The following is a 55,443-nucleotide window of genomic DNA, read 5'->3' on the forward strand; positions in this document are numbered from 1 at the left end:
CGCTGCTGCGGATCGGCAACACGCGGTAGCACCACGCGGGCGTTGGGCGTCGGGCGTCAGGCGTCGGGCTCTTCGGAGCGGGCAGGACCCTCCGGGGCCTCCGGCCGGCCCGGTGGCTCGGCGGTCTCCCGGCGGCGGCGTCGGGAGGGGCGGCGCGGGCGGTGCGGCATCAGCTCGCGCCGCCCGTCGCTGTCTGCCGCCCGGACCAGTGGGATCCGGGGCGGGAAGGCCAGGACGGTGGCCTCCGGGCCGGAGGAGTGTTCGTCGTCGGCCTCGGTGCGCGGCGCCCGGACCTCGGACCCGGCCTGTGGCGGAGCCTCCGAAGGGCCCTGGGCCTGGGCCGGGACGGAGGGCGCGGGGCCGGACACCGACTGGCGGTGGAGGTGCTGGACGGCGTCCTGCCACCCCTGGGCGTAGGCGGACTCGCGGGACCGCTCGTACTCCTCCGGAGTGGTGATCAGCACGCCCTCGGGGAGGGCCAGTTCGACCAGCGAGGTCAGTGCCCGGGTGACGGCGGCCGGGGAGAGCCGGCGTCCGGGCTCCCGGGAGGCACGGTCGGTGAGCTGTGCGATGAGGGCGAGGAGGTCGAACTCCTCGCCGCTCTCGGCCAGTTCGCCCGGGCCGGGACCGTCCGTCCGGTTGTTCTGCCCAGCCACGCGCCGAACGCCTCTCACCGATCCACGGGCTCAGCCCGTAGCGAGCCGTCTGGTCCCCTTGCGTCCCGTAGCCTCCCGGCCGGTCTCCCGGTGGTCGTCCCCGGCCTGGTCGGGCGTGAACTGCTGGGCGACCTTGATGAACATCTCGCGCCGGTCGTCGGGAATCCCGAGTGCCGACGCGACCTGCTCCAGGGTCATCCGCTGCCCGACGGCCGTGGCGGGTGCGGTGTCCACAGGGTAACCGACCGCCTCCGGGAGATCATCCGCCGTCAGCTTGCCCGACTGGATGAGGACTTCCCGGATCGGGACGCCGAGGGCGTGGGCCAGACCCCGCATGGTGTCGAGGTCGGGCATGCTCTGGCGCTGCAGCAGCCGGGTCACGGCTGCCCGGTGCACGCCCGCGTCCTCCGCGAGCTTCGACTTGCCGCCGCCCCGGGGGCTGTCGATGTCGTAACCGCGGTCGCGCATCAGGTCCTCGATCCAGGACGCGAACCGCTCGATGTCGGTGCTGCTGCTCGGCACCATGTGTTGGACTCCCTCCGCCTGCCCCCGCACCACCCAAGGGTACCGCGCGCTCGCGCGCGTAATCAGTGCTCGGACGCACCCTGTCATGTCGATTGGGCCACGGTTGTGCGGGGATTCGGCCGCTCTGTGAGGGAGTCGTCGCGGTCCGTCGAAGGTCCGTCTCGAAACAGCTTGCGCGCGCAGGCGCAACAACGCAGGATGGGTGCGAACCCGCAACAAGATCGGACGGGCCGCCCCGGGCTCCGCCCTCGAGTCCTGGAGCAGCCCTGCCATGCCCGTTGCCGCCACCGTTGCCGACGCCGCTGCTGCCGTTGCCGGCGCTGCCGCCGCTGCCCGTCCTGCCCTCGCCGCCCGTCCCGTCGGCGAGGGTCACGCCTACGCCCGGGAGCGCGCCGAGGACTGGCGCGAGCGGGCCGCCTGCCGGGGGCTGCCGGCCCGGGAGATCTTCGTGACCAGGGCCGCCCAGGCCGCCCCGGCCCTGCGCCGCTGCGCGGCCTGCCCGGTGCGCCGCCGTTGCCTGGAGGCGGTGCAGCCCGAACTCTCCTGGTTCGACGGAGTCTGCGGCGGCCGCCTCTGGCGCAACGGTCGCGTGGCCGAACCGCGTTGAAGTCCGCCTCCTCTTCCTGTCCCGCCGTCTCTGCCGGGGAGTCACCCATGCACGCCCAGTCCGCCTTCCCCTCCACCGTCGCGGGCCGTCAGCTCGCCCGCGCCGCCCTGTGGATCGACATCCTGCGCCGCCAGTTCCCGGAGCTGATCGAGGAGTTGGCCCCCGGGCGGCCGGGTGCCGCCAACCGGTCCGGTGCCCCCAAGGGCGCCGCCGAGGCGGCCCGCCGGGCGGCCGCCGACCGGGCCGACCGCGAGGCCGCCCTCTGGAACGAGCGGCACGGGCTGCGCGGCGCCTCCGGCGGCCGGGCCCCGCTGCGCCTGCACATCTCCGACGTGCTGCGCGACATCACCGACGGGGTGGTCGAGTTGGAGGAGGCCGTCCGGGAGAAGCTCCGGCTCGGCCGGGCCCCGCGGGCCGACGTGCCGGCCCGGCTGGACCGGATCGAGGCGCTGCTCGCCGAGGTGGCGGGCCACCCGACGCTCGCCGAGCACGTGCTGGAGGAGGCCCGCCGGATGTCCCGCCGCTGTTCGGCGGCGCTCGGCGAGGCCGAGACCCTGGTCCGGGTGCGGGGCCGCTGCCCCTGGTGCGACTCGGTCTCGCTGCGGGCCTTCCCGGCCTGGCGGGCGGTGCTCTGCGTCAACCCCGGCTGCCGCTGCACCGAGCCGGACTGCGAGTGCCGCACCGCCCCCGGCCACCGGCACAGCTGGGCGGAGACCTCCTGGTCCCAACTGGCCCAGGAGGCCGGGGTGGACGAGGCCGCCCTGGCCGTCCTGGTGGACGAGGCCGAGCCCGCCGGCCCCGTCCCCGCCGCCGTGGAGGGGGCCCGATGAGCACGCTCGGACTCCCGGCCGGGGCCGCCCTGGTCAACGCGCTGATCGCCGCCGCCGAGGTGGACGTCGCGCCCGCCACCATCCGCAAGTGGGTCCAGCTCGGCCACCTGGCCGCAGCCGGACGGCAGGGCAGGGCCCTGCTCTACCGGCTGGAGGACGTCTTCGCCGCCGAGCGCCTCACCCGGCGAGGTCGCCCGCGATCCGCCTGACGCACCATCAAGAGAGCCCCGCCCCGGCACGGTTGCCGGAGCGGGGCTCTCGGCGTTCCGGCGAACGTGCCCGCCCGCACAAGTTGCGCCCGCGCACGCAATGCGTCACAGTTGGAGCAGCGGCGGAGCTGTGCCCCCAGCGCGGAAGCGAGGGGAGCGCGGCCCGCCGTTTCGCACGGGGCGGCCGCCGCCCCGCCGGTAACGGACCCCCTCCTCCCTCCCGCACGAGGTCCCGCCGCCGTGCCCACCGACGGCCGTCCCGCGCACCGACTCCGAGCCCCCGTCAGAAGGGAGCAGAACCATGGCCACTCCGCTGCTGGCCCTGCCCGACGTCGAACGCCTGATCGTCGACAGCCTGCGCAACCGCACCGAACTGGCCGCCGCCACCGTCGACAACAAGCCGCCCACCGGCTTCGACGGGACGCAGGCGGTCGTCCTGGTCTCCCGCACCGGCGGGGCCTGGATCGACGACCAGCACCTGGACCTCCCGCTCGTGGACCTCGAGGTCTACGGGCCGACCAAGACCGCCGCGCACGCCCTGATGCAGCTGGCCCGGGCGGCCGTCTTCCAGCTGCGCGGCACCGTCTACGGCGGCGCCCTGGTCGTCGACTTCCAGGAGACGGACGGCCCCCGCTGGCTGCCCGACTACAACCGGACGAGTGCCAACAGGTACCGGAACACGGTGCAGTTGACGCTCCGTCCGCTCTGAGCCGCCGCCCCGGCGGGCTCCCCACGATCGGGCCCCTCGCACCACCGCGAGGGGCCTTTCCCGTACCCGCGACCGCGAGTACGGACCACCCGGCACCACCTTCTCCCGAGGAGATCACCATGGCAGGCACCAACGCTTCCGAGATCCGCGTCGCCGGCACCGGCCGCATCCTGGTCGCCCCGGTCGGCACCGCCGCCCCGGCCGACACCTCCGCCGCCTGGGCGGCCGCGTGGAAGGACCTCGGCTACACGACCACCGACGGCATCAAGTTCGCCAAGAAGGACAAGATCGACCCGGTCAAGACCTGGCAGTCCTCCAGCACCGCCCGGCTGATCTACGGCGACCGTGACCTCACCCTGAAGTTCCAGCTGCTGCAGCTGAACGAGGACACCCTGCCCTTCTTCCTCGGTGGCGACGCCACCGCCGAGACCGCGGCCGGCTCGGGCATCTACAAGTACGACCTGTCCCCGGCCCCGAAGGCGAACGAGAAGGCCCTCGGCATCGAGTTCACCGACGGCTCGGCGATCACCTACCGCTTCGTCGTCCCGCGCGGCCAGGTGACCGACACCGAGGAGCTCGGCCTGACCCGCACCGCCGCCATCAAGCTCGGCGTCACCTTCACCGCCCTGTCGGTGGACGACACCAAGCCGCTGGCGACCATCCTGATGAAGGACCCGGCCTACTCGGCCGTCTGATCCCTCGTCACCCCCTGAGCAGGGCCCGGCGGACCATCCGCCGGGCCCTGCCCGCTCTCCCCAACTCACCAGTCAGGAGCCCGACATGGCCAGCTTCTCCGTCAACGCCGCCCGCGCCCAGCGCCTCGAAGCGCTCGGCCGCACCTGGACCTTCGACCTCGACGGCGAGGTCTTCGAACTCCCCACCGAGCTCGCGCGCGGGATCGCCCGCAAGCTCGCCGCGCTGGACGACGACGACGTCGACGGCCTGCTCCGACTCCTGCTCGGCGACGCCCAGTTCGAGCGCTTCGACCGCCACGACGTCACCATGCAGGACGTCGGCGCGATCCTGGAGGCCTACGGCAAGGAGACCGGGCTCGGCCTGGGGGAATCCTGAGCCTCGGCGCGTTCGTCGACGAACACGCCGAGGCCCTCGAAGCCGACCTGCTCCGGCACTACGGCGTGGACCTCCTCGACTGGCACCGCGACCGGCTCTCCGCCCGCCGGCTCTCGGTGCTGATCAAGCACCTCCCGCGCGACAGTGCCCTCACCCGCGAACTCCACGGCGAAGCCGCCGACTGGTCCACCACCGACTACCTGCTGGCCAACGTGGTCGACCACCTCGCCGTCGCCAACTGGATGTTCGCCACCATCAACCGCGACGAGGAAGCCGACCCTCTCGACCCCCCGGAGCCGGTCGTCCGCCCGGGCCAGGAGGACGAGGACGGCAGCCCGGCGGACGAGGACTGGGACGAGGAGCCGCGGCCGGTACTCCCGAGCGCCGTCGAGCTCCGCTCGTTCTTCGGATAGGACCGGAGGAAATCCATGGCCAACGTACCCGGCTCCGACCTTGCGGATCACCTGCTCAAGGACAAGGTCAACGGCCTCGCCGACGAATGGACCGTCTACAAGGCCGATGCCAAGGTCCAGAAGCACATCCTGACCGGGCTCGCGAGCAGCATCACCTACATCAAGGGTGACCTCAACGGCCTGGCCGGCAGTCTCACCGCGATGAAGGCCGACGTCACCCTGCTCGCCTTCGGCCTCACGGCGATCAAGGCCGACTACACCTTCCTGAAGGTGGACGAGAAGGGGATCTACTGGCGCGGCCGTCCGCTGAAGCAGTGGGGGGCCGACAAGGACAAGCAGAGCGCGAAGAACACCGAGAAGGCGCAGGCGGCCCTCAAGGAGAAGAACGGCGAGATCGTGCGCCGCCTGCGGCTCATCGAGAACAAGCTCTCCGCCCACGGCACGACCAAGGAACAGCTGGACGCGGCACGGAGCAGGAAGAACGCCTCGTCCCGGGCTTACCGGACCTCGGGCAGCGATGACGACCTCAAGACCGCCCAGCGTGACATGAAGGAGTTCCAGCGTCTGCAGGACAAGGCGCAGCGCGAGTCCGACGACCTCAAGAGGCTGGTCAAGCAGGCGCAGAAGGACGAGGGCCGCCTCGGCAAGCTCGCCAAGGAGGCCGAGAAGGTCACCGAGATCACGGACAAGATCAACAAGGCGGAGAAGCGGGCGAAGGAGCAGAAGACCGCGGCGGACAAGTACTTCAGGGACATCGAAACCAGGGCCGGCCACCTGGAGCAGAAGCTCAGGAGCCTGGCCGCAGCCGTGGGCTGACCACGAACGGAGAAGTGATGAGTCTCAAGTCCTCCCTCATCGGGGCCACGGGAAGCCTGTCGAAGTTCGCCTCCTCGCTCGGAACGACGGCCTCCAGGGTCGACCGGCTCCGGAGCTCGGCGCGGGACGCCGACGGTGCCGTCGGCAAGTTGAAGAACTCCGCCGCCCAGGCCGAGAAGGCCGTGGGCGGCACCGGAAAGGCCGCCGGGACCACCGGCGGGATGTTCGGGAAGATGAAGACCGGCCTGGGGGCGGCGACCACCGGGTTCAAGGGCCTCAACACGGCGATGAAGGGCAACATCATCGGCCTGCTGCTGATGCTGCTCGCGCCGCTGATCGCCAAGATCGTCGACATGGCGATGCAGTCCAAGACCATGCAGAAGATCATGGACACCGCCTTCAAGGTGATCGGCAACGTCATCGACACGGTGATGAAGGCGATCGGCCCGGTCATGAAGCAGACCGGCGAGATCATCACCAAGGTCTGGGGCAGCATCCAGAGCGCCATCGCCACCGTCGTGGACTGGATCTGGACCGCGATCAAGTGGTACTTCAACGCCTACAAGACCGTGATCACCACCGTGCTGGACGTGGTCCTGAGCGTGGTGACGGGTGCGTGGAACGGCATCCGCGGCGCGATCTCCGGCGTGCTGGACTGGATCAAGAGCGCCACCACCGGGGCGTTCAACACCGTCAAGGACGCGCTCAGCAGCGCCTGGGGGGCGCTGTCGGGGATCGCGGAGTCCGCGTTCAACGGGGTGCTCGGGGCGGTGAAGACGCCGCTGAACGCGGTGATCGGGCTGGTCAACCGGGCGATCAACGCGATCAACGGGATCAAGATCGAGATTCCGGACTGGGTGCCGGGGATCGGCGGCAAGGGGTTCGGGGTCCACATCCCCACGATTCCGATGCTGGCCAACGGCGGCATCATCGCGCCCTCCGCCTCCGGCACGCTCGCGCTGATCGGCGAGGGCGGCCAGCACGAGGCGGTCATCCCGCTGGACCGGCTGGACAAGATGCTCAGCTCCGGCGGGGCCTCGGCGCCCGCGCTGCACCGCCTGGCCGCCGCCGTCGAGGCGATGGCGCTGCGGCCGGTCCTGGTCCAGGTCGACGCGCAGACCATCGCCCGCGCCGCGATGGACGGTCAGCGCCAGCTCGTGCGCCGGTAGCCGACCGGCAGCAGCCAGAACCCGACACCTGAAGAGAGGAGTTGTGCCGCATGCCGCACAACCTGTGGATCGGCCGGCCCGGAGCGCTCCGGGAGATCGACCAGGCCGCGAAGAGTTGGGACCGCAGCGCCGACCTGGGGGTGACCGAGTTCCGGGCGCTCGGCGGACGGGCGACGGTGGTCTACACCCCGAAGCCCGTCCGCCGCCTGAAGCTGAGCTGGGAGGGGCTGGACCGGGACACCGCCACCTACCTGGACCGGCTGGCCCGGCGGGCCGACGGACCGGGTCCGCTCGCGGTGATGGACCCGGCCTCGGTGAACCTGCTGGAGCCGGCCCAGGCGGCCGGACGGGACCGGACGGGCAGCACCGGACGGGCCTGGTTCGTCTCCGGCCAGCCCGGCGCGGTGGTCGAATCGACCACGGTCAAGGGGCAGTTCGGATTCCAGGCGCAGGCCGCGGAGAGCGCGGTGGCCTGGCGCAGCCCGTACTGGGCCGGCGGCCTGCCGGTGGTGCCGGGCTGGACGGTGTCGTTCCGCGTCCCGACCGCCTTCCCGTCCGACACGTGCGTGGCCCAGCTGGACTTCAAGTCCGTCGCCGGCACGTACCTGAACAGTGCGGTGGTGACGGGCCGTCAGGTCACCGCCGTGGTGCCGCCGGACGCCGCCTTCGTCACGGCGGTCGCCAAGCCGGGTGCGGTCGGCACCTACTCGCTGGCCAACGCCTGCTACACCATCGGCGGCGACTGGCCGGACGAGGGCCTGCCCGGCGACGGCTGCCCGCCCATGGCGATCACCGGCTACAGCGACGTGCCGACGGCACAGCTCCGCTACCGCAACGTCTCGATCGACCTGCTGGAGGTGGCCGGTGCAAACGGATGACCCCACCATGATCGACGCGCTCGCCGCCGGCGAGCGCGCCTACCGCAGCACCACCCGCCTCGGCGGCACCGACCTCAGCCCGCAGATCCAGGGCTGGAAGGTCGACCGCGCCTACAACACCGACCTGCCCTCCGCCATGCGGGCCTTCGCCGGCAGCTCGTCCGCCCAGCTGGACCTCCAGCTGGGCGGCAGCGCGGCCGGCAACGGCCCCGCGCTGTACTCGCCGTGGGCCCCCCGGGCCACCGCCGACACCGTCCGTCCGCGCCAGTCGGTGGTGCAGACCGTCGGCCTGGAGAGCACCGGCGCGGTGCCGGTGTTCCGCGGGACGGTGCGCAGCCGCTCCGCCGCCTCCGGCGGCGACTCGGTGCAGGTGACGGCGCTGGACGGGGCCGAGCGGCTGCGCGGCCCGGCCCATCTGCCCAAGCCCTACGCCGGGTTCCTCGGCAAGCAGCCGATCGCCAGCGCCACCTGGTGCGTGGACGAGCTGCTGCGCCAGGGCGGGGTGCACACCTGCCCGCCGCCGCGCTACCCGAACGTCTCCAACGACCAGCACACCGCGTTCTACGCCTCGCTGCACGGCGGACTCACCCCGACCTACGGCATCCCCTACCAGATCCCGGCGGCCACCGACTACGGCTGGTCCCGGACGGCGGCGCCGTACGAGATGGCCCTGGTCCCCAAGAAGACCAACCTGACGGTCAGTTGGATGCCGCGCAGCCGTACCAGGATCCCCGGCCGGACCGTCCTGGCCGAGGTCACCGTGAACAACATGGTCGGAGCCGGCGAGCGCGCCAAGGTGCAGATCGACCTCGCCACCGACGACGCGGGCTGGGGCTTCGGCCTGCTCCGCTTCGCGGTGGACTTCAACGCCGGTACGGTGACCGCCTGGTCGGGCCGTGAGGGCGGAGCCGGCCAGGGGTACAGCTGGTCCTTCCCCGCGCTCACCCAGCAGAAGGGCAACTGGCAGCTGGGCATGCTCTGGGACGGCATCTCCTCGCTGACCCAGCAGCGCTACGACTCCACCCTGCAGCGGTACGCCAAGGCGTTCCAGCTGATCCCGCACCTGATCGCCCCCGACGGCACCCAACTGGCCGGGCAGATGATGGAGTTGAACGCTCCGGACGCCATGCAGTGGGAGTCCGAGCTGTACCGGGTCGACCTGGTCACCGACGTGGCCGCCGAGTGCGTCCAGGTGACCGCCGGCGCGGGGACGGTCTTCACCTTCCAGCCCGCCGGCTTCAAGCAGGACTGGAAGAAGGGGGCCACCCTCGACGAGGTCACCCTGCCGCTCTACAGCGTCCCGACGGTCTCGGGGAGCCAGTGGGACGTCATCACCCAGATCGCCAAGGCGGCGCTCTCCACCGCCGAGTTCGACGAGACGGGGGTCTTCCGCTGGCGCAACCACACCCGGTTCCTCAGCGCGCCGACCAGGGCCCAGCGCACGCTGACCACCCTGCGGGACATCGCCGCCCTGACGGTCTCCGAGGAGATCGACGCCTGCCGCAACTACTGCGTCCAGCCCTACCAGGACTGGTCCAAGGTGGAGACCCAGAAGAGCGAGGTGATGCACGACGGGGCCCTGGTCCGCACCGTCCCGGGCAACGGCGTGCTGGAGATCGCCTACGAGAAGGCGGTCGAGGAGCCGGACATCTGGCCGCCGCTGGTCGACTGCGACCAGGTCGTCTCCGAGGACTCCGCCGTCCGCTTCTCGCTGGTCAACGCGGCCAACCAGAAGGCGCAGAAGGGCCGGGTGGAGACCTCCGTCCGCCGGGACGGCGGCACCCTCTACGTCCGCTTCCGCAACATGGCCGCCGAGCCGCTCTACACCGTCAACAAGGACGGCTCGGGCTCGGTGCGGCTGGTCATGCCGATGCCGAAGACCGAGCCGGTGAAGCGCACGGCGATCGTCCAGAACTCCGAGAGCCAGGCCCGCTACGGCTTCCAGGAGTTCACCGCGGAGGACACCGACTGGGTGCAGGACTACGACACCGCGATCTCGCTGGCCAAGGCGCTGGAGATGTCCGGCCGCTACCCCATCCCGGTGTTCGGCGGAGTCGAGGTGCTCTACGACCCGAGGCTCCAACTCGGCGACGTGGTACAGCTGGTGGACACCTCCGGTGCCTACCTCGACACCCTGGCCTGGGTCATCGGCATCTCCGTCGAGGCCGGCTCGGACGGCGCCATCCGGCAGACCCTCACCCTGCGCGGCACCTCCTGGCCGAGCGGCGAACTGGACGTCGGCCTCACGCCGGACCCGCCGGTCGACCCCGACGCCTGGACCAGGCAGCCGTTCAAGCAGGTGACCGAGCGGTACCCGTCCTACGCCCACATCACCCAGGCGGGCCGCAGCTACAAGGACCTCTGGACCCGCTGAGGGTCCGCCAACCCCCTTCCGAGGAGCCAGAGATGACCGACACCACCCCGCAGACCGCCGACACCGTCCGGCTCGACGCCGACCAGCTGCGCACGCTGGCCGCCGAGGTCGCCCGGCAGCTGGCCGACTGGCTGTCCACCCGCGCCCCCGGCCGGATCCCGGTCGACGACCCGCTGGCCGGCGCCGGGCAGCAGGTCAGCCTGCCGACCGGGGCCTCCGTCACGATCGAGTTCCCGCAGCCGCCGGCCGAGCCCGCCGAGCCCGCCGAGCCCGCCGGGCCCGCCGGGCCCGCCGCGTAGCCCGTCAACTCCCGTACGACGAACCAGAGGTGGACTCGTGACCAAGCAGACCCCGATGAACCAGCTCCCCTACCCGGAGCCCAGTGACATCGCCGACATCCCGCTGCACCTCCAGGCGCTGACCCAGGCCGCCGACTCCCGGATGGTGATGCGCTTCGACACCGCCACCGCCCGCGACACCGCCGTGGTCCAGCCGGTGGCCGGCATGATCGCCTGGATCAAGTCGCCCGGCTACTACACCGTCTACAACGGCACCGGCTGGGTGCAGGACCACACCCTCAACCCGCCGCGCCTGATCACCAGGCAGAGCGCGGACCAGTCGCTGCCCAACAACGCCATCCTCTACCTGACCTGGGCCGCCAGCCCGATCACCGACAGCCACGGCGGCGTCGACCCCGCCCAGCTCACCCGCTACACCCCCAAGGTCGCAGGGCACTACCTGGTCACCGCCCAGGTCGCGTTCAGCGTGAACACCTCCGGCGGCCGGGTGGTCAACCTGATCAAGAACGGCGACGCCAACCAGAACTTCGGCCAGGTCGCCCACGGTGCCGTCCCGGTGGCCGGCTACTTCACCACGCTCTGCGCCACCGGCATGACCTACTTCAACGGGACCACCGACTACTACGAGGTGCAGGTCGCGCAGAACTCCGGCGCCGCGCTCACCACGGTGAGCGTCGGCACCATCACCCGTGCCCTGCGCGTCTTCTGACCCATCACCACCACCGAGCCCTGCCCCGGCCGCACCCCGGCCGGGGCAGGGCTCTCCCCGTTTCCCGCCAGGAGGCACCCCATGACCGACTCCACCCGCCGCGCCCTGCGCACCACCCTGCAGACCCTGCTCGGCCTGCTCGCCGCCCTCCCCCTGCTGGCCGACAGCGGCACCCTGCCCGCCACCCTCCCCGGCCTCGCCGTCGCCGTCGGCGTCTCCACCGCCCTCACCCGGCTGATGGCCCTGCCGGGCGTCGAGGCACTGCTGCCCTCCTGGCTGCACCGCGCCCCCGACGGGGAGTCCACCGAGCAGGGCGAGTGAACCCCGGCTCCACGGGGATGGACTCGCTGGACACCCTCGTCGTCTGGTGCGGTGCGCTGGCCGCGGTCGCCGCCGCCACCGGCATGCTCTGGCGGCTCGGCCGGGTCGTCCGCCAGATCGCGCATAGGGTCGAGGGGTTCAGTGAAGACTGGCAGGGTACCGAACCCCGACCCGGCGTCCCCGGCCGAGAGGGCGTGATGGCCCGGCTCTGCGGCATCGAGGAACGACTCACCGCCGTCGAGCACGAGCTGCGCCCCAACAGCGGTTCGTCGATGCGCGACGCCATCGACCGCGTCGACCGCCGCACCCTGCGCATCGCACCCGATGCGGACAACTGAACTCACCATCAGGCAAGGGGGACTGACATGCAGTTCGTGCCGCGCGCCCAGTGGGGCGCAGCCCAGCCCAGGACCGACCTCCGCACCGTCGAGGCGACCCAGGGCGTCAAGATCCACTACGAGGGGACCGCCGTCCCCGCCGACCTCGCCGACGCCGCCCAGCACTCCCGCTGCGCCGCCCGGGTCCGCGCCATCCAGGCCAGCCACCTCGCCAACCACGCCGAGGGCTACGTCGACATCGCCTACTGCGTCGACGCCGAGACCGAGGCGCTCACCCCCGAGGGCTGGAAGCGCCACGAGGAGCTCAAGACCGGGGATCTCCTGCTCACCCTCAACCACGAGACCGGGCAGGCCGAATGGCAGCGGGCGGAGGGCATCCACGTCTTCCCGGCGAAGCCCCGCGAGCTGGTGCTGATGGAAGGGCGTTCGCACTCCTCGCTGACCACTCCCGAGCACCGGTGGCCGGTGGAGCACTACTTCCGCCGGACCGGCACCGCCAAGCTGAAGAATCCGGACGGGACCTGGGCCGATCTCGGGGGCCGGGCGCCGCGGTCGGTGCGCGGGTACGAGCGAACCTTCGCCACCTCCGCGACCCTGACGGACAAGCACCGCATCACCACGGCGGCCCCGGTGGCCAACCTGCCCGCGGAGGCCGTGCACAGCGACGAGTTCGTCGAACTCGTCGCCTGGTACTGGACCGAGGGCCACATCGCGCGCAGCCGGGGGAAGCTGCTGAACGGTGTGACGATCTATCAGTCGCACACCGCGAACCCGCACCTGGTGGACCGGATCGAGCAGGTGCTGCGAAAGCTCTACGGCCCGCCGGCGCCGACGCTCGACCGCAGGGGCGACACCGTGCCGCGCTGGCGGATGTACCGGAACGGGAACAAGACCGAGTTCCGGCTCAACACCGTGGCCGGCGGCGAGGTCCAGCGGGTGGCGGAGGCGCCGGACAAGGTGGTCCGGGCCGACTTCGTCACCAGCCTGACGCAGGACCAGTTGGCCCTGTTCGTCGAGGTCTCGGTACTTGCGGACGGCTGGGCACAGGGCCGGGGCGGGACGGTGACCCAGAAGGTGCGGGACCGCCTCGACGCGCTCCAGATCGCCTGCACCCTGCTCGGTTGGCCGGCTGTCGTCCGGCCGGCGCACTGGAAGGGCGAGGAGCGCTGGTCGCTGCACTTCAGCCGGTCGGAGCGGTCCAGCCGGTTCTACCCGGTGGCCGCGCACAACCGTGGCCACCGGTTCGCCATCAGCCGGGTCACGCACGACGGCCCGGTCTGGTGCCCGACCACGCCGAACAGCACGTGGTTGGCCCGCCGCAACGGCACCGTCTACTACACCGGCAACACCGCGGTGGTCTGCCCGCACGGCTCGGTCTTCGAGGGGCGCGGCGCTCACCACCAGACGGCGGCCAACGGCAACGGCGCGCTCAACCGCGGCCACTACGCGGTCTGCGCGATGCTCGGCGACTCCGGGCTGACGGAGCCGACCGAGGCGATGCTGAACGGTCTGCGCGACGCGATCGAGTGGCTGCGGCGCGACGGCGGCGCCGGGCCCGAGATCCGCGGTCACCGCGACGGCTACGCCACCAGCTGCCCCGGTGAACCGCTCTACGCCTGGGTCCGCCAGGGCGCCCCCCGCCCGTCGGGCAGGCCCGAGCAGCAGCCGCCCGCGCAGGAGCACCGGGACCAGCAGGAGCAGCAGCAGCCCCAGGGTCCGGCCTGGCCGGGGGAGTACCTGAGCCTGCGCTCGCCGATGCTGCACTCCGAGGCCGTCCGTGTCTGGCAGCAGCGGATGCGCGACCGCGGCTGGAGGATCGACGTGGACGGCTGGTACGGCCCGGCCTCCGCCGCCGTGGCCCGCGGCTTCCAGGCCGAGAAGGGGCTGCAGGCCGACGGGGTGGTCGGACCGGCCACCTGGTCGGCCGCCTGGAACGCGCCGGTCAGCTGACGTGCCGTCGGGAGGGGCCGGAACGTTACGTCCCGACCCCTCCCGCAAACACGTTCCACCGCCTACGCTCACGCCTCAACATCCACGTACCGGCCGGTAGCCGGGGGCAGCGAGGTCGGCGATGGCGGAGCAGCTGGTGGACGGGCGGCTGCGGCGGGCCCGGGCGGCGGTGGCGGGGAGTTTCCTGTTGCAGGGGACGACCTTCGCGCTGCTGGTCACCTGCATACCGGAGATCCAGGAGCGGTACGGGCTGAGCGACGCGCTGCTGCCGGTCTTCCTGGCGGCGGTGCCGGTGCTGGCCGGGGTGGGCTCGGTGGCCTCGGAGGCGGTGGTCGGGCGGACCAGTGCGAAGACGGTGCTGCGGCTGGTGCAGCCGGCCGTGTGCCTGAGCCTGGCGGCCGTCGGACTGGGGCACGAGCTGTGGCAACTGGCCATCGCGCTCGGCCTGTTCGGCCTGCTGGTCGGTGCGCTGGACGCCAGTATGAACATGCTCGGGGTCGGGCTGCAGCGCCGCTACGGCCGGAGCATCATGATCGGCTTCCACGCCGCGTTCAGTCTCGGCGGCATCCTCGGTGCGGTGATCGCCGGCCTCGGCGCGCACTACGACACCTCGCTCGCCGTCCTGTTCGGCGGCGCCGCCGCCGTGCTCGTCCCGCTCGCGCTGCTGACCGGCACCCGCTTCCCCGGCCGGGCCGAACTCGGCGACGCCGTACGGGAGGCGGCCGCGGCCGCCGCCTCCCGGATCCCCTGGCGCCCGCTGCTGCCGCTGTGCGCGGTGATGGCCTTCGCCTACATCGCGGACGCCTCGGTCTCCAACTACAGCGTCAAGTACCTGACCGACGTGCTCGGCAGTCCGGCCGACCTGGCCAAGCTCAGCTACCTCGGCTACATGGTGGCGATGCTGCTCGGCCGCACGCTGGGCGACCGCGCGGTGGAGCGCTGGGGCGCGGTCGCGGTGGTCCGGGCGGGAGCGGTGCTCTCCGCGCTGGGCTTCGCCCTGGCGGCCGCCGCACCGGGGCAGTGGGCCGGGATCGCCGCCTTCACCGTGCTGGGCTTCGGCATCTGCGCGATCATCCCGCAGGTCTTCGCGGCGGGGGGCAGGAGGTTCCCCGAGCACGCGGACGCCGCGGTGGCCCGGCTCAACCTGTTCAACTACGTGGGATTCCTCGTCGGTTCGCCCCTGGTCGGCGCGCTCGCCGGGGCGGGCTCGTTCCGCCTGGCGCTGCTCGCGCCGCTGGTCCTGGTGCTGGCGGTCGCCCCGATGAGCCGTTTCTTCACCGCGCCCGCCGCCGAGCCGGTGGCCCCGGAGGCCGCGCCCGCCCGATAACGTAAGGCCCATGAACGCACGGCCCGGGCCCGAGGACAGCTGCGGCCTCCACCTGTACTGGGACGAGGGCGTCACCGCCTACGACTTCGGCCCCGGCCACCCGATGGACCCGACCAGGCTGGCGCTCACCATGCGGCTGGTGGAGGCCCTCGGGCTGGACACCGCACCGGGGGTGACGGTCCGTTCGGCGCCGCCGGCCGGGGAGTCCACCCTGCGGCTGGTGCACACCGCCGAGTACCTGGACGCCGTCCGCCGGATCGCCGCCGAGCCGGACCGCAGCGACCCGGCGCACGGCCTGGGCACCGACGACAACTGGGCGTTCGCCGCCCAGCACACCGCCTCCGCGCTGATCGCCGGCCAGTCGGTGGCCGGGGCCGAGAGCGTCTGGCGCGGAGCGGCCCGGCACGCGGTCAACTTCGCCGGCGGCCTGCACCACGCGATGCCCGACCGGGCGGCGGGCTTCTGCGTCTACAACGACCCCGCGCTGGCGGTGGCCCGACTGCTGGAGCTCGGCGCCGAGCGGGTCGCCTACCTCGACGTGGACGTGCACCACGGCGACGGCGTCCAGCAGGCCTTCTGGGACGACCCCCGGGTGCTCACCGTCTCCCTGCACGAGAGCCCGGCCAGCCTCTTCCCGCAGACCGGCTGGTCCACCGAGACCGGCGGGCCGAACGCCCCCGGCACCGCCGCGAACCTGCCGCTCCCGGCCGGTACGGGCGACGCGGGCTGGCTGCGCGCCTTCCACGCCTTCGTGCCTGAGCTGCTGGGCGCCTTCCGCCCGCAGGTGATCGTCAGTCAGCACGGCGCGGACACCCACCTGGAGGACCCGCTGGCCCACCTCGCGGTCAGTCTGGACGCCCAGCGGCTGGTGGCCGGTGCGGTGCACGACCTGGCCCACCGGTACGCGGACGGCCGCTGGCTGGCCCTCGGCGGCGGCGGGTACGCGGTGGTCGACGTGGTCCCCGCCGCCTGGACCCACCTGGTCGCCACCGCCACCGGCCACCCCCTGGACCCGGCCACCGAGGTGCCGCCCGCCTGGCGCGAGCAGGCCCTGAAGCTCACCGGCCGGCCCGGCCCGGCCCGGATGACCGACGGCGCCCGCCTCGACTGGCGCGACTTCGACGACGGCTACGACCCCGGCGACCGCCTCGACCAGGCGGTCCTGGCCGCCCGCCGTGCCGTCTTCCCGCACCACGGACTGCTGCCGTGACGGGGCGGGAGGAGCTGGTCGCGCACCTGCTGCGGCACAGGCTGGCGGGCCCCGAGATCCCGACGAGCCGTCAGAACAACCTCCGCCACTACCGCCTGTTCGCCCAGGCCGACCCCAAGGCGCTGATGGGCCTGGGCCCGGAGCGGCGCTGGGACGAGGAGGCCGTGCTCGGGCTGATGGTGGCGAAGGTCGGCGTGCGGCCGGAGCCGGCCTACACCGAGGGCCCGGACGTCATCGACCCGGCCAGGACGGTGGCCGCGCTGGACCGGCTGGCCGCGCTGCTGGCGGCCACCGCCCGCCGCCGCGGCACGGTGCTGGCGGGCACCGGGCACCCGGCCAAGCTGACGGCCTTCCACACCGCGCTGGCCCGCGCGCTGGAGCGGGCCGGCTGCACCCTGCGCACGCCCGCGCTGGGCGCGCGCTTCCGCGAGCCCACCCCCTCCGGTACGCGGCACTGCCGCCTGGACGCCCTCGGCCCGGTCCTGGTGGTCCGCTCGGCGGAGAGCACGGCGGGGGGCGCGGCGGAGCTGCTGCACACCCACTCCCCGCTGCCGGTCCGGCTGGCCCTGACCGCGCTCGCCGAGGCCGGCGAACCCCTGCCCGACCTGGTGCTGGGCGACCACGGCTGGCTCTGCGGCGCCGGCCGGCTGGGCATCCCGGCGGGCGGGATCGCCGACTGCAACGACGTCGCGCCGTTCGCCGCCGAGGCCGAGGGCACCGTCGCGGTGGCCGTCCCGGTGGACGACGGAGCGCAGCCCGACTGCTACAGAGCGCTGAGTGACTACGTACTGCAACGGGCGGACCTCGCACCGTACTCGGAGTGAGTTCCTCCCCCTTCCCACTGGTACCACCCTTAACTACTCTGGGGATACACGTGTGTCGGTGGAGTCACCGGAGGGGAAGCCGGTGCCTTGCACACGGGACAAGGGTCGGGTGAAGTCCATGAGTTCCGGAGAACGCCCTTTGCAGGAGGTCGTCTTCCTGACGGTGGCCGAGGTCGCCTCGGTCATGCGGGTCTCGAAGATGACGGTGTACCGCCTCGTGCACAGCGGAGAGCTGCCCGCGATCCGGGTGGGCCGCTCCTTCCGGGTCCCCGAACAGGCCGTCCACGAGTACCTGAGGGAGTCCTACGTACGACTGGAAAGCGCCTGATCGCCGCCCTGTTCCCGCCTCGGCGGGGCAGGATTACGGCTTATCCGGCGTGGACGGTAGGCTAGGCCCTCCGTCAGTCGTATGGACTCCGTCTCTCACGGACGAGAGTCTCAGTGAGCGAGGGTAGTTCCGTGGGCTCTGTCATCAAGAAGCGTCGCAAGCGTATGGCCAAGAAGAAGCACCGCAAGCTTCTGAAGCGCACTCGCGTGCAGCGTCGCAACAAGAAGTAACACCCCACGGTCGCGCCCTGGCGCGCCTGGGTGTGAAGACCGCCCGTCCCGGCTCCGGCCGGGGCGGGCGGTCGCCTTTTTCCGGTACGGTGCGGCAGAGAGGGCGTTCGAGAGGGGCGGCAGGCGTGGGGAAGACCGTGCTGGTCACCGGCGTGGCCCGGCACCTCGGTGCGAGGTTCGCGGCCCGGCTGGCCGCCCGGCCCGGGATCGACCGGGTGGTCGGGCTGGACAGCGGGGAGCCCTGGGGCGGGATGGCCGCCGACGGGGTCGAGTACGTGCGGGCCGAGCTGCGCCGCCCGGCGGTGGCCCGGGTGCTGGCCGAGCACGCCGTGGACACCGTGGTGCACCTGGACGTCAGCGCGGGCACCGGCAGCCGCGCGGCGGCCAAGGAGAACAACGTCATCGGCACCATGCAGCTCCTCGGTGCCTGCCAGAAGGCCCCGGGCCTGCGCCGACTGGTCGTCAAGTCCACCACCGCCGTCTACGGCTCCGCCCCGCGCGACCCGGCCGTCTTCGGCGAGCGGACGCTGCCCAGGGCGCTGCCCCGGGACGGCTTCGGCAAGGACGCCACCGAGGTCGAGGGCTACGTCCGCGGCTTCGCCCGGCGCCGCGCCGACGTGGCCGTCACCGTGCTGCGCTTCGCCAACATCGTCGGCCCGGCCGGGGACACCCCGCTGAGCGACTACTTCGCGCTGCCGGTGCTGCCCACCGTGCTGGGCCGGGACCCGCGCCTCCAGTTCGTGCACGAGGACGACGCGGTGGACATCCTGCACCGGGCCGCCACCGAGCAGGCACGCCCGGGCACCTACAACGTCGCGGGGGAGGGCGTGCTGCTGCTCTCCCAGTGCGCCCGCCGGCTCGGCCGGCCGACCGTGCCGCTGCTCGGGCCCGCGCTCGGGCTGGCCGCCGGGGCGGCCCGCTGGACCGGCCTGGCCGACATCTCGCCGGAGCAGATCCAGCTGCTCAGCCACGGCCGGGTGGTGAGCACCGGTCAGCTCCGGGAGACCTTCGGCTGGGAGCCCGGCCGCTCCACCCCGGACGCCTTCGCCGACTTCGCGGCCGCGCAGACCGTCGGGCTGCTGCCGCCCGGCCGGCTGGCCGCCGCCACCGACCGGCTGGCGGAGCTGCTGACCCGTCAGACCCCGACCAGGAGCTGAGGACGCGATGTCCAGTGCCAACGAGCCCGTGCCCGACCGGGCCAAGGTGATCCCGATCGAGTCCGCGCCCAGCTGGCAGCCGGAGGAGCCGGCCCCCGCGCTGGCCGACCGGATCGCGGACGCCGTCGGCGGTGCGCTGGCCGGGCCGATCGGCGCCGCCGCCACCCGGGCGCTGGGCAAGGGCTGGGAGCAGCGGGCCGCCGACGGGCTGGCCTTCCTGCGCCGCCGGGTCACCGGGGACTACGAGGTGGACGAGTTCGGCTTCGACCGGGAGCTCACCGAGGAGGTGCTGCTCTCGATGCTCCGCCCGCTGGCGGAGAAGTACTTCCGGATCGAGGTCCGGGGGATCGAGAACATCCCGGCCGAGGGCGGGGCGCTGATCGTCGCCAACCACTCCGGGACGATCCCGCTGGACGCGCTGATGACCCAGATCGTCATCCACGACCACCACCCGGACCGGCGTCACCTGCGGATGCTGGCGGCCGACCTGGTCTTCGTGCTGCCGGTGGTCGGCGAGCTGGCCCGCAAGGCCGGGCACACCCTGGCCTGTGCGGAGGACGCCCAGGCCCTGCTGGAGCGCGGCGAGGTGGTCGGGGTCTGGCCTGAGGGCTTCAAGGGGATCGGCAAGCCGTTCAGCGAGCGGTACAAGCTGCAGCGCTTCGGCCGGGGCGGCTTCGTGGCCTCGGCGCTGCGGGCCGGGGTGCCGATCGTGCCCTGCTCGATCGTCGGGGCGGAGGAGACCTACCCGATGATCGGCAACGCCCGGACGCTGGCCCGCGCGCTCGGCCTGCCGTACCTGCCGATCACCCCGACCTTCCCCTGGCTGGGGCCGCTGGGCGCGATCCCGCTGCCGACCAAGTGGACCATCCAGTTCGGCGAGCCGATCGCCACCGACGGGCACCCGCCGGAGGCGGCGGAGGACCCGATGCTGGTCTTCGACCTCACCGACCAGGTGCGGGAGACCATCCAGCACACCCTGTACAAGCTGCTGGTGCAGCGCCGCTCGGTCTTCTTCTAGCGGACGACGGGAAGGGGCGAGGCCCGTGGCCCCGCCCCTTCCTTGCCGACGGTGGATCAGCCGAGCGAGATCTCCGGGAGCAGACCGGGGATCAGTGACGGGATGCGCAGCTCCTGCTGGGGCTGCTGGTCGGCCGGTGCCGCGCCGTCCGCCGGGGCGGGGTCGGCCGGCTGGCGGTCGGAGGTGCCGGCGGAGGGGCTGCTGCCGCCACCGGTGACGCCGCCGAGCGGGCCGGTGCCGTTCCCGGTGAGCGGGGCGGGCAGCAGCTTGTCCAGCAGGTTGGGCGAGGGCTTGGCGTTCGGCGAGGAACTGCCCTGGCCCGAACCGGGGTTGGCCGGGTTCTGGGCCTTGGGCTGGCCGGCGGTGGAGTTGCCGGTGCCGCTCTTCGGCTGCTGCTCGGCGGGGGCCGACGACTGACCGCCGGTGCCGCTGCTGTCGCCGGGAGCCTGCGCGCCCTTGCCCTTGGCCTTCTCCTGGCCGGGGGCCGGGGCCAGCCTGAGCGGGGCCACGTCCTCGGTCATCTCGTCGAAGAGGTGGTTCACCTTGCTGGCCTGGGTGGTCAGTTGGCTCGGCAGCTGGCCCTGGACGGAGGCCCAGCGACCGTCCTCGACGGCGGCGAAGTCGGCCAGCCGGCGCATCGGGTCGAGCGAGCCGTTGCTCCGGTAGACGGAGCGGAGCAGCTCGCGGCCGCGCAGGGCCTCGGCGTGCATGTCGTCCAGTGCGCGGCGGACCTGCTCGACCGTGTGCGGGCTGAGCGAGGTGCCGGTGTCCGACCGGTCGAGCAGGCCCCTGGCCTCCTCGAGGCGGGTGGACGCCTGGTCCAGCAGCAGCGCGCCGACCTCGGAGTCGGAGCCCGCCCAGCTCAGCCGGAGGTCCTCCAGGCCGCGCTTCATGCCGTAGAGGGTGTCGCCCGGAAGGGCGTTGGAGCTGGCCGCTGCCGCCCCGGCGAAACTGCCCACCGCGACGGCGCCGACCAGGCCGCCGATCGCCAGCCGCCGGCCCCAGCGCCGCCGTGCCCCGGCGCGGATCGCCCGGTGGCGCCGCTGCTGGGGCACCCGCGCCGTCGGCGGGGCCACCCACTCCCGCTCGAACGCGGCCATCAGCTGGGCGCGTTGGAGCGCCCTGGCCTCACCGCCGAGCTCCGGACCGGGCAGCGCGCCGAGCGCGTCCGCCATGCCCAGCAGCTCCGCCATCGCGGTGGAGCCGGTGGGCCTGCCGTCGTCCGATCTCAAGTCCCCCTGGTGGGGCTCCGCGTGGTGGGCCTCCAGCGCCTCGGCGAAGGCCCTCGCCCGCCGGTGCTCCAGCATGTTTGCCGTCACGGGCCACACCTCCCTTCGTCGTTGTCGACTCCCCGGCCTGCCGGACGGTTGCCACGGCGGGCCAAAACCACTCCATCGGGTGAGCGTGGCCGATCCTGCTTGACCGACGGCCCGGCGGGGGCTTGCACGCTGGCCAACGAGCGGTGAGGGGAGTCGGTTACGCACGACCCCCCGTCGGCGTTAAGCAGAGCATGTGACCGCGCCTTCACCCGACCGGGCGGCCGGGGCCGTCCGCCTGACGAACCGTCAGGCGGCCCGTCGGCGGCCGTCACCGGGCGTCGGGCGGCAGCAGCCGGGCCAGGGTGCGCACCGCGCGGTACTGGAGCGTCTTGATGGCGCCCTCGTTCTTGCCCATGATGCGGGCCGTCTCCGCGACCGAGAGCCCCTGCAGGAAGCGGAGCGTGACGCACTCCTGCTGCTGCGGGTTGAGCCGCCGGACGGCGTCCAGCAGGGCCGCGTTGGAGAGCGACTCCAGCACCGACTCCTCGGGGCTGCGCTCGCACTCGTTGGAGTCCAGCATCTCGCCGGTGGTGACCTCCAGCCGGAACCGGCTGGACTTGAAGTGGTCCGCCACCAGGTTGCGCGCGATGGTCACCAGCCAGGCGCCGAAGTCCCGGCCCTGCCAGGTGAAGGTGCCGATCCGGCGCAGCGCGCGCAGGAAGGTCTCGCTGGTGAGGTCCTCGGCCGTGGCCCGTCCGCCGACCCGGTAGTAGATGTACCGGTAGACGGTGTCGGCGTAGTGGTCGTACAGGCGGCCGAACGCCTCGCTCTCGCCGTTCTGGGCGCGCTCCACCAGCTCCATGATCGGGTTGTGCTCGGACTCCAGGCCGGGCGCGGGCGCGGTTCTGGCCCGGCCGCGGCTGCCGCTGCCGACCGCGCCGCGGCTGCGGGTCGGGGTGGAGCCGGTGGTGGTGGAGCGCAGCGCGAGGCCGGGGCCGGCCGCCAACGGCGCGCCCGCCAGCGCGGGTTGCGGCAGGTACAGCTCGAACTCGCGGATCGCGGAGCGCAGTCGTGCCAGGTGGGTACCGCGCAGGGTGAGGGGCGACGGGCGGGAGGAGGCAGGCGCGTCGTTCCGGACGGGTGGGTACACGGGACTCCCAGAGGCAGAACTGTGGACGGGTCACCTCCGCCTGCGCGGAGAGCACGCGCCCTGATCCCCCGTCACGGGTGACGTGTGGGTGGCGTGCATCCAGGAGAGAATAACGCTTTGTGCAATGACAGCTACACCCTGTGGCCGAAGTGGTCGTTTGAGATCCGCTTGGCGTGCATATGCGGCTGGAACTGACCGAAGGTGTCGCGGGGAGACTGCCTCAAAGTGAGTGACCGTGCACGCCTGGTGACAGATTCCGGAGCGGGGCGGCTGGTTTCCCGGGTTCGGGGCCCGGCAACCCCAGACTTTCCCGAGTCGCCGAACGATCGCTTCCGGTCACGGCCGGACGGGTTCGGAACGGCCCCGGCGGGGGCCGGAGTTCGCTCGGACGTGTGAGGCCGACCGGCGGGTCCCCGGCGCGTCACCCTGACGGGTGGTCAGGCGGCGTGCTGGCGCCGCCTGATGGCCACGGTGGCGGCGGCGGCCCCGGCCAGGACGCCCAGGCCGGCGGCGGCGGGCAGGCCGACCCGGGCCGCCTTGCGGCCGGTCCGGAAGTCCCGCACCCGCCAGCCGTTGGCCCGGGCGTGGCGGCGCAGCGCGGAGTCGGGGTTCACCACGTAGGGGTGGCCGACCAGGCCGAGCATCGGGATGTCGTTGGCCGAGTCGCTGAAGGCGGCGCACCGGTCCAGGTCGAGCCGCTCGCGGCGGGCCAGAGCGCGGACCGCGGCGGCCTTGGCCTCCCCGTGCAGCAGGCCGCCGACCAGCCGTCCGGTGTAGACGCCGTCCACCGCCTCGGCCACGGTGCCGAGCGCGCCGGTCATCCCGAGCTGCCGGGCGATGATCCGGGCCACCTCCTGCGGGGCGGCGGTGACCAGCCAGACCCGCTGGCCGGCGTCCAGGTGGAGCTGGACCAGGGCCCGGGTGCCGGGCCAGATCTTCCGGGCGATGACGTCCTCGAAGATCTCCTCGCAGATCTCCTCCAGCTCGCTGGTCCGCTTGCCGGCGACCAGGCCGAGCGCCTTGTCCTTGGCGTCCGCCATGTGCGCCGGGTCCTCGGCGCCGTGCACCCGGAACCAGGCCTGCTGCCAGGCGAAGCGGGCCATGTCCCGCCGGGTGAAGAACTTCCGCCGGTACAGGCCGATGCCGAGGTAGAAGATGGCCGCGCCGCGCAGGATGGTGTTGTCGCAGTCGAAGAAGGCGGCGGCCCGCGGGTCGTCCGGGGTCGGCTGGTGGTCCCCCTCGGGGGCCTGCGTCCGCGCCGCGTCGGCGGCTGCCTCGCCGGCCAGCACCGTCTGCTCGTCCGGCGCCTGCCGTACCCGCGTGAGCCTTCTCAGGGCGACCATGCCACCGAGCATAGCCAGCCGCCGGGACTCTCCTCGTGACCAGCGCCTTCAGGGAGGGTGAACGGGAGCCCACCGGCGGACGCGCCCGCGGCCCCTCGGCGGCCGGTGCGGCGGCGGGCACAATGGGGCGGGTGAGCCCACTGCTGCGACGCGACACCTCCAAGAAGCCGGCCGAGCGGACCGTGACCCTGATCGGGAAGCCCGGCTGCCACCTCTGCGACGACGCCCGGGAGGTGATCGTCCGGGTCACCGGGGAGCTGGGCAGCACCTTCGAGGAGCGGGACATCCTCCAGGACGAGGAGCTGTACCGCAGGTACTGGGAGCAGATCCCGGTGACCCTGATCGACGGGAAGCAGCACGACTTCTGGCGGGTCGACGAGCGCAGGCTGCGGGCGGCGCTGGGCGGTTGAGCCCGGGCCGGTACCCCTCCGATCGGCGGGGGTGCTTCTCCGAATCGTTGTCTCGAATATGAGGATCGGCTTAGGAAACGCCTGATGGTCGGCTTACGATCTAACACGTTTCTGTCCGCCGGGGGCTGGATGACGGAGGAGGGCGTTCATGCTCCCCGGTCGACAACTGCCGCCCCCGCGGGGCGGGTTCGCCGTGGTCGACGTCGAGGCCACCGGCCGCAGCCCGTGGCGGCACCGGATGGTCGAGGTCGGCGTGGTGCTGCTGGACGGCCAACTCCGCCCGGAGGGCGAGTTCTCCACCCTGATAGACCCGGTCGGGCCGGTCGGTCCGACCCATGTGCACCGCATCGCCCAGGGCGACGTGGTCGGAGCCCCGCGCTTCCGGGAGCTGGCCCCGCTGCTGCTCGACCTGCTCGGCGGCCGGGTACTGGTCGGACACCACGTCAGCTGTGACCGGGCCTTCCTGGAGCGGGAGTTCGCCCGCATCGGGGTGCCGCTGCCCGCGGTCCCCGCGCTCTGCACCCTCCGCCTGGCCCGGGCCCGTCTGCCCGGGGCCGGCGGGTACGGGCTGGCCGCCTGCGTGGAGACCGCCGGCCTCGGCTGGTACCCCGCGCACACCGCGCTCGGCGACGCCCGGGCCACCGCCGAGCTCTTCCGCCACCTGGCCGCCCGGGCCGACTGGCAGGCCCCGCTGCACGAGGCGGCCGGGCTGCCCTGGCCCCGGCTGGGCGCCGCGCCGTCCCGCCGCCGGGCCGGCGAGCTGCCGCTGATCCGCCGCGAGGCGGTGCTCGGCCCGTGGCCCCGGGGGGTCGAGGCGCCGACGGTGCTGACCGCCCGGGCCACCGCCCCGGTGCCCTCCGCGTCCGGCGCGCGGCGGTGACCGTCCGCCCCGGTCCGGTACGGTGCGACCTGACGCAGTCCGCGGTCGGCTCCAGGACGTGCCGCCGCCGCGTGATGCGCGTCACTGTGGGCGGACAAAACGGACACCATCTTTGTGCACACGTTCACAAACGCATAGCCTGGCTGCCAAAGCCCAGCTTCACCCACAGGAGCACCGTGGCAATCGGCCGATCCACCCAGAGCACCTCGCAGACGCCCGAACCGGGCGCCGCGCGCCGACCCTCGCGTGCCCGGGGCATCCCGGAGGCGACCGTCGCCCGCCTCCCCCTCTACCTGCGGGCCCTGACCGCGCTCTCCGAGCGCTCGGTCCCCACCGTCTCATCCGAGGAGCTGGCCACCGCGGCCGGGGTCAACTCGGCGAAGCTCCGCAAGGACTTCTCCTACCTCGGCTCCTACGGCACCCGCGGCGTCGGCTACGACGTCGAGTACCTCGTGTACCAGATCTCCCGCGAGCTGGGCCTGACCCAGGACTGGCCCGTGGTCATCGTCGGCATCGGGAACCTCGGCCACGCGCTCGCCAACTACGGCGGCTTCGCCTCCCGCGGTTTCCGGGTGGCCGCCCTGCTGGACGCGGACCCGGCCGTGGTCGGTTCCACCGCGGCCGGCCTGCCGGTCCGTCACATGGACGAGCTGGAGTCCATCGTGGAGAGCCAGCACGTCTCGATCGGCGTGATCACCACCCCGCCCGGCGCCGCCCAGCAGGTCTGCGACCGCCTGGTGGAGGCCGGCGTGACCAGCATCCTGAACTTCGCCCCGACCGTGCTGACCGTCCCGGACGGCGTGGACGTGCGCAAGGTGGACCTCTCCATAGAGCTCCAGATCCTCGCCTTCCACGAGCAGCGCAAGGCCGGCGAGGAGCCCGGGCAGGGCGACTCGGTGCTCGACCGGGCCCCCGGTCCGGTCCGGGCCGCCGCCGCCAAGCTGCGCCGGGCCGCCGGCGGCGGCACCGCCAAGGCCGAGCCGGCCAAGGGCAAGCCCGCCGCCAAGGCCGGCGAGGGCGACCTCTCGGCGGTGATGCCCGCATGAGCATCCGTCGGATCCGCATCACCGAGGGGCGGGCATGAGTCTTCTCGTCGTCGGGCTGAGCCACCGCAGCGCGCCCGTCACCGTGCTGGAGCGCGCCGCGCTGACGGGGGAGACCCCGGCCCGCCTGCTGCACGACGCGGCCGCCGCCCCCGCGGTGGCCGAGGCCGCGCTGGTCAACACCTGCAACCGGATCGAGCTCTACGCCGACGTGGACAAGTTCCACGCGGGCGTCGCCGAGCTCTCCCTGCTGCTCGCCCACCACAGCGGCGTCGACCTCGAAGAGCTCACCTCGCACCTCTACGTGCACTACGAGGACCGGGCGGTGCACCACATCTTCTCGGTCGCCTGCGGCCTGGACTCGATGGTGGTCGGCGAGGGCCAGATCCTCGGCCAGCTGCGCGACGCGCTGGCCCGGGCCCAGGAGGAGCACACCGCCGGGCGCGGGCTGAACGAGCTGTTCCAGCAGGCCCTGCGGGTCGGGAAGCGCGCCCACAGCGAGACCGGCATCGACAAGGCCGGGCAGTCGCTGGTCACCTTCGGCCTGGAGCAGGTCGCCGCCGGGGCCGGCGAGATCGCCGGCAAGCGCGCCCTGGTGGTCGGCGCCGGCTCGATGAGCTCGCTGGCCGCCGCCACCCTGGTCCGCGCCGGCGTCTCCGACCTGCTGATCGCCAACCGCACCGCCGAGCGCGCCGAGCGGCTGGCCGCCAACCTCGGCGCGCGCACGGTGGAGTTCGCCAAGGTCCGCGAGGCACTGGCCGACGTCGACCTGGTGATCTCCTGCACCGGCGCGGCCGGCGTGGTGATCACCGCCGAGGACGTGGCCGCCGCCACCGCCCTGCGCACCGGCGAGGGCCCGCTGGCCTTCCTCGACCTGGCCATGCCGCGCGACGTGGACCACGACGTCCACGGACTCGACGGCGCCCTGCTGGTCGACCTGGAGAGCCTCTCCCGGGCCCACGCCGCCACCCCCGGTGCCGGGGACGTGGACGCGGTGGTCGGCATCGTCTCCGACGAGGTCGACTCCTTCGCCGCCGCCCAGCGCGCGGCCCGGATCGCCCCCACCGTGGTGGCGCTGCGTCAGATGGCCTCCGAGGTCGTGCTCAGCGAGCTCGGCCGGCTCAACTCCCGGATGCCCGACCTGGACGAGCGCACCCGCGCCGAGGTCTCCCAGACCGTCAAGCGGGTGGTGGACAAGCTGCTCCACGCCCCCACCGTCCGGGTCAAGCAGCTCGCCGCCGAGCCCGGCGGCGCCGGGTACGCGGACGCGCTGCGCGAACTCTTCGACCTGGACCCGGCGGCGATCCAGGCGGTGGCCGGCTCCCCGGCCGGCGCCCGCCCCAGGCCGCCGGCCCAGGCCGGACCGCCGGCTCCGGCCGATGCCGGACACGCGGGGGGAAGCCCCCGATGAACCACCAGACAGCCCACGAGCATGACCGGGACGATCACCTCATGAATGGTCAACTGACCGGCGGCGGACAGCCGCTGCGCCTCGGCACCCGCCGCAGCGCCCTCGCCATGACCCAGTCGGGCATGGTCGCCCGCGCGGTCGAGCGGGTCACCGGCCGACCGGTCGAGCTGGTCGAGATCACCACCTACGGGGACACCTCCCGGGAGGCGCTGGCCCAGATCGGCGGCACCGGCGTCTTCGTCTCCGCGCTGCGCGACGCGCTGCTGGAGGGTCGGATCGACCTGGCGGTGCACTCCCTCAAGGACCTCCCCACCGCCGCCCCCGACGGCCTCTTCCTGGCCGCCGTCCCCGAGCGCGAGGACAGCCGGGACGCCCTGGTGGCCCGCGACGGACTGGCCCTCACCGAGCTGGTCGAGAAGCTGGCCGGCTCCGGGCACCCCGTCCGGATCGGCACCGGCTCCCCGCGCCGGATGGCCCAGCTCAACGCCTGGGCCCGCGGCCTCGGCGCCACGGTCGAGACGGTGGCCATCCGCGGCAACGTGGACACCCGGATCAACAAGGTCACCGCCGGCGAGCTGGACGCGGTGGTGCTCGCCACCGCCGGGCTCAACCGCCTCGGCCGCTCGGCCGAGATCACCGAGCACCTGGACCCGGAGCTGATGCTCCCCGCCCCCGGCCAGGGAGCCCTGGCCGTCGAGTGCGCCGACCCGGCGCTCGCCGCCGTGCTGCGCGGCCTCGACCACACCCCGACCCGAGCCGCCGTCGCCGCCGAGCGGGCCCTGCTGGCCCGCCTGGAGGCCGGCTGCTCCGCCCCGGTGGCCGCCCTGGCCACCTGGCAGGGCACCGAACTGCGGCTGGAGGGCGTGGTCGGCACCGTCGACGGCGCCACCCTGCTGAAGATGACCGCCAACGGTCCGCTCACCCCCGACGAGACCGCCGAACGGCAGGCGGTGGCCCTCGGCCACGCGCTCGCCGAGCGGCTGCTCGAAGCGGGCGCGGCCAACCTGATGGGGGAGCGAGCCCGATGAGCGCCGCCGCCAACCTCGCCCACAACCCGGCCGCCCCGGCGGGCCGTTGCACCTTCCTGGGAGCGGGGCCGGGTGACCCGGGCCTGCTCACGCTGCGCGCGGTGGACGTCCTCTCCTCCGCCGACGTGCTGATCGCCGACCCGCTCACCGCGGCCGCCGTGCGCACCCACTGTCCGGTCGGCGTCGTGGTGCACAGCACCGTCGGCGAGGACTGCCCCGACGTGGCCGCCGTGGTCGCCGAGGCGGTCCGCAACGGCAAGCACGTGGTCCGCACCGTCGACGGCGACCCGGGCCTGGACGGCTGCGCCGCCGAGGAGATGCTCGGCTGCGCCAACGCCGCGATCCCCTTCGAGGTGATCCCCGGCGTCGCCCAGTCGGTCGGCGTCCCCGCCTACGCGGGCGTCCCGCTGCGCGGCAGCCAGGGCGCCGACGTCCGCTTCGTCGACGCGGCCGGCCTGCTGGCCGGCGGCAACATCGACCTCGGGATGCCGGAGACCACCCTGGTGGTCCGCACCACGCTGGGCCAACTCCCGGCCACCGCCCAGGCCTTGGTGGCCAACGGCCGCAAGCCCGAAGCCCCGCTCTCGGCCACCCTGTCCGGCACCACCACCCGGCAGCGCACCTTCACCGCCACCCTGGCCACCATCGCGGCCGACCTCAAGGCGGCCCGGGTGCTGCCCTCCCCGGTCTCCGCCCCGGTGGACCCGAACACCTCGGTGATAGCCGTGGTGGGCGAGCAGGTCGCCCACCGCTCCTCCCACTCGTGGTTCGAGACCAAGCCGCTGTTCGGCTGGAACGTCCTCGTCCCGCGGACCAAGGAGCAGGCGCACGGCCTCTCCGACCAGCTCCGTTCCTACGGCGCCGTCCCGCAGGAGGTGCCGACCATCGCGGTCGAGCCCCCGCGGACCCCGCAGCAGATGGAGCGCGCCATCAAGGGCCTGGTGACGGGCCGTTACGAGTGGATCGCCTTCACCTCGGTGAACGCGGTGCGCGCCGTCCGGGAGAAGTTCGAGGAGTACGGCCTCGACGCCCGCGCCTTCGCCGGCATCAAGGTCGCCGCGGTCGGCGAGACCACCGCCCAGGCGCTGGTCGACTTCGGCGTGAAGCCCGACCTGGTGCCCAGCGGCGAGCAGTCCGCCGCCGGCTTGCTCGAGGACTGGCCGCCCTACGACCCGGTCTTCGACCCGATCGACCGCGTCCTGCTGCCGCGCGCCGACATCGCCACCGAGACCCTGGTGGCCGGCCTGGTCGAACTCGGCTGGGAGGTCGACGACGTGACGGCCTACCGGACGGTGCGGGCCTCCCCGCCGCCGGCCGAGACCCGCGAGGCGATCAAGGGCGGCGGGTTCGACGCGGTGCTCTTCACCTCCTCCTCGACGGTGCGGAACCTGGTCGGCATCGCCGGCAAGCCGCACAACGTCACGGTGATCGCCTGCATCGGGCCGGCCACCGCGAAGACCGCCGAGGAGCACGGCCTGCGGGTCGACGTGATGGCTCCGGCCCCGTCCGCCGCCGCACTCGCGCAGGCGCTGGCAGACTTCGGGGCGAACCGCCGCGACGCCGCCGTGGCGGCGGGCGAGCCCGTCTACCGCCCCAGCGAGCGCCGCCCCGGCTCCCGCCGCAAGGCCGCCCGCTAGGAAGTGGTTGCACCGGGGGCGCGAGGAACTGCGCGCCGGGGAACGGCAGCACCTGCAACTGGCTGACGGAGGTTCAGTTGCCGCTGGTCCGCCTTCCGTACCCGCGCAGTTCCTCGCGCCCCCGGCATCACCGAGAAGGGATATCCGTTGTCCGCTGAGTTCCCGTACGTCCGTCCGCGCCGTCTGCGGCAGAGCCCCGCGATGCGGCGGCTGGTCGCGGAGACCAGGCTGCACCCGGCCGAGCTGATCCTGCCCGCGTTCGTGCGGGAGGGGATCACCGAGCCGCGGCCGGTGAGCTCGATGCCCGGGGTGGTGCAGCACACCCGGGAGACGCTGAAGCGGGCCGCCGCCGAGGCGGTGGAGGCGGGCGTCGGCGGGATCATGCTGTTCGGCGTGCCGCTGGTGCAGGACGCCACCGGCAGCGAGGGCACCAACCCGGACGGGATCCTGCAGCAGGCGATCCGGGACGTGGTGGCCGAGGTCGGGGACGACCTGGTGGTGATGTCGGACCTGTGCCTGGACGAGTTCACCGACCACGGGCACTGCGGGGTGCTGGGCGCGGACGGCGGCGTGGACAACGACGCCACCCTGAAGCGGTACGAGGAGATGGCCCTGGTCCAGGCCGAGGCCGGGGTCCACCTGGTCGGCCCGTCCGGGATGATGGACGGTCAGATCGGCGTCATCCGCAAGGCCCTGGACGCCAACGGGTACCAGTCCACCGGCATCCTGGCCTACACCGCCAAGTACGCCTCGGCGTTCTACGGCCCGTTCCGCGAGGCCGTCGGCTCCTCGCTCAAGGGCGACCGCAAGACCTACCAGCAGGACCCGGCCAACGCCCGGGAGTCGCTGCGCGAGCTGGAGCAGGACGTCGCCGAGGGCGCCGACCTGGTGATGGTGAAGCCCGCGATGGCGTACCTGGACGTGCTGCGCCAGGTGGCCGACGCCTCGCCGGTGCCGGTCGCCGCGTACCAGGTCTCCGGCGAGTACTCGATGGTCGAGGCGGCCGCGGCCAACGGCTGGGTGGACCGCGAGCGGATGATCCTGGAGACCCTCACCTCGATCCGCCGGGCCGGCGCCGGGCAGGTCCTCACCTACTGGGCCACCGAGGCGGCGCGCCTCCTCAAGTGACGCACGCCAAGGGCGCGGCACCCGGGGACGGGTGCCGCGCCCTCGTGCTGACGTGGTGTCAGTGGATCTCGGCGTGGCCCTCGCCGCCACCGGCGGCCCAGTCGTCGCCGGCCACGAACCACTGCTCGAAGCAGGCCTCGATGTGGCTGGTCTCGGCGTGGCCCCACTGCTCGGCGGCCAGGAACGGCTCGCTCGCGGTGGCGGCGAACTGGGCGCCGCCGTGAGCCTCGACGTGCGCGTAGGCGGGGGCCGAGATGCCGGCCAGGGCCAGGGTGGCGACCGCGGTGAGCGCGGCCTTGCCCAGGATGCTCTTCATGGTTTCCCTCTCTGCGTGACAGCAGTGTGACTACACGTGATCACAGAATCGGACGGCCGCGGCGCAGCACGCGCCAGGGCCGCCCACCGGCCACCCGAAGGAACCGCACTCCAACGAGTGGCCGGGGTCGCGGGGGAACGGAAAACCGCCGGGCCCGGGGGGAGTCCCCCGAACCCGGCGGTCGGCCTTACCCGGTTGATCAGCCGATCAGGTGGCTGACGCCACCGTCGCCCGAGCCCTGGGTGGCGGGGCCGACGTTGCAGGTCTGCTTCGGCTCGTTGTTGAGGACGTCCGCCTCGATCGGCACCGCGACACCGATGACGGCGACGGCGATGTTGTGGACCTCCGGCAGGCAGAGGTTCGGGTTGTCGAGGGTGTGGAAGTTCGGGGAGTGGTCGCCGTGGGTGCCGGTCGCGTTGGTGCCACCGTTGCCGGAGACGCCGACGGCGGAACCGTCAGCGTCGCCGATCGCCATGGCGGGGGCGGCGGTCATGGCCAGGCCGGCGGTGGCAACGCCGACAGCGGCGAGGGCCTTCTTGATCATTGTTCTGTTCCTTTTCGGACTTGATGGGTGTGGTGGAACGGGTGGTACTGGTCGGCCCCGGGTAGCGGGGCCGGGCCGGCGAGAGGTCAGCCGACCAGGTGCGAGACGCCGCCGTCGCCGCTGCCCTGGGTGCCGGGGCCGACCACGCAGGTCTGCTTCGGCTGGTTGCTCAGGGCGTCGACCTCGACCGGCACCGCGACGCCCAGAACGCCGACCGCGATGTTGTGCACCTCGGGCAGGCAGATGTTCGGGTTGTCGAGCACGTGGAAGTTCGGGCTGTGGTCGCCCCAGGTTCCCGTGGCGTTGGTGCCGCCGTGGCCGGAGAGGCCGGCCGCCCCGCCGTCCGCGTTGCCGATCGCGGAGGCCGGGACGGTACCGGCGGCCATGGCGGCGGCGGCCAGGCCGACTGCCGCGAAAGTCTTCTGGAGCATGGTGGAGATACCTCTCTTGATGAATCACCATCGGTTGCCGGCCCGTCCGGGGGGATTGCCTCCGACCGCCGTCCTGGCTGCGACAACGGGATCAAAGAGCGAGCGGCGGGAAAGTTACGCGGAATCTCGGGGATTCACCAACGGTCAGTCAAGATCCTCTGTGTCCGGTCGGATTATTAGGCCGAACCGGTCAACGCTCGCTATCCCGCTCCCGGATTGCTCGTTGAAGGGATTGATTTCCCAGGCCGGCCGAATCAGGCCGATGGGCCCTTCATATGACAGAACGGTGAACAGCATGAAGCTCTCCAAGCGCGCGGCCGGCGCGCTGCTGCTGGCGGTCGGCTCCGGTGTGCTCACGGGTCAGGCGGCGGCCGTGGCGGCTCCTGCCCACACCGAGCCGATGACGGCCGGTCAGGTCGCGGCGATGGAAGACCAGTTGGCCACCGAGGAGGTCCCCTTCAACATCCCGCTGGAGACGGTGAGCGAGCACCTCCCGATCTTCCCCGGGGACGGCCACATCTCGGGCGGGGTGCCCACCTCGCTGGTGATGCCGCCGAAGCCGGACGAGGCGCCCGGTGGCCAGCTGATCCCCGAGCGGGTCGTGCCGGGCCTCGAGGTCGGCCGGATCGGGCCGCGCCTGCAGGCCGCGCTGCCGCTGCCCACCGCGGACCGCTCCACCGACCTGGGCGACGTCGCGCTGGACGCCCCGGCGGCCCCGCTGAACGCGCAGGGCCCGGACCTGACCCTCGGTCACCCCTTCGAGTGGGCCCAGGGCAACGCGGCCACCCCGGTGGACGACGTGCTGAGCGCCGGCGAGCTCGACCCGCAGCTGATCACCAACCCGGTGCAGGCCATCCCGGGTGCCAAGGCGAGCCTGGGCAAGGGCGAGGAGAAGCTCTCGGTCAGCGACTCGCTCTCCGACCTGACCGGCACCACCGCCGGCACCGTCCGCGAGGTGCTGGCCCAGGGCTGACCGGCCCGGTACGGCGAGGAGCCCGGCACCCCCGAGGTGCCGGGCTCCTTCCGCGTGCGCGTCTGTTCAGCCGGGCAGCTGGTCGATGACCCCGCCCACCAGCGGCAGGTCCTTGGTGCCGCCGCCCTGGCTCAGCGGCTGGGTGAGCGGGGCGGTGCCGACCGGGGCCAGGCCGTTGTCGGGCTCCAGCGAGAGCCCGTTGTTCAACAGGTCGGCGGAGGAGCCGGCCCACGGGTCGAGCCGGAGGGTCTTGGCCGGGCTGAGGCCGTGGCCGAGCCCGCCGGTGGCGCCCTCCAGGCCGGCGGCGGCGTCGATCGGCTGCAGGCCGCCCACCGGCGGGGTGAGCCCGGCCGCGGCGGCGGGGGAGGAGAGCAGGAAGCCGGCCGCGAGCAGACCGAGGGCGGCGGCGGGGAGGTGGCGGGAGAGCATGGGGTTCGACTCCTCAGCAGGGCAGGGCAGGGCAGGGCAGGGCAGGGCAGGGCAGGGCAGGGTGCGGCGGTGTGGGGTGCGGCAGGGGGGCGGGTCAGGGCCTGGACGGCGCGAAGCCCCCCGATCGGCGGACCGGGGGGCTGCACGCGCACGGGGTACCGCTGGTCACCTGGAGGGTGATCAGCAGTCCTCCTCGGGCATCGGCGGGGCGTCGACGTTGGCGCAGGAGTTGCCGAAGGCCGGGTTCAGCAGGCCGACCACGTTCACGGAGTTGCCGCAGACGTTGACCGGGATGTGCACCGGAACCTGGATGGAGTTGCCGGAGCCGACGCCGGGGGAACCGGCGGTGACGCCCTCGGCGGAGGCACCGGCGACGGCGGTGCCGGCACCCGCGGCGACGATGCCGACGACGGCACCCGCGACGGCGGCGGCCTTCTTGACGTTCTGCATGGGGTGATCTCCTCGATCAGGGAAGGGTGCCGGGCACCCGGCGCGGAGGCCGGGTGCCCAGCGGGTGGTGCTGCGTCAGGTGCGGCTGGGTCAGCCGACGTTGGCGCAGGAGTTGCCGAAGGCCGGGTTCAGCAGGGCGATCACGTTCACGGTGTTGCCGCAGACGTTGACCGGGATGTGGATCGGCACCTGGACGTTGTTGCCCGAGAGCACGCCCGGGGAGCCGGCCACGACGGCCTCGGCCTCGGAGCTGGCGAACGCGCCACCGGCGGAGCCGAGCACCAGGCCGGCCGCGGCGACGGAAAGGACAGCAGCCTTCTTGAAGCTACGCATGGGAAATCCTCCGTTTGAGCGGGCGAGCGGGAATGTCGCCCGAGAACTGGGGGTGTACCGTGTGGTGTCGCAATAGCGGCCCAAGTCCTGTGCGTCGCCCGTGGCTTGGGCGGTTCCGCGCGGCCGCTTCGTTCACGCCGCCCCCGTCATCAGTTCTCGCACGGTCGAGAACCGGACGCAATCGCGGCGCGCCCAGGAGGGTTCGAATTGCCCCACCTGGAAGTCATCGGACTGACTCGGCGTCAGTCTCAGGCGTTCAGGCAGGAGTTGCCGAAGGCCGGGTTGAGCAGGCCGACCACGTCGACGGTGTTGCCGCACAGGTTGACCGGGATGTGGATCGGGACCTGGACGTTGTTGCCGGAGAGCACACCGGGCGAGCCGGCCACGACGGCCTCGGCCGACGCGCCGCTGGTGTGGCCGTGACCGTGGCCGTGGGCGGCGGCGGCAGCGGCGCCGCTCAGCAGCAGGGCCGCGGTGGCGGCGGTGCCGAGGGTGCCGTAGGCGAGCTTGCGCATGGTGCGAGTCCCATTTCTTGCGGTGGTTCGATGCTTCGGTGTGGAGCCTGTTTCGCCAGGAAGAACGACGCAGTGCGCGGAGGGAAACGGGCGGATCCGAGCGGTGCGGGAGATCACCCGAATGGCACCGCTGCTGCAAGCGGGTGAATGTGGCCGGGGGTGCGCAACCCGTACGGCCAGGGCTCGTTGGAGTCGACGCACGCCCGTGCGCTTCCATGCTCGTCCGCTGTTGGTACGGCACCTGGAAGAACTGATCTACGAGGAGACTCACATGAGCGTCAAGAAGGTCGCCACCGTCGGCGCCGCTGTCGTTGGCATCGTTGCGGCCGGTGCGGGCACCGCGATGGCGAGCAGCTCCGCCGAGGGCGTCACCGCGGGTTCCCCCGGTGTCATCTCCGGCAACTCCGTCCAGGTCCCGGTTCACGTTCCGGTCAACCTCTGCGGCAACTCGGTCAACGTGATCGGCGCCCTGAACCCGTCGTTCGGCAACTCCTGCGCGAACGTCGGCTGAATTCAGCCGCGTAGCAGCTGAGTTGTACCCGAACAGCGCCTGACGCCGCGCGCGTCGGTCGCCTCTCGGTCGATTCCGCCGTACCCGAGCCGCCGTCCCCGCCTCCCCTCCTGAGGCGGTGGGCGGCGGCTCCGCGTCGTTCAATCACCCGCTGCACGAGGCTTGTTGCGTTACCGGTCAGTACCTAGCATGTGAGCCGGGCTCACCTTTTCCGGGCCCGCGCACCACGCACCAACTCCGGTCCCCCACCCTCCAGGAGTCACGCGTGCTCAGCTCACCACGTACCTCACCGGGAACGGCCCTGCTGGCCGCGGCCGGGCTGCTGCTCTCCCTCGCCGCCGGCGTCCCCACCGCCACCGCCGCGCCCGTCACTGCCAAGCCGGCCGCCATCGTCGCCCTCGGCGACAGCGCCATCTCCGGGGAGGGCGCCGGGACGGACACCAACGACGCCTACACCCCCGGCACCGACACCCCCACCAACTACTGCCACCGGCACGGGAAGTCGGAGATCTTCGTCACCGACATCCCCGGCGTCACGCCGGTGAACCTGGCCTGCTCCGGCGCCCAGACCGGCGACCTGGTCAGCGACCCCGAGCTGGCCAAGGTCACCGGCCCCGGCAGCGGGGACTTCGGGGAGGAGAAGCAGGACGTCCAACTCGCCCGCACCGCCGCCCAGTACGACGTCAAGATGGTGGTCGTCACGATCGGCGCCAACGACGACTTCGACTTCAGCGGGATCATGATGAGCTGCCTGGAGCAGTACTTCCCGATCCCCAAGGACAAGGGCTGCCGGGACACCATCGGCAGCGAGGCGATCACCGCCCGGGCCGAGCGGGTCAAGCCCAAGGTGGTGGCCGCGCTCACCAGCGTGCGCAACACCATGCGGGCCGCCGGATACGCCGACTCCGCCTACCAGTTGGTGTACCAGTCCTACTTCACCCCGATCACCCCGGACATCCGGCGCAACGACTACGTCGGCAAGGTGGCCGACGGCTGTCCGGCCTTCCCCGAGGACCTGGCCTGGGGCCACAACTGGGTGGTGCCCACGCTCAGCGACGCACTGCGCGAGGCCGCCTCGCGCGTGCCGGGCGTGCGCTACCTGGACCAGCGCCGGGTCTCCTACGGCCACGAGGTGTGCGCGGGCTGGAGCAGCTCGCCGTACGAGTACACCAACGGCGACGTGATCGACCTCTCCGAGCGGGACCGCAACGGCTGCGACCACGAGATCGGCATCCCGGGCGTCTGCATGAACATGGTGCGGCAGTCCTACCACCTGCGGGTGGCGGGCTACCGCGGCGAGGGCGTCTGCCTCGGTCAGTTCTACCAACGGCCGGAGCTCCCCGAGGCGTTCTGCACCCTCAACCCGCAGAACACCACCTCGATCCAGCCGCTGACCCCCGGCAGGCCCTTCCCCGACAAGCCCGAGGCCGGCTCCTGGTACCAGCTCACCAACCTGGCCACCGGGCAGGTGCTGGACTTCGCCGGCGGCGGCACCTACGGCGACTCCACCAACGGACGGGCAGCCATCGGCTACAAGCCGACCGGCGGGCTGAACCAGTCCTTCGTCCTCAACTCCCGCCCGGCCGGCGGCTTCTCGCTCACCTTCAGCGGCAACGAGTCCATGTGCCTGGACGCCGCCGGCGGCTCCACCGCCCCCGGCACCCGGCTGCTCCAGTGGGCCTGCCACGGCGGTGACAACCAGCGCTGGCTGATGCGCCCGGCGGCCGCCGGGGGCTACGAACTCGCCTCGCCCGTCGACCAGTCCAAGGTGATGGCGCTCTCCACCGCCAAGGACGCCCAGGGCAACCGGGTGGTCGAACTCGCCTCCTCCACCGGCGCGGCCGAGCAGCGCTGGCAGATCACCAAGCTGGGCATCGCGTACCTGCCCTGATGCCAGGGCCGCCTCCTCGGTGGGGCCGAGGGGGCGGCCCGAGGCCGGGGCCCGGCCCGTGGGGGGTCGGGCCCCGGCCGTTCAGACCGCCTCGCCGACCACCCGGGGCAGCCAGTCGTCCAGTCGGGAGAACGTGTAACCGAGCTCGCGGGCCCGGGAGTTGTCCATCCCGTAGTAGTGCCCGAAGGAGAACGGCGAGGGCTCGGGGCCCTCCGCGAAGCGGGCGGCGGGCAGTCCGTGGCGCTCCAGCAGGGCGCAGAGCTCGCGCACGTCCACCTCGCCGGTGGAGCAGGCGTTCACCGGGCCGGTGAAGTCCTGCTCCGCGGCCCAGACCAGGAAGCGGGCGATCTCGCCGTACTCGGCGAAGGTGGCCGGGGCGGCCGGGCGGTGCACGGTGATCGCCTCGCCCGCGCGCATCCGCTCCGCGTAGTGCGCCAGCCGCCCGGTGAAGTCGGCCGCGCCGCCGCCCAGCACGTGCGCCGTGCGCACCGCCGCGTACGGCAGCCCGTCCTGCCGGGCCAGCACCGCCTCGGCCCGCCGCTTGCCCTCGGCGTAGCCGTCGCCGACGGGCTCCGCGCCCGGCCGGGCCGCGGCGTCGAACTCGCCTTCCCCCAGCGGCTTCCCGGGCACGCCGCGGACGTGGTCGTAGACCTCGCAGGTGGAGGTCATCAGGTATCGGCCGGCCCGGCCGCCGAAGACCCGCAGCGCCACCTCGGCCTGCTCGGGCCGGTAGAGCACCTGGTCCAGCACCACGTCGAAGCTCGCGTCCCCCAGTGCCGCGGCCAGCGCGGCCTCGTCGTCCCGGTCGGCCCGCACGTGCCGCACCCCGGGCGGGGCCTCGGCCGACCCCCGGTTCACCAGGGTCACCCGGGCGCCGCCGTCCCGGAGCAGCTCCACCACCCGCCGGCCGAAGTACCGGCTCCCGCCGATCACACAGATCTCTCGCATGCACACCCCAACTCCGCCGGGCCCCGGAGTCTTCCAAGATCCACCGTCCGAAAGGCGGTTCACCTGGTGGACAGCTCTGCGGGCGCCCCGGCCGATCGAGCAGGATCGGGCACCACCTCGCCTTCCGGGAGCCCGCGATGTCCAGCCCTGCCCGCCCCGCCCAGACGGTCCTCGCCGCCGACCGGATCGCCGCCGTCGCCGAGGAGCACGGCACCCCGGTCTGGATCTACGACGCGGAGACCATCCGGGGCCAGATCGCCAAGCTCCGCGGCTTCGACACCATCCGGTACGCCCAGAAGGCCAGTTCCAACACCCACCTGCTGCGGCTGATGCGGGAACAGGGAGTGGCGGTGGACGCGGTCTCGCTCGGCGAGCTGGAGCGCGCGCTGCGGGCCGGCTACCAGCCGCGGGGCGAGGACGAGCCGGTGGTCCTCACCGCGGACCTGCTGGACCGGACCACCCTGCGCCGGGTGGTCGAGCTGGGCGTGCCGGTCAACGCCGGCTCCCCCCAGATGCTCGACCAGCTGGGCCAGGCCTCCCCGGGCCACCGGGTCTGGATACGGATCAACCCCGGCTTCGGGCACGGCCACAGCCGCAAGACCAACACCGGCGGGGAGCAGAGCAAGCACGGCATCTGGCACGAGCACCTGGCCGAGGCGCTGGAGCTGGTGGACCGTCACGGGCTGGACCTGACCGGCTTCCACATGCACATCGGCTCCGGAGTGGACTACGGCCACCTGGAGGCGGTCTGCGAGACCATGGTCAAGCAGGTCCGCCTGGCCGGGCGGGACGTCCGGGCGATCTCGGCGGGAGGCGGGCTCTCGGTGCCGTACGCGCCGGGCGAGCCGGAGGTGGACACCGAGCGGTACTTCCGGATCTGGGACGCGGCCCGGCGGGAGCTGGCCGCCGAACTCGGCCACCCCGTCCGGCTGGAGATCGAGCCGGGCCGCTTCCTGGTGGCCAACTCCGGGGTGCTGGCGGCCGAGGTACGGGCCCACAAGCCGGTCGGCTCCAACCACTTCGTCCTGGTGGACGCGGGGTTCAACGACCTGATGCGGCCCGCGATGTACGGCAGCGCCCACCGGGTCAGCGCGATCCGCGGCGGCGCGCCGCTGACCACCCCGCCGGTGGACACGGTGCTGGCCGGTCCGCTCTGCGAGTCCGGCGACGTCTTCACCCAGGCCCCCGGCGGGGACGTGCTCGCCGTTCCGCTGCCCCGGGTCGAGGTGGGGGACCTGGCCGTCTTCCACGACACCGGGGCCTACGGGGCGAGCATGTCCTCCACCTACAACACCCGCCCGCTGATCCCCGAGGTGCTCGTCGACGGCGACGAGGCCCGGCTGATCCGCCGCCGCCAGACCCTCGACGAACTGCTCGACCTGGAGGCCTGAGCGCCCCGCAGGGGCGCGGGGAACTGCGCGCAGGGGAACGGCAGCACCTGCAACTGGCTGACGGAGCCTCAGTTGCAGGTGGGCCGCCTTCCGGACTCGCGCAGTTCCTCGCGCCCCCGGTGTAACCACGTACGTCCTTGCGCCCCCGGCGCCTACTCGTGCCGCAGGGCGTCCGGGCGGAGCAGCTTGAGGAGGGGCGGCAGGCCGGCTGCCGTGGCCAGCAGGACCGCGCCCGCCGCGCAGGCGGTCAGGGCCAGCATGGATCCCCAGTCCATCAGGAACTCCAGCCCGGCGGTGAACTGGAGCAGTGCGCCCGTGCCCAGCCCGGCGAGGGCGGCCAGCGCCAGGCCGAGCGCCATCGGGACGGCGGTCTGCCAGAGCACCGAGGCGGCCAGCACCCGGCGCCGGGTGCCGAAGGCGTAGAGCACGCCGAGGATGCGGCGCTGCTCGCGCAGTCGCTCCAGCTGGCCGACCAGCAGGCTGACCGCGACCAGCAGCAGGGTCAGCCCGGCCCCGGCGGTGAGCACCCGCGTGACGGCCAGGTAGGTGTGGTCCCGCTCGGCCGTCAGCGGGGTGCGGGTGCGGGCCTGCGGGGAGATCACCATGGCGTCGGTGGTCAGGCGGGCCACCGGGTCGGCCACCGCCTCGTCCATGGAGACCAGGACGGTCGCGGGGTGGCCGCGCAGCACCCCCTCGGGGGCCGCGCGCGGGGTGAGCAGCAGGGTGCCGCCCGGGCTGTACAGGGCGGTCGGGTCGACGCCCGGCCGGCTCGGCACGGTGGCGGTAATGGGCGGGACGGTCCACTCGGGTGCCTCGCCGCCCCGGTGGCCCAGCGCCCGGACCCGGTCTCCGGCCCGCAGCACCTCGCCGGGCGCCCGCCCGATCCCGGTCGGGCCGGTCAGGAAGGCGTCGCCGTCCTGACAGGAGGTCAGCACCGCGAACTCGGCCAGCACCGTGCAGTCGGCGATCCGGACCTCACCGCCGTCCCACTCCCGGCCGGGCGGGCCGCTGAGCAGGAAGTCGGTGAACCCGGTGGTGCGGGCCACGCCGGTGGAGCGGGCCAGCCGGTCGGCCAGTTCGAGCGAACGGGTGCCGCCGCCGGGAAACTCCACGCTGTACCGGTACCGGGCGCCCGCGGCGTCCGGCTGCCGCACCGAGTAGGCACCGCTGACCCCGAAGAACAGGGTCTGGAGCGCGATCGCCCCGGCGACCGTGACCACAACGCCGCTGACCGCGGTGGCCGCCGGGCCGGCGCTCAGCTGGAGCCGGCGGACCGCCAACTGCCAGGAGAGCGGCCCCCCGCCGGCCCGGTGGATGAGCGCCTCGACCAGCCAGGGGAGCAGCGTGCAGACCGCCAGCAGCACCAGCAGCACGCCGACGGAGACCAGCAGCGATCCGAAGGTGCCGTGCACCGGGTTGAGCAGGCCCTCCGCGTCGGCGAAGCCGGGGCCCCCGGGGCCGGGCAGCGCCATCGCGCCGAGGGCCACCAGCAGGCCGAGGGCCGCCAGCGCCAGCCGCCACCAGATCCGCCGCCGCTCGCGCCCGGAGCGCCGGACCACGCCCAGCGGATCCACCGTCACCCGGCGCATCGCGACCAGCGTGACCAGCACCGCGAGCGCGGGTACCGCCAGGGCGACGGCGAGGGCGATCGCCGGGTGCGGGGAGACGTCGCCGGCGAAGAAGCTGAAGCCGGCCACGGTGACCTGCTCCAGCAGCTGACGGCCGATCAGGAAGAGCGCCAGGCCGAGGACGAGCCCGAGCGCCGAGCCGACCAGCGACTCGCCGGCCGCGAACCAGGCGGTCATCCGCCGGTCCGCCCCGGCCAGCCGGAGCGCGGCCAGCCGGCGGTCCCGGCGCTCGCCGCCGAAGCGGGCGGCGGCGGCCAGGAAGACGCCGACCGGGGCGAGCATCACGATCAGGCCGACCGCGTTGAGCAGCACCAGCCGGGAGTCCATCGCCTTGGCCGGGGCCGAGTACCCGTACCGCTCGACCCGCAGGGCGCCGCCGTCCACGGTCAGTGCGTCGGAGCCGAGCACGAAGGAGTACTGGCCGGGGCCGAGCAGGCCGTCCGGGCCGACGGTGCCGGTCACCGGGTAGGGCAGCCGCTCCCGGAGCAGCTCGTTGCCGGGCTCGGCGAGCAGCCGGGCGAGGGCGGGCGAGACGGCCATCCGGCCCGGTTCCGGGAACGCGGCCAGGCCCGGGGGGAGGGCGGCACGGGCGCCTTCGCGGCGCACCACCCGGCCCCGGACGGGCTCACCGTCGAAGGTGGTGTCGGCCACCGCGAGGAGCACGCTGCGGTCGGTGGGGGCGGCGATCCCGTCGTCCCCGAAGGTGTCGTTCTGGACGTACAGCCGCGCGTTCCGGTGGTCGACGATGCCGGGAAAGGAGGCGGTGAAGAGCAGCAGCGCCACGCCGATGGCGACCCCGGCGGCGGTCATCAGCAGGCGGCCCCAGCCCTCCCGTCCGCTGCCCAGCGCCAGCCGGGCGCCGAGCGCCAGCTGCGCGGGGGCGCGCAGACGTCCGGTGGTGGTGCTCATGCGGCGGTCTCCAGGTCGGTGGTGCGGCCGTCCCGGACGACGATCTCACGGTCGGCGTACGCGGCCACCCGGGGCTCGTGGGTGACCAGCACCACGGCGGCGCCGGTCTCCTTGGCGGCAGAGGCCAGCAGCGACATCACCCGCTCGCCGTTGAGCGAGTCCAGCGCGCCGGTCGGCTCGTCGGCGAAGACCACCGACGGACGGGTGATCAGCGCCCTTGCCACGCCCACCCGTTGGCCCTGCCCGCCGGAGACTTCGCCGGGCCGCTTGGCCGCCAGCTCGGCGACCTGGAGGCGGTCCAGCCACTCGGCCGCCTCCTGCTCGGCCGCCGCGCGGCGCACGCCGTTCAGCCGCAGCGGCAGGGCGACGTTCTCCAGGCAGCTCAACTCCGGGACCAGCTGGCCGAACTGGAACAGGAAGCCGAACTCGGTGCGGCGCAGCTCGCTCAGCTCGGCATCGCCGCAGTCGGTGAGCTGGCGGCCCCGGTGGCTGACCGAGCCGGCGTCGGGGCGGGTGATCCCGGCCAGGCAGTGCAGCAGGGTGGACTTGCCGGAGCCCGAGGGGCCCATCACGGCGAGGATCTCACCGGCCTCGACGGTGACCGAGGCGTCGGTGAGGGCCTGGGTGGGGCCGAAGGCCTTGGTCAGCCCGCGGGCGGAGAGCAGGGTGGCAGGGGAGGTCATGCGGCTGACTATACACACGAGGTATACACGCAGTGCATAGGGGGCCGGAGCGAGGGTGATGCCGACCGGGATCCGGTCATCCGTGCAGGTCGGGGCCCTGTGGGGCGGCGCGGTGCGCGCCCGGTCCGCCGACGGGCCGCCCCCGGAGCGCCCGCGCGGTCAGCCCGGGAGCGGCCCGGCGGGCCCGGCGGGCGGGGCGGCGAGCAGCTCGCGGACGGCCTTGGCCTCGGGGGCGCCGAGCCGGTCGAAGAGGGCCAGCGCGGCGTGCAGCCGGCCGCGGTCCCCGGTCGCCCGGCCGAGCACCGTCTGGGCCAGCGCCTGGCCGTAGGTGCGGCCCACCTCCTCGGTGATCTCCAGGGCACGCGAGGCCAGCCCGACCGCCTCCGGGCGCCCCTGGTCGAGGCGGCACTCGGCCAGCCGGGCCAGGGTCAGCCCCTCCCAGTCCCCGGGGCCGTGCAGGCGGAACAGCTCCAGCGCCTCGGTCAGCTGCTCCGCCGCGGCCGCCGGCTCCCCGGCCTGCCGCAGCACGCAGCCGTACTGGTACAGCACCCGGGCCAGGCCGGAGCCGGTGGCCACCTCCCGGGCGTCGTGCGCGGCCCGCCGGGCGTCCGCCACCGCGCGCTCCGGGTCGCCCAGCGCCAGCCGGACCCGGGAGATCGCCGAGAGCACCCGGGCGGCACTGCCCCGGTCGCCGGTCCGATCCGCCAGTTCCCGTGCCAGCAGCAGGAGTTCGAGGGCCCGCTCGGGCTGCCCGGTGGCCAGCCGGAGCACTCCGAGGGCGTTCGCCGCCAGGTGCCGTCCGACGGTGTCCCGGGCCCGCTCGGCCAGCTCCAGGCTCCGGGTCAGCTGACGCTCCGCCACCCCGTAGGCGTCGGTGCCGTAGTGCAGCACCCCGGCCAGGTAGTGCGCCCGGCCCTCGGCGGCCGGCGCGTCCTGCTCCCAGGCCGCCCCGGCCGCCAGCTCGATCAGCCGCTGGAACTCCTGACGGTGCGCCGGGCCCTCGACCAGGCCGTACCAGACCAGCAGCAGGTCCACCGCGGGCCGGGCGCCCGAGGGGAGTTCGCGCAGCGCCCGCTCCACCGTCCCGGCCAGCAGGTCGTGCCGCTCGCGCAGCCAGCGCCGGGCGGCCGCCGCATCGGCCGGCACCAGCCCCGGGCCCTCGGTGGGGTGCAGGCCGTGGTGCAGCGCGTGGTCCGGTTCGATCAGCCGGGCGGCGTTCACGGTGGTGGCCAGCAGGTGGTCGAGCAGCCGGGCCAGCGCGGCCTGCCGCTCCTCCACCGGGTCCAGCTGCTCGGACAGCCGTCGGGCGTACCGCCGCAGCAGGTCGTGGTACCGGTAGCTGTTCGAGCCGTACGGCTCCAACAGTCCGGCGTCCACCAGGAGTTCGGTCAGGTCCTCGGTCTCCTCCGGGCCCCGCCCGAGCAGGGCGGCGAGCGCGTCCAGCGGCAGCTCCACCGCCTCGGCGACGGCCGCCAGCCGGAAGGCGCGGGCCGGCTCGGCCGCCAGCTCGGACAGGCCCAGCTCCAGGACCGCCTCCAGCGCCGGGCCGCCGCCGGTCCTCGGCTCGCCGGGCCAGCGGTGCGCGGCCCGCAGCCGGTCCGCCAGCTCGGCCGCCGAGGGCGCCCCGGCGCCGTCCTGCGCCAGCCGCCCGCTGGCGATCCGCACCGCCAGCGGCAGTCGGCCGCAGAGCTCGGCCAGTTCGCGCGAGGCCCGCGGATCGGCCGCCACCCGCTCCGGGCCGGCCACCGCCGCCAGCAGCTCCACCGACTCCCCGGCGGTCAGCGGCTCCAGCTCGAACTGCCGCGCCCCGGGCGGCCGCAGGGAGCGCGAGCGGCTGGTGACCAGCACCGCACAGCCACCGCTGCCCGGCAGCAGCGGGCCGATCTGCCCGGTGCCCCGGGCGTCGTCCAGCACCACCAGCACCCGGCGGCCGGCCAGCAACGACCGGAACAGCGCCGCCCGTTGGTCCACGTCCTCCGGGATCGAGGCGGGCGGGGTGCCCAGGGTCTGCAGGAAGCCGGCCAGCACCGCCCCGGCCTCGGCCGGCGCCGGGCCCGCCCCGTGCAGGTCCGCGTGGAGCTGGCCGTCGGGGAAGCGCTCCTGCACCCGGTGCGCCACGTGCACCGCCAGGGCGGTCTTGCCCACCCCGCCCGGGCCGGTCACGGCGCAGACCGGCACCGCGCCGTCCGGATCGGGGCGCAGGTACCCGTCGAGCTGCTCGACGGCCTCCCGGCGGCCGGTGAACCCGGCCACGTCGGCGGTCAGTTCACGGGGCGTCGGCAGGCCGGGGGCGATGGCCGGGCGCAGCGGCCGGGGGCGGCGGGGCGCGGTGGCTGCGGTGGCCGCGGTGATCCCGGGGGTCCCGGGGGTCCTGCCCAGGGGGTCCCGCGGGGCGGGGACGGAGGGCGAGGGGCGCGGAGCACCGCCTGGCCGCCCGGCGTGTCCCGGGTGCTCCGCGCGCACCGGGTGCGCTGCGCGCACCGCGTGCGCCGCGGGGTCCACCGGGCCGCCCGAGCCCTCGGGGCCGGGGACGTCCAGGGTCGGCCGGTCCAGCGGAGGGCGGTCCAGCACCGGGCCGTCCAGGGTCGGATCGGCCGTCAGGATCCGCCGCTGCAGGTCCGCCAGCCGCACCCCCGGCTCCACCCCGAGCTCGGCCCGCAACAGCCGCCGGGCATCGGCGAACACGCCGAGCGCCTCGGCCTGCCGCCCGCTGCGGTACAGCGCCAGCATCAGCTGTGCCCGGGGCCGCTCGCGCAGCGGATGGGCGGCCGCCAGCGTCTGCAGCTCGGCCACCGCCTCGGCCGGCCGGCCCGCCGCCAGCAGGCAGTCCAGCACCTCCTCCTGGGCACGCAGCCGCAGCTCGGTGAGCCTGGTCCGCTGCCGCTCCGCGTACGGGCCGGGCACCCCGGCCAGCGCCGTCCCGCTCCACTCCGCCAGCGCCCGGCTGAGCGTCAGTTCCGGCCGCGGTCCGCCTCCCGGCACCGCGCGACCGCGGGCCGCGACGGCGCGCGGAGCCTCGGCGGCCTCCGCCAGCAGGCGCTCGAACCGGTGGGCGTCCACCGTCTCCGGCGCCACGGCGAGCGCGTGGCCGCCGGGCACCGAGCGCAGCACCGCGGCCGGTCCGCGGCCCGTCCGCTCCGGCTCCAGAGCGGCGCGCAGCCCCCGGACGTACCGGCGCAGCGCCTCCGCCGCGCGCTCGGGCGGGCGCCGCCCCCAGAGCGCCTCCACCAGCTCCTCGGTGCCCACGGGCTGACCCGGCCTCAGCAGCAGCACCGCCAGCACCGCCCGCTGCTGCGGGGGGCCGAGCTCCAGCTCGCGACCGTCCAGGCGGGCGCGCACCGGGCCCAGCAGCTGGAAGCAGTAGCCCTCGTCCGGGTCGTACCCCTCCGGCCCGGACGGCCCGTGCCCGGGCACGGCCGGTACCGGTGCCCCCTCGTGCCGCCCGGCCCGGGCGGTGCGCTCCGCCATGTGGTCCCCCCCACTGTTCGCTCCGCCCACGTCCGATCCCCGATATCCGGAGCGGGCGGCCCCACGGTACACCGGAGTCCCGGCGTTGATCGTTTGTCGACCGGCGGCCGGCCGCCGCGGTCCACCCGGTGGTCCGCCCGTCGCCGACCACCGCCCCCGAGGAGGAGAAGCGCCGACGGACGTGATTCCGTCACACCTCCACCCGGCCGCGCACACATCCGGCCGGGCGGACTCCCCGTGCTGACGGACCGTCAGCCGTGCGTCCGGGCAAGCGGGCCGGGGTCCGCTCCGCTGGGGAGGGCCCGACCCTCGGGCACGCCGGGAACTGACGGAGTCACCGGCCGGCCCTGGCTGGGGCCCGGCCCGCCTGGCCACGCTGAGCCCGACCGGGACGCAGACCAGTGGGGAGTAGGGACATCGTGCGGAAGAGCATCAGACGTGGCCTGTTCAGCTGTCTGGCGGCGGTGGCCCTCGCCGCTGCCGTCCCGGCCCTTCCGGCCGGGGCCGTGACCGGGGACCGGACCGCCGGCCCCGGGCACCTGGAGTTCCGGGACACCTTCCAGGACGGCTTCAAGTCCGAAGGCCCGGACGCCAGGTGGAAGCTGTTCGCGACCGGCGACCTGCCGGGCGGCGACGGCGTCCCCGTCACCTCCGCCCGGGGCCTGAGCGTCGCACCGGGCGGCCGCGACCCGCTCACCGGCAAGCCCGCCTTCACCTACTCCACCGGCCAGGAGCACACCGGCGGCGCCGGCACCGCCGACCACGTCAAGTGGTACGCCTACGCGAACGGCACCGCCTCCAGCGGCTACCCCGGCTTCGACGCGCTGCCGGGCCGGAAGCTCACCTGCGCCTCCCGGATGGCCGCCCGCACCTACGGCACCGAGCGGCACCCGTTCGGCGCGGCCGTCACCGACCCGCAGAGCGATCTGCGGCTGGCCGCCGGGGCGGTCTCGATGGTGGACTTCGAGTCGCTGATGGTCTTCGACTTCTTCGTCACCAACAGCAAGCTGTACGCCTTCTACGAGCGCCTCCCGCAGCCGGGCCGCACCTACGCCGCGTTCTCCTACGCCGTCCCGGTGGCCGACCGCAGCCCCGGCCAGAAGCACGACCTGGCGATCTCCTACGACCGCGCCGCCGGCACCGTCTCCTACCGGGCCGACGGCCGCGAGGTGTACCGGGCCGCGAACCTCGGCTTCCGCCCGGCCGACCGGAGCGGCCTGGTGCTGGACCTCGGCGGCACGGAGGAGAACGTGACGCCCCGCCAGCTCTCCTGCGGCATCGCGATGTTCGCCATCCTGGACGGCGGCAGCGCCACCGGCCCGGGCCTGGTCCGGCTGACCGACCAGCCCGGCACCTACTACCGACCGGCCGTCGGCGCGCCGACCCCGCAGACCTTCGTGGACGAGCAGAGCCTGCCGGCCAGCCGCCTCTGGGGCCAGGGCGCCCGCCTCGACGTCGAGCGCGTCACCGTCACCTCGTCCTGACCCCGCCCCTGCCCGGCCCCGCCCACCACCGGGGCCGGGCAGGGCCGTCTCCCCGACGGGTCAGGGCCAGACGAGGCAGTAGAGCTGGTGGCCGGCGTCGTGCAGGCGGTTGGCGAAGTCCTGCCACTCGTGCAGCATCGTGTAGATGACGAAGGCGTCCCGGGGGCCGCGCCGGTCGGGGACGGTGGACCAGATGAAGGCGGCGGCGCCGAGCTCGGTCTCGTCGGCCTTGCGCAGGGGTTCGACCACGGTGTGGGGGAGCTGGACCACGGCGTAGTCGGGGTGGAGGACGACCAGTTCCAGCGGGGGCACCTGGTGGAGCGGGACGCCCTGGATGCCGGTGAGGACCATGGCGGACATGGTCTCGGGCTTGATCTTGGTGGAGAGGTGTCCGTTCGGTGAGCCGCTGGTCTCCATCAGGTCGCCGAGGCGGCCGAGCGAGCCGAGCTCTCCCGCGTCGAGGCCGAGGCCGCCGGGGCCGAGGGCGGTGGGGACTCTGGCGGCGGTGGCCCGGTCGGGTGCTCCGAAGTACTTGTAGGTGACTCCCACGCTGCCTTCACCCCGCTTTCCCCTGCCCGAACCCGTACCCCCACCAGCAGCACCGGCACGCCAGGCACGCCGACGGGAGCCACCCGCGGCCTCCTCGTGGCCGTCCTGCGCCTCGGACACTCGGACCATCCTCACCGGAATTCGCCGGAATCGACAGACCCCCGCACGCTCGGTGTCCCTCCGAACGTGCCAACTACCCGCTCCACGCCGCCGTACACGGCCTGCCTGTCACATTCCGACGTGCGTGTGCCACGGCGGACGGACCGTCAGGTGCGGGGCGGTACGGACAACCGTACCGACGACACTACAGACCGTACAGTCCGGTTCGGTCACACCCCGGCACATCTCCGATCATCGTTCCAGATGATCGGGTCCGACATGCGGAGGTCCAGGACACGATTTGAGACCATGTCCCGGTGACCAACCCGAAGAGCTACCCCTACGAGGCCCCGCAGAGCCAGTCGCTGTTCGACCGCGCGTCGGTCGTGACCCCCGGCGGCGTCAACTCCCCGGTGCGCGCGTTCCGCGCCGTCGGCGGCACCCCGCGGTTCATGGTGTCCGGCACCGGCCCCTACCTGACCGACGCGGACGGCCGCGAGTACGTCGACCTGGTCTGCTCCTGGGGCCCGATGATCCTCGGCCACGCCCACCCGGCGGTGGTCGAGGCGGTGCAGCGGGCCGTGGCCCTCGGCACCTCCTTCGGCACCCCGGGGCAGGGCGAGGTCGAGCTGGCCGAGGAGATCGTCGACCGGATCGCCCCGGTCGAGCAGGTCCGGCTGGTGTCCAGCGGCACCGAGGCGACCATGTCGGCGATCCGGCTGGCGCGCGGCTTCACGGGCCGGGCCAAGGTGGTGAAGTTCGCGGGCTGTTACCACGGTCACGTGGACGCGCTGCTGGCCGCGGCCGGTTCCGGCGTCGCCACCTTCGGCCTGCCGGACACCCCGGGCGTGACGGGGGCTCAGGCGGGCGACACCATCGTGCTGCCCTACAACGACCTGGCGGCGGTCCGGGCGGCCTTCGAGCAGAACCCCGGCCAGATCGCCTGCGTGATCACCGAGGCCTCCCCGGGCAACATGGGCGTGGTGCCCCCGCTGCCCGGCTTCAACAAGGGCCTGTCCGAGCTCTGCGCCGCCAACGGCGCGCTCTTCGTCTCCGACGAGGTGATGACCGGCTTCCGCACCTCCAGGGCCGGCTGGTACGGCGTCGAGGCGGCCCACGAGGGCTGGGCTCCGGACCTGCTGACCTTCGGCAAGGTGATGGGCGGCGGTTTCCCGGCCGCGGCCTTCGGCGGCCGCGCCGACGTGATGGGCCACCTGGCCCCGGCCGGCCCGGTCTACCAGGCGGGCACCCTCTCCGGGAACCCGATCGCCACCGCGGCCGGCCTGGCCCAGCTGCGGCACTGCACCGACGAGGTGTACGCCAAGGTCGACGCGGTCTCCGCCGAGATCTCCGGCCTGGTCTCCGCGGCACTGGCCAAGGAGGGGGTGGCGCACCGCCTGCAGACCGCGAGCAACATGTTCTCGGTGTTTCTTCCTCGACGAGGCGGTCACCAACTACGACGAGGCGAAGCGTCAGGAGTCCTTCCGCTTCACCGCGTTCTTCCAGTCGATGCTGTCGCAGGGGGTCTACCTCCCGCCGTCGGCCTTCGAGTCCTGGTTCGTCTCGGCCGCGCACGACGAGCGCGCCGTGGAACTGATCGCCGCCGCCCTGCCCGCCGCCGCCCGCGCGGCGGCCGAGGCGCGGGCCTGACCCGGGGGAGCCCGAAGAAGTGAGCAACAAGGACATCACCGTCGTCCACCTGATGCGGCACGGCGAGGTGCACAACCCGGAGGGCATCCTCTACGGCCGCCTGCCGGACTACCACCTCTCCGAGCTCGGCCGGCAGATGGCCGACCGGGTCGCCGAGGACCTGGCGGGCCGGGACATCACGTACGTGGTGGCCTCCCCGCTGGAGCGCGCCCAGGAGACCGCCGAGCCGATCGCCAAGTCGCACGGGCTGACCGTCGCGATGGACGAGCAGCTGATCGAGGCGGACAACATCTTCCAGGGCAAGACCTTCGGGGTCGGTGACGGCTCGTTGAAGAACCCCTCGCACTGGAAGTACCTGACCAACCCGTTCCGCCCGTCCTGGGGCGAGCCGTACATCGAGCAGGCGGTGCGCATGATGGGCGCCCTCGCCAAGGCCCGGGACGCGGCGCGCGGCCACGAGGCGGTCTGCGTCAGCCACCAGCTGCCGATCTGGATCGCCCGCTCCTTCGCGGAGCGCCGCCGGCTCTGGCACGACCCGCGCCGTCGGCAGTGCTCGCTGGCCTCGCTGACCAGCTTCACCTACGAGGGCGACAAGATCGTCTCGATCGGCTACCGCGAGCCGGCCCGCGACCTGCTGCCGGCCCACCTGGTCGGCAAGGGCAAGAAGGGCGACGCCCCCGTCGGCAAGAGCTTCGGCGCCTGAGCCGGGCCTGACGGGACGTCAACACCGCTTTGTCCGTTTTAAGCGGATCATAAGCACGATCGCCGCAGGTCAAGGGGGGTCCCACGGTCAACGTAGGACCCCCCTAAAACGGACCCAAGTGCCATGCGAAACTTTTCACATGTCTGGGACGACCCGCCGCTTCCTCCGCCCCGCCGCCGCCCTCGCGGCCGCCTCCGCCCTGGCCCTCACCGGCTGCACGGCGGACTCCGCCAGCTCCGACGGCCAGACCGGTTTCGTCACCGGCAAGGGCGGCCTCGACACCGCGAAGGCGGGCTCCCGGGAGGCCGCCCCGGAGATCGGCGGCACCCTGCTGGACGGCGGCAGCGCCAAGCTGGCCGACTACCGGGGCAAGGTCGTGGTCCTCAACATCTGGGGCTCCTGGTGCGGTCCGTGCCGGGCCGAGGCCAAGGGCCTGCAGGAGGTCTGGACGAAGTACCAGGACCAGGGCGTGCAGTTCCTCGGCATCAACACCAGGGACGCGGTGCCGGCCAACGCGGTTGCCTTCGAGAAGAACTTCGGGGTGACCTACCCCAGCATCTTCGACCCGGACGGCACCCAGATCCTCAAGTTCCCCAAGGGCAGCCTCAACCCGCAGTCCATCCCGACCACCATCGTGGTGGACCGCGAGGGCAAGCTGGCCGCCCGGGCGATGCGCGCCCTGTCCACCGAGGACCTGGAGAGCCTGATCAAGCCCGTCGTGGACGAGGCGAAGTGAGCGCCGTCCTCCTGGCGGTGGGGTCAGAACGAGACCGTGGCCACCGGCGCGATCCTGCTGGCCCTGCCGATCGCCCTGGCGGCCGGCCTGGTCTCCTTCTTCTCGCCCTGCGTGCTGCCGCTGGTGCCCGGCTACCTGAGCTACGTCACCGGCTTCTCGGCCGCCGACCTGGCCGACGCCAAGGGCGGCCGACGCGGCCGGATGCTGCTCGGCTCGCTCTTCTTCATCCTCGGCTTCACCGCGGTCTTCGTCTCCGGCGGCGCGCTGTTCGGCTTCTTCGGCTCGACCCTGAGGGAGCACCAGCAGACCATCAACGTGGTGATGGGCCTGCTCACCATCGCGATGGGCCTGGCCTTCATGGGCCTGCTCCCCGGCTTCTCGATGCGCGAGCTGCGCACCCACCGCCGCCCGGCCGTCGGCCTGGCCGGCGCCCCGCTGCTCGGCCTGGTCTTCGGCATCGGCTGGACCCCGTGCATGGGCCCGACCCTCGCCGCGATCAACTCCCTCGCCCTCAACCAGGCTTCGCCCTGGCGCGGCGCGGTGCTGATGCTCGTCTACTGCCTGGGCCTCGGCGTACCGTTCGTGCTGGCCGCCCTGGCCTTCCGCCGGGCGCTCGGCGCCTTCGGCTGGGTCAAGAAGCACTACCAGTGGGTGATGCGGATCGGCGGCGGCATGCTGGTCGCCGTCGGCCTGCTGCTGGTCACCGGTGTCTGGGACACCCTGGTCACCGAGCTCCAGTCGCTCACCGCCACCACCTCGATCGGAATCTGATGAGCACCCACACCGACGTCGAGAACGAGGCGGAGCGGCTCACCTCCGCCCCCGAGGAGGCGGAGCAGGGCCCGGTCGGCATCGGCCCGCTCGGCTGGCTGCGCTGGACGTGGGCGTCAGCTCACCTCGATGCGGGTCGCGCTGATCCTGCTCTTCCTGCTCTCGCTGGCCTCCATCCCCGGCTCGCTGATCCCGCAGAACGGCAAGAACGCCTTCAAGGTCGCCACCTGGAAGGCCGAGCACCCGACCGTCACGCCGGTCTACGAGAAGCTCCAGCTGTTCGACGTCTACAGCTCGGCCTGGTTCTCGGCGATCTACATCCTGCTGTTCGTCTCGCTGGCGGGCTGCATCGTCCCGCGCACCTGGCAGTTCGTCGGCGTGCTGCGCTCCCGCCGCCGGCCGCCCCGCGCAACCTCACCCGGATGCCGGTGCACGCCGCCTGGCACACCGGCGCCGACGCCAAGGCCGTCAACAACGCCGCCTACGCGCTGCTGAAGAAGCGCGGCTTCCGCACCCACCTGGCCGACGGCTCGGTGGCCGCCGAGAAGGGCTACCTGCGCGAGGCGGGCAACCTGCTCTTCCACTTCTCGCTCTTCGCCCTGCTGGCCGGCTTCGCCTGGGCCAGCCTGGCCAGCGGCACCGGCGGCAAGCTGGTGATCGAGGGTCAGGGCTACTCCAACACCGCGACCCAGCTGGACGACTTCACCGGCTCCGCGTTCTACGGGGTCGAGGACCTGGACGCGTTCGGCTTCAAGCTGGACAACTTCACCTCCAAGTTCGCCACCTCCGGGCCGCAGGCCGGCTCGGCCCGCCAGTTCACCGCCCACGTCCGGTACTGGAGCGGCAGCGACCAGTCCAAGCTGAGCAAGGGCGACATCGAGGTCAACCACCCGCTGGAGATCGGCGGTTCCAAGGTCTTCCTGATCGGCCACGGCTACGCCCCGGTCGTCACCGTCAAGAACGCGGCCGGCGAGAAGGTCTACTCGGGCCCGACCGCCTTCCTCCCGCAGGACGGTAACCTCACCTCCACCGGCGTCATCAAGGTCAGCGACTACGGCCAGAAGGACGGACAGCGGACCCAGCTCGGCTTCAACGGCTACTTCCTGCCGACCGCGCCGGAGAGCTTCGAGAAGACCGGCCCGGTCTCGCTCTTCCCGGCCGCCGCCGACCCGCTGCTGGTGCTCACCGCCTACGCCGGCGACCTGGGCACCGACTCCGGCCTGCCGCAGAACGTCTACCAGCTCGACACCAAGAAGCTCACCCAGCTCAAGCAGGACGGCGACCTGGCCCGCGCCAGGCTGAAGCCCGGTCAGGCCTGGACCCTGCCCGACGGCTACGGCACCCTCACCTTCGAGGGCTACCAGCAGTGGGCCAGCTTCGAGGTCTCGCACCGCCCCGGCAACGCCGTCGCCCTGGTCGGCGCCGTCTGCGCCATCCTCGGCCTGATCGGCTCGCTGCTCATCCAGCGCCGCCGGATCTGGATCCGCGCCGTGGCCACCGCCGACGGCCGCACCCTGGTCGAGCTGGCCGGCCTGGCCCGCAGCGAGTCCGCCAAGATCGGCCGAGGAGCTGCCGAGCTGGCCGTGGAGCTCCAGGACGACGCCCCGCCGTCGAGGACGAGGACGCCTCCGACGGAGCGTCAGAAACCCCCGCCCGCACCGCACAGGACTCCAAGGAGTAGACGGTGAACCTCGCGCCGCATCGGTTCGACCCGGTCTGGCCGACCTCTCGAACAGCTGATCGACTCGGCGATGGCCGTGTACGTCATCGCCGAGTTCGCCCACATCTTCGAGTGGACCTCGGCTCCAAGGAGCGGTCGCCGTCCGCTCCACCGAGCAGCCGGGGTGGCCGCCGCGGTGGCGAGGCCGAGCGCAAGGGGAAGGCCAAGAAGTCACCGTCTACGTCGCCTCGCCGGCCCGGCGTGCACCACCACTGTCTGACCCGCACGCCCTCGCGACGCCGGCCACCGTGGTCACCAGTCGGCCGCGGCGATCAGGACGAGGACGGCCCGGCGCCGCCGGCGCAGCGAGAAGGGCGACCTGGCCGCCGCATCGCGGTCTCGCTGGCGCCCTCGGCGTCCTGCTGCACGCCGGCCGCAGTGCTCCCCGCTCGCCGCTCGGTGATGCTGCCTGGCCGTGGGGCAGACATGTACGAGTTCTCACTGCGCCTGCGCCCTCGCCATGGTGGTCGAGCATGTACCTCGGCCTGACTGTAGCTCTGCACGTACGAGAACGCCAGCGAAACAACGAAGCCGTCCGCTGCTCGTCTCGGCTCTGTGCGCGTGATGGTCGCCGTCGTCCTCACCTGGGCCTCGCCGTCACCGTGCTCTACACCGAGTCCGAGCAGCTCGTCCCCAGCGCTCCACTCCTACTGGCATGGCCATCCACGTCATCACCGCGATCTCTGCGGCGGTGCCTTCTACGCTGGCCTTCATCGCCACGCCCTCTTACCTCGGCAAGGACTCCTACGACGCCGATGGCCGAGGGCAAGGCCACCGGCCCGCTCGGCACCTCCGCCTCGATCTGCGCCGCTGCCGCCGCCTCGACCCTTCGTACAAGCTCTCTACCTGGATCCAACGCGATCGTCTTCCGCTCTGGGCCGCTTCACCATCGTGGCCGGGCGATCTGCGAGGCCGCCTGGGTGCACGTACTGGGAGTGGACCACAAGGAGACCTTGCCTTCATACCCTGGGTGTTCTACGCCTGACTACCTGCACGCCCGCGCCACGGCCGGCTGGAAGGGCCGCAAGGCCGCGTACCTGGGCGTTGTTGGCTT

Annotated in this window: 57 protein-coding genes and 2 pseudogenes (2 of these 59 cut by a window edge); 42 read left to right on the forward strand and 17 right to left on the reverse strand. The window is 73.3% G+C overall.

Annotated features, from left to right (window positions below; translation table 11 throughout):
* A protein-coding gene (locus ABD946_RS32590; RefSeq protein ID WP_345289302.1) for a penicillin-binding transpeptidase domain-containing protein crosses the window boundary here: on the forward strand, positions 1 to 29 show its 3' portion. It extends 1,618 nt beyond the left edge of the window; only the last 29 of its 1,647 coding nucleotides appear in the window; its start codon lies off the left edge, out of view; it ends in the stop codon at positions 27 to 29.
* 27 nt (positions 30 to 56) lie between these two features.
* On the opposite strand, the gene ABD946_RS32595 is transcribed toward ABD946_RS32590, so the two are convergent.
* The gene (locus ABD946_RS32595; protein WP_345289238.1) at positions 57 to 656 is read right to left on the reverse strand and encodes a hypothetical protein; all 600 of its coding nucleotides are present in this window, start codon (positions 654 to 656) and stop codon (positions 57 to 59) included.
* A 30-nt stretch (positions 657 to 686) separates the two neighbouring features.
* Complete coding sequence (locus tag ABD946_RS32600; protein WP_345289239.1) at positions 687 to 1,181, reverse strand: helix-turn-helix domain-containing protein; 495 nt, start codon at positions 1,179 to 1,181, stop codon at positions 687 to 689.
* Between the two features lie 202 nt (positions 1,182 to 1,383).
* Between ABD946_RS32600 and ABD946_RS32605 the strand changes: the two genes are divergently transcribed.
* The 23 genes from ABD946_RS32605 to ABD946_RS32715 all read left to right on the forward strand — a co-directional run bounded on the left by ABD946_RS32605 (position 1,384) and on the right by ABD946_RS32715 (position 19,968).
* A complete protein-coding gene (locus ABD946_RS32605; protein WP_345289240.1) occupies positions 1,384 to 1,788 on the forward strand; it encodes a WhiB family transcriptional regulator in 405 nt (134 codons plus the stop codon).
* 47 nt (positions 1,789 to 1,835) lie between these two features.
* Entirely contained in the window at positions 1,836 to 2,618 is a 783-nt protein-coding gene (locus tag ABD946_RS32610) for a hypothetical protein (protein WP_345289241.1), read from the forward strand.
* Positions 2,615 to 2,827, forward strand: a complete 213-nt coding sequence (locus ABD946_RS32615; protein ID WP_345289242.1) for a hypothetical protein — start codon at positions 2,615 to 2,617, stop codon at positions 2,825 to 2,827. Before ABD946_RS32610 ends, ABD946_RS32615 begins: the two co-directional genes overlap by 4 nt.
* A 301-nt stretch (positions 2,828 to 3,128) precedes the next feature.
* The gene (locus ABD946_RS32620; protein ID WP_345289243.1) at positions 3,129 to 3,536 is read left to right on the forward strand and encodes a hypothetical protein; all 408 of its coding nucleotides are present in this window, start codon (positions 3,129 to 3,131) and stop codon (positions 3,534 to 3,536) included.
* 119 nt (positions 3,537 to 3,655) lie between these two features.
* Complete coding sequence (locus tag ABD946_RS32625; protein WP_345289244.1) at positions 3,656 to 4,231, forward strand: phage tail tube protein; 576 nt, start codon at positions 3,656 to 3,658, stop codon at positions 4,229 to 4,231.
* 85 nt (positions 4,232 to 4,316) lie between these two features.
* Complete coding sequence (locus ABD946_RS32630; protein ID WP_345289245.1) at positions 4,317 to 4,607, forward strand: hypothetical protein; 291 nt, start codon at positions 4,317 to 4,319, stop codon at positions 4,605 to 4,607.
* Between the two features lie 65 nt (positions 4,608 to 4,672).
* On the forward strand, positions 4,673 to 5,020 hold the full coding sequence (locus ABD946_RS32635) for a hypothetical protein (RefSeq protein ID WP_345289247.1): 348 nt from the start codon (positions 4,673 to 4,675) through the stop codon (positions 5,018 to 5,020).
* A gap of 15 nt (positions 5,021 to 5,035) precedes the next feature.
* Positions 5,036 to 5,836, forward strand: coding sequence for a hypothetical protein (locus ABD946_RS32640; RefSeq protein WP_345289248.1), 801 nt, complete (start codon positions 5,036 to 5,038; stop codon positions 5,834 to 5,836).
* A 17-nt stretch (positions 5,837 to 5,853) separates the two neighbouring features.
* Positions 5,854 to 7,005: a phage tail family protein gene (locus ABD946_RS32645; RefSeq protein ID WP_345289249.1), complete on the forward strand. Its 1,152-nt coding sequence runs from the start codon at positions 5,854 to 5,856 to the stop codon at positions 7,003 to 7,005.
* Positions 7,006 to 7,055: 50 nt separating this feature from the next.
* Entirely contained in the window at positions 7,056 to 7,883 is an 828-nt protein-coding gene (locus ABD946_RS32650) for a hypothetical protein (protein ID WP_345289250.1), read from the forward strand.
* A 7-nt stretch (positions 7,884 to 7,890) separates the two neighbouring features.
* A complete protein-coding gene (locus ABD946_RS32655; protein ID WP_345289252.1) occupies positions 7,891 to 10,257 on the forward strand; it encodes a hypothetical protein in 2,367 nt (788 codons plus the stop codon).
* Positions 10,258 to 10,289: 32 nt separating this feature from the next.
* Entirely contained in the window at positions 10,290 to 10,556 is a 267-nt protein-coding gene (locus ABD946_RS32660) for a hypothetical protein (protein ID WP_345289253.1), read from the forward strand.
* Between the two features lie 37 nt (positions 10,557 to 10,593).
* On the forward strand, positions 10,594 to 11,265 hold the full coding sequence (locus ABD946_RS32665; protein WP_345289254.1) for a hypothetical protein: 672 nt from the start codon (positions 10,594 to 10,596) through the stop codon (positions 11,263 to 11,265).
* Between the two features lie 81 nt (positions 11,266 to 11,346).
* Positions 11,347 to 11,586, forward strand: coding sequence for a hypothetical protein (locus tag ABD946_RS32670; RefSeq protein WP_345289255.1), 240 nt, complete (start codon positions 11,347 to 11,349; stop codon positions 11,584 to 11,586).
* Entirely contained in the window at positions 11,583 to 11,924 is a 342-nt protein-coding gene (locus ABD946_RS32675; RefSeq protein ID WP_345289256.1) for a hypothetical protein, read from the forward strand. The genes ABD946_RS32670 and ABD946_RS32675 overlap by 4 nt, the downstream gene beginning before the upstream one ends.
* 27 nt (positions 11,925 to 11,951) lie before the next feature.
* On the forward strand, positions 11,952 to 13,874 hold the full coding sequence (locus ABD946_RS32680; protein WP_345289257.1) for a peptidoglycan-binding protein: 1,923 nt from the start codon (positions 11,952 to 11,954) through the stop codon (positions 13,872 to 13,874).
* Between the two features lie 121 nt (positions 13,875 to 13,995).
* Positions 13,996 to 15,201, forward strand: coding sequence for an MFS transporter (locus ABD946_RS32685; RefSeq protein ID WP_345289258.1), 1,206 nt, complete (start codon positions 13,996 to 13,998; stop codon positions 15,199 to 15,201).
* A 10-nt stretch (positions 15,202 to 15,211) separates the two neighbouring features.
* Positions 15,212 to 16,411 carry an acetoin utilization protein AcuC gene (locus tag ABD946_RS32690; RefSeq protein WP_345289259.1) on the forward strand — a complete coding sequence of 400 codons (1,200 nt, stop codon included), beginning with the start codon at positions 15,212 to 15,214 and terminating at the stop codon, positions 16,409 to 16,411.
* Positions 16,408 to 17,235, forward strand: a complete 828-nt coding sequence (locus ABD946_RS32695; protein WP_345289260.1) for a phosphatase — start codon at positions 16,408 to 16,410, stop codon at positions 17,233 to 17,235. Before ABD946_RS32690 ends, ABD946_RS32695 begins: the two co-directional genes overlap by 4 nt.
* A 118-nt stretch (positions 17,236 to 17,353) precedes the next feature.
* Positions 17,354 to 17,563: a helix-turn-helix domain-containing protein gene (locus ABD946_RS32700; protein ID WP_057231645.1), complete on the forward strand. Its 210-nt coding sequence runs from the start codon at positions 17,354 to 17,356 to the stop codon at positions 17,561 to 17,563.
* A gap of 131 nt (positions 17,564 to 17,694) precedes the next feature.
* Positions 17,695 to 17,793, forward strand: a complete 99-nt coding sequence (locus ABD946_RS32705) for a 30S ribosomal protein bS22 (protein ID WP_003948845.1) — start codon at positions 17,695 to 17,697, stop codon at positions 17,791 to 17,793.
* 125 nt (positions 17,794 to 17,918) lie between these two features.
* Positions 17,919 to 18,950: an NAD-dependent epimerase/dehydratase family protein gene (locus ABD946_RS32710; RefSeq protein ID WP_345289262.1), complete on the forward strand. Its 1,032-nt coding sequence runs from the start codon at positions 17,919 to 17,921 to the stop codon at positions 18,948 to 18,950.
* A 7-nt stretch (positions 18,951 to 18,957) separates the two neighbouring features.
* Positions 18,958 to 19,968 (forward strand): lysophospholipid acyltransferase family protein, encoded by a 1,011-nt coding sequence (locus tag ABD946_RS32715; RefSeq protein WP_345289263.1) that lies wholly within the window; start codon positions 18,958 to 18,960, stop codon positions 19,966 to 19,968.
* Positions 19,969 to 20,024: 56 nt separating this feature from the next.
* On the opposite strand, the gene ABD946_RS32720 is transcribed toward ABD946_RS32715, so the two are convergent.
* From ABD946_RS32720 to ABD946_RS32730, 3 genes are all read right to left on the reverse strand, one after another.
* A complete protein-coding gene (locus ABD946_RS32720; protein WP_345289264.1) occupies positions 20,025 to 21,287 on the reverse strand; it encodes a DUF5667 domain-containing protein in 1,263 nt (420 codons plus the stop codon).
* A gap of 268 nt (positions 21,288 to 21,555) precedes the next feature.
* Entirely contained in the window at positions 21,556 to 22,377 is an 822-nt protein-coding gene (locus ABD946_RS32725) for an ECF subfamily RNA polymerase sigma factor, BldN family (protein WP_380149573.1), read from the reverse strand.
* A 437-nt stretch (positions 22,378 to 22,814) separates the two neighbouring features.
* Positions 22,815 to 23,720 carry an HAD family hydrolase gene (locus ABD946_RS32730; RefSeq protein WP_345289266.1) on the reverse strand — a complete coding sequence of 302 codons (906 nt, stop codon included), beginning with the start codon at positions 23,718 to 23,720 and terminating at the stop codon, positions 22,815 to 22,817.
* A gap of 122 nt (positions 23,721 to 23,842) precedes the next feature.
* Here ABD946_RS32730 and ABD946_RS32735 point away from each other — a divergent pair, with 122 nt between their 5' ends.
* From ABD946_RS32735 to hemB, 7 genes are all read left to right on the forward strand, one after another.
* Entirely contained in the window at positions 23,843 to 24,130 is a 288-nt protein-coding gene (locus tag ABD946_RS32735; protein WP_345289304.1) for a glutaredoxin family protein, read from the forward strand.
* A 148-nt stretch (positions 24,131 to 24,278) separates the two neighbouring features.
* Complete coding sequence (locus ABD946_RS32740; RefSeq protein ID WP_345289267.1) at positions 24,279 to 25,010, forward strand: 3'-5' exonuclease; 732 nt, start codon at positions 24,279 to 24,281, stop codon at positions 25,008 to 25,010.
* Positions 25,011 to 25,186: 176 nt separating this feature from the next.
* The gene (locus ABD946_RS32745; RefSeq protein WP_345289268.1) at positions 25,187 to 26,056 is read left to right on the forward strand and encodes a redox-sensing transcriptional repressor Rex; all 870 of its coding nucleotides are present in this window, start codon (positions 25,187 to 25,189) and stop codon (positions 26,054 to 26,056) included.
* 34 nt (positions 26,057 to 26,090) lie between these two features.
* Positions 26,091 to 27,464 carry a glutamyl-tRNA reductase gene (locus tag ABD946_RS32750; protein ID WP_345289269.1) on the forward strand — a complete coding sequence of 458 codons (1,374 nt, stop codon included), beginning with the start codon at positions 26,091 to 26,093 and terminating at the stop codon, positions 27,462 to 27,464.
* 41 nt (positions 27,465 to 27,505) lie between these two features.
* Positions 27,506 to 28,492 (forward strand): hydroxymethylbilane synthase, encoded by a 987-nt coding sequence (gene hemC / locus ABD946_RS32755; protein WP_345289270.1) that lies wholly within the window; start codon positions 27,506 to 27,508, stop codon positions 28,490 to 28,492.
* The gene (locus tag ABD946_RS32760; RefSeq protein WP_345289271.1) at positions 28,489 to 30,129 is read left to right on the forward strand and encodes a bifunctional uroporphyrinogen-III C-methyltransferase/uroporphyrinogen-III synthase; all 1,641 of its coding nucleotides are present in this window, start codon (positions 28,489 to 28,491) and stop codon (positions 30,127 to 30,129) included. The genes hemC and ABD946_RS32760 overlap by 4 nt, the downstream gene beginning before the upstream one ends.
* A 147-nt stretch (positions 30,130 to 30,276) precedes the next feature.
* Complete coding sequence (hemB, locus tag ABD946_RS32765; RefSeq protein ID WP_345289273.1) at positions 30,277 to 31,257, forward strand: porphobilinogen synthase; 981 nt, start codon at positions 30,277 to 30,279, stop codon at positions 31,255 to 31,257.
* A gap of 58 nt (positions 31,258 to 31,315) precedes the next feature.
* Here the strand turns inward: hemB and ABD946_RS32770 are convergent, their stop codons facing one another.
* The 3 genes from ABD946_RS32770 to ABD946_RS32780 form a co-directional block, all read right to left on the reverse strand.
* Positions 31,316 to 31,573: a hypothetical protein gene (locus tag ABD946_RS32770; protein WP_345289274.1), complete on the reverse strand. Its 258-nt coding sequence runs from the start codon at positions 31,571 to 31,573 to the stop codon at positions 31,316 to 31,318.
* A 199-nt stretch (positions 31,574 to 31,772) separates the two neighbouring features.
* Positions 31,773 to 32,117 (reverse strand): rodlet layer protein, encoded by a 345-nt coding sequence (locus ABD946_RS32775; RefSeq protein WP_345289275.1) that lies wholly within the window; start codon positions 32,115 to 32,117, stop codon positions 31,773 to 31,775.
* A gap of 86 nt (positions 32,118 to 32,203) precedes the next feature.
* Complete coding sequence (locus ABD946_RS32780) at positions 32,204 to 32,548, reverse strand: rodlet layer protein (RefSeq protein ID WP_345289276.1); 345 nt, start codon at positions 32,546 to 32,548, stop codon at positions 32,204 to 32,206.
* A gap of 286 nt (positions 32,549 to 32,834) precedes the next feature.
* Here ABD946_RS32780 and ABD946_RS32785 point away from each other — a divergent pair, with 286 nt between their 5' ends.
* A complete protein-coding gene (locus ABD946_RS32785; protein WP_345289277.1) occupies positions 32,835 to 33,521 on the forward strand; it encodes a hypothetical protein in 687 nt (228 codons plus the stop codon).
* 66 nt (positions 33,522 to 33,587) lie between these two features.
* Here ABD946_RS32785 and ABD946_RS32790 read toward each other — a convergent pair whose 3' ends face one another.
* The 4 genes from ABD946_RS32790 to ABD946_RS32805 all read right to left on the reverse strand — a co-directional run bounded on the left by ABD946_RS32790 (position 33,588) and on the right by ABD946_RS32805 (position 35,248).
* Entirely contained in the window at positions 33,588 to 33,950 is a 363-nt protein-coding gene (locus tag ABD946_RS32790; protein ID WP_345289278.1) for a hypothetical protein, read from the reverse strand.
* Between the two features lie 180 nt (positions 33,951 to 34,130).
* Positions 34,131 to 34,400 carry a chaplin gene (locus ABD946_RS32795; RefSeq protein ID WP_345289280.1) on the reverse strand — a complete coding sequence of 90 codons (270 nt, stop codon included), beginning with the start codon at positions 34,398 to 34,400 and terminating at the stop codon, positions 34,131 to 34,133.
* A 90-nt stretch (positions 34,401 to 34,490) separates the two neighbouring features.
* Positions 34,491 to 34,733, reverse strand: coding sequence for a chaplin (locus ABD946_RS32800; protein WP_345289281.1), 243 nt, complete (start codon positions 34,731 to 34,733; stop codon positions 34,491 to 34,493).
* A 248-nt stretch (positions 34,734 to 34,981) separates the two neighbouring features.
* The gene (locus tag ABD946_RS32805) at positions 34,982 to 35,248 is read right to left on the reverse strand and encodes a chaplin (RefSeq protein WP_345289282.1); all 267 of its coding nucleotides are present in this window, start codon (positions 35,246 to 35,248) and stop codon (positions 34,982 to 34,984) included.
* Positions 35,249 to 35,519: 271 nt separating this feature from the next.
* Here ABD946_RS32805 and ABD946_RS32810 point away from each other — a divergent pair, with 271 nt between their 5' ends.
* Positions 35,520 to 35,759, forward strand: a complete 240-nt coding sequence (locus tag ABD946_RS32810; protein WP_345289284.1) for a chaplin — start codon at positions 35,520 to 35,522, stop codon at positions 35,757 to 35,759.
* Between the two features lie 265 nt (positions 35,760 to 36,024).
* The gene (locus ABD946_RS32815) at positions 36,025 to 37,650 is read left to right on the forward strand and encodes an RICIN domain-containing protein (protein ID WP_345289285.1); all 1,626 of its coding nucleotides are present in this window, start codon (positions 36,025 to 36,027) and stop codon (positions 37,648 to 37,650) included.
* An 81-nt stretch (positions 37,651 to 37,731) separates the two neighbouring features.
* Here the strand turns inward: ABD946_RS32815 and ABD946_RS32820 are convergent, their stop codons facing one another.
* Complete coding sequence (locus ABD946_RS32820; RefSeq protein WP_345289286.1) at positions 37,732 to 38,598, reverse strand: NAD-dependent epimerase/dehydratase family protein; 867 nt, start codon at positions 38,596 to 38,598, stop codon at positions 37,732 to 37,734.
* A gap of 137 nt (positions 38,599 to 38,735) precedes the next feature.
* Here ABD946_RS32820 and lysA point away from each other — a divergent pair, with 137 nt between their 5' ends.
* Positions 38,736 to 39,989, forward strand: a complete 1,254-nt coding sequence (gene lysA / locus ABD946_RS32825; RefSeq protein WP_345289287.1) for a diaminopimelate decarboxylase — start codon at positions 38,736 to 38,738, stop codon at positions 39,987 to 39,989.
* Between the two features lie 152 nt (positions 39,990 to 40,141).
* Here the strand turns inward: lysA and ABD946_RS32830 are convergent, their stop codons facing one another.
* From ABD946_RS32830 to ABD946_RS32840, 3 genes are all read right to left on the reverse strand, one after another.
* Positions 40,142 to 42,526: an FtsX-like permease family protein gene (locus tag ABD946_RS32830; protein ID WP_345289288.1), complete on the reverse strand. Its 2,385-nt coding sequence runs from the start codon at positions 42,524 to 42,526 to the stop codon at positions 40,142 to 40,144.
* Positions 42,523 to 43,209, reverse strand: a complete 687-nt coding sequence (locus ABD946_RS32835) for an ABC transporter ATP-binding protein (protein ID WP_345289289.1) — start codon at positions 43,207 to 43,209, stop codon at positions 42,523 to 42,525. Before ABD946_RS32835 ends, ABD946_RS32830 begins: the two co-directional genes overlap by 4 nt.
* 159 nt (positions 43,210 to 43,368) lie before the next feature.
* Positions 43,369 to 46,677: an AfsR/SARP family transcriptional regulator gene (locus ABD946_RS32840; RefSeq protein ID WP_345289290.1), complete on the reverse strand. Its 3,309-nt coding sequence runs from the start codon at positions 46,675 to 46,677 to the stop codon at positions 43,369 to 43,371.
* Between the two features lie 419 nt (positions 46,678 to 47,096).
* Between ABD946_RS32840 and ABD946_RS32845 the strand changes: the two genes are divergently transcribed.
* A complete protein-coding gene (locus ABD946_RS32845; RefSeq protein ID WP_345289292.1) occupies positions 47,097 to 48,161 on the forward strand; it encodes a DUF6081 family protein in 1,065 nt (354 codons plus the stop codon).
* A gap of 60 nt (positions 48,162 to 48,221) precedes the next feature.
* Here ABD946_RS32845 and ABD946_RS32850 read toward each other — a convergent pair whose 3' ends face one another.
* A complete protein-coding gene (locus ABD946_RS32850; protein ID WP_057231582.1) occupies positions 48,222 to 48,710 on the reverse strand; it encodes a hypothetical protein in 489 nt (162 codons plus the stop codon).
* A 485-nt stretch (positions 48,711 to 49,195) separates the two neighbouring features.
* Between ABD946_RS32850 and hemL the strand changes: the two are divergent.
* The 6 genes and pseudogenes from hemL to ABD946_RS32880 form a co-directional block, all read left to right on the forward strand.
* A pseudogene (gene hemL / locus ABD946_RS32855) lies at positions 49,196 to 50,459 on the forward strand (glutamate-1-semialdehyde 2,1-aminomutase).
* Between the two features lie 52 nt (positions 50,460 to 50,511).
* Positions 50,512 to 51,162, forward strand: a complete 651-nt coding sequence (locus ABD946_RS32860) for a histidine phosphatase family protein (RefSeq protein WP_345289305.1) — start codon at positions 50,512 to 50,514, stop codon at positions 51,160 to 51,162.
* A gap of 139 nt (positions 51,163 to 51,301) precedes the next feature.
* Positions 51,302 to 51,898: a TlpA family protein disulfide reductase gene (locus ABD946_RS32865; protein WP_345289294.1), complete on the forward strand. Its 597-nt coding sequence runs from the start codon at positions 51,302 to 51,304 to the stop codon at positions 51,896 to 51,898.
* Positions 51,899 to 51,934: 36 nt separating this feature from the next.
* Entirely contained in the window at positions 51,935 to 52,669 is a 735-nt protein-coding gene (locus tag ABD946_RS32870; protein ID WP_345289295.1) for a cytochrome c biogenesis CcdA family protein, read from the forward strand.
* A 129-nt stretch (positions 52,670 to 52,798) separates the two neighbouring features.
* Positions 52,799 to 54,357 (forward strand): annotated as a pseudogene (gene resB, locus ABD946_RS32875) (cytochrome c biogenesis protein ResB).
* A gap of 787 nt (positions 54,358 to 55,144) precedes the next feature.
* Positions 55,145 to 55,443, forward strand: partial view of a hypothetical protein gene (locus ABD946_RS32880; protein ID WP_345289296.1) — the 5' portion only. Its footprint extends 70 nt past the window's final position; 299 of the gene's 369 nt are visible here — the first part of the coding sequence; it begins with the start codon at positions 55,145 to 55,147; its stop codon lies beyond the right edge, outside the window.

Source organism: Kitasatospora albolonga, assembly GCF_039535905.1.
GTDB lineage: Bacteria > Actinomycetota > Actinomycetes > Streptomycetales > Streptomycetaceae > Kitasatospora > Kitasatospora albolonga.

What these genes read in the sequence shown, in the direction of transcription:
- ABD946_RS32780 (WP_345289276.1), bottom strand. Translation starts at nt 32,548, where the DNA reads ATGCTCCAGAAGACTTTCGCGGCAGTCGGCCTGGCCGCCGCCGCCATG.
- ABD946_RS32835 (WP_345289289.1), bottom strand. Translation starts at nt 43,209, where the DNA reads ATGACCTCCCCTGCCACCCTGCTCTCCGCCCGCGGGCTGACCAAGGCC.
- ABD946_RS32735 (WP_345289304.1), top strand. Translation starts at nt 23,843, where the DNA reads ATGGGGCGGGTGAGCCCACTGCTGCGACGCGACACCTCCAAGAAGCCG.
- ABD946_RS32670 (WP_345289255.1), top strand. Translation starts at nt 11,347, where the DNA reads ATGACCGACTCCACCCGCCGCGCCCTGCGCACCACCCTGCAGACCCTG.
- lysA (WP_345289287.1), top strand. Translation starts at nt 38,736, where the DNA reads ATGTCCAGCCCTGCCCGCCCCGCCCAGACGGTCCTCGCCGCCGACCGG.
- ABD946_RS32790 (WP_345289278.1), bottom strand. Translation starts at nt 33,950, where the DNA reads ATGCTCTCCCGCCACCTCCCCGCCGCCGCCCTCGGTCTGCTCGCGGCC.
- ABD946_RS32865 (WP_345289294.1), top strand. Translation starts at nt 51,302, where the DNA reads ATGTCTGGGACGACCCGCCGCTTCCTCCGCCCCGCCGCCGCCCTCGCG.
- ABD946_RS32640 (WP_345289248.1), top strand. Translation starts at nt 5,036, where the DNA reads ATGGCCAACGTACCCGGCTCCGACCTTGCGGATCACCTGCTCAAGGAC.
- ABD946_RS32615 (WP_345289242.1), top strand. Translation starts at nt 2,615, where the DNA reads ATGAGCACGCTCGGACTCCCGGCCGGGGCCGCCCTGGTCAACGCGCTG.
- ABD946_RS32830 (WP_345289288.1), bottom strand. Translation starts at nt 42,526, where the DNA reads ATGAGCACCACCACCGGACGTCTGCGCGCCCCCGCGCAGCTGGCGCTC.
- ABD946_RS32600 (WP_345289239.1), bottom strand. Translation starts at nt 1,181, where the DNA reads ATGGTGCCGAGCAGCAGCACCGACATCGAGCGGTTCGCGTCCTGGATC.
- ABD946_RS32730 (WP_345289266.1), bottom strand. Translation starts at nt 23,720, where the DNA reads ATGGTCGCCCTGAGAAGGCTCACGCGGGTACGGCAGGCGCCGGACGAG.
- ABD946_RS32630 (WP_345289245.1), top strand. Translation starts at nt 4,317, where the DNA reads ATGGCCAGCTTCTCCGTCAACGCCGCCCGCGCCCAGCGCCTCGAAGCG.
- ABD946_RS32660 (WP_345289253.1), top strand. Translation starts at nt 10,290, where the DNA reads ATGACCGACACCACCCCGCAGACCGCCGACACCGTCCGGCTCGACGCC.
- ABD946_RS32800 (WP_345289281.1), bottom strand. Translation starts at nt 34,733, where the DNA reads ATGCGTAGCTTCAAGAAGGCTGCTGTCCTTTCCGTCGCCGCGGCCGGC.
- ABD946_RS32685 (WP_345289258.1), top strand. Translation starts at nt 13,996, where the DNA reads ATGGCGGAGCAGCTGGTGGACGGGCGGCTGCGGCGGGCCCGGGCGGCG.
- ABD946_RS32840 (WP_345289290.1), bottom strand. Translation starts at nt 46,677, where the DNA reads ATGGCGGAGCGCACCGCCCGGGCCGGGCGGCACGAGGGGGCACCGGTA.
- ABD946_RS32810 (WP_345289284.1), top strand. Translation starts at nt 35,520, where the DNA reads ATGAGCGTCAAGAAGGTCGCCACCGTCGGCGCCGCTGTCGTTGGCATC.
- ABD946_RS32770 (WP_345289274.1), bottom strand. Translation starts at nt 31,573, where the DNA reads ATGAAGAGCATCCTGGGCAAGGCCGCGCTCACCGCGGTCGCCACCCTG.
- ABD946_RS32795 (WP_345289280.1), bottom strand. Translation starts at nt 34,400, where the DNA reads ATGCAGAACGTCAAGAAGGCCGCCGCCGTCGCGGGTGCCGTCGTCGGC.
- ABD946_RS32820 (WP_345289286.1), bottom strand. Translation starts at nt 38,598, where the DNA reads ATGCGAGAGATCTGTGTGATCGGCGGGAGCCGGTACTTCGGCCGGCGG.
- ABD946_RS32625 (WP_345289244.1), top strand. Translation starts at nt 3,656, where the DNA reads ATGGCAGGCACCAACGCTTCCGAGATCCGCGTCGCCGGCACCGGCCGC.
- ABD946_RS32655 (WP_345289252.1), top strand. Translation starts at nt 7,891, where the DNA reads ATGATCGACGCGCTCGCCGCCGGCGAGCGCGCCTACCGCAGCACCACC.
- ABD946_RS32610 (WP_345289241.1), top strand. Translation starts at nt 1,836, where the DNA reads ATGCACGCCCAGTCCGCCTTCCCCTCCACCGTCGCGGGCCGTCAGCTC.
- ABD946_RS32740 (WP_345289267.1), top strand. Translation starts at nt 24,279, where the DNA reads ATGCTCCCCGGTCGACAACTGCCGCCCCCGCGGGGCGGGTTCGCCGTG.
- ABD946_RS32760 (WP_345289271.1), top strand. Translation starts at nt 28,489, where the DNA reads ATGAGCGCCGCCGCCAACCTCGCCCACAACCCGGCCGCCCCGGCGGGC.
- ABD946_RS32690 (WP_345289259.1), top strand. Translation starts at nt 15,212, where the DNA reads ATGAACGCACGGCCCGGGCCCGAGGACAGCTGCGGCCTCCACCTGTAC.
- ABD946_RS32775 (WP_345289275.1), bottom strand. Translation starts at nt 32,117, where the DNA reads ATGATCAAGAAGGCCCTCGCCGCTGTCGGCGTTGCCACCGCCGGCCTG.
- ABD946_RS32860 (WP_345289305.1), top strand. Translation starts at nt 50,512, where the DNA reads ATGCGGCACGGCGAGGTGCACAACCCGGAGGGCATCCTCTACGGCCGC.
- ABD946_RS32805 (WP_345289282.1), bottom strand. Translation starts at nt 35,248, where the DNA reads ATGCGCAAGCTCGCCTACGGCACCCTCGGCACCGCCGCCACCGCGGCC.
- ABD946_RS32650 (WP_345289250.1), top strand. Translation starts at nt 7,056, where the DNA reads ATGCCGCACAACCTGTGGATCGGCCGGCCCGGAGCGCTCCGGGAGATC.
- ABD946_RS32620 (WP_345289243.1), top strand. Translation starts at nt 3,129, where the DNA reads ATGGCCACTCCGCTGCTGGCCCTGCCCGACGTCGAACGCCTGATCGTC.
- ABD946_RS32645 (WP_345289249.1), top strand. Translation starts at nt 5,854, where the DNA reads ATGAGTCTCAAGTCCTCCCTCATCGGGGCCACGGGAAGCCTGTCGAAG.
- ABD946_RS32680 (WP_345289257.1), top strand. Translation starts at nt 11,952, where the DNA reads ATGCAGTTCGTGCCGCGCGCCCAGTGGGGCGCAGCCCAGCCCAGGACC.
- hemC (WP_345289270.1), top strand. Translation starts at nt 27,506, where the DNA reads ATGAATGGTCAACTGACCGGCGGCGGACAGCCGCTGCGCCTCGGCACC.
- ABD946_RS32715 (WP_345289263.1), top strand. Translation starts at nt 18,958, where the DNA reads ATGTCCAGTGCCAACGAGCCCGTGCCCGACCGGGCCAAGGTGATCCCG.
- ABD946_RS32700 (WP_057231645.1), top strand. Translation starts at nt 17,354, where the DNA reads ATGAGTTCCGGAGAACGCCCTTTGCAGGAGGTCGTCTTCCTGACGGTG.
- ABD946_RS32750 (WP_345289269.1), top strand. Translation starts at nt 26,091, where the DNA reads ATGAGTCTTCTCGTCGTCGGGCTGAGCCACCGCAGCGCGCCCGTCACC.